Source organism: uncultured Flavobacterium sp., from assembly GCF_951805225.1.
In the GTDB taxonomy this organism is placed as follows: Bacteria; Bacteroidota; Bacteroidia; order Flavobacteriales; family Flavobacteriaceae; genus Flavobacterium.
On record NZ_OX638201.1, the window covers coordinates 5,594,127 to 5,651,797 of the forward strand.

The 57,671-nt window shown below is 32.8% G+C and carries 53 protein-coding genes, 2 tRNA genes and 1 pseudogene (2 of these 56 cut by a window edge); 25 read left to right on the forward strand and 31 right to left on the reverse strand.

The window, feature by feature from the left end; all coding sequences use genetic code 11:
* The 7 genes from WN975_RS23290 to serB all read left to right on the forward strand — a co-directional run.
* Positions 1 to 386: the 3' portion of a glyoxalase/bleomycin resistance/extradiol dioxygenase family protein gene (locus WN975_RS23290; protein WP_337968559.1), read on the forward strand. 25 nt of this gene lie to the left of the window's left edge; 386 of the gene's 411 nt are visible here — the last part of the coding sequence; its start codon lies beyond the left edge, outside the window; its stop codon occupies positions 384 to 386.
* A 2-nt stretch (positions 387 to 388) separates the two neighbouring features.
* Positions 389 to 811 carry an SRPBCC domain-containing protein gene (locus WN975_RS23295; protein ID WP_337968560.1) on the forward strand — a complete coding sequence of 141 codons (423 nt, stop codon included), beginning with the start codon at positions 389 to 391 and terminating at the stop codon, positions 809 to 811.
* 43 nt (positions 812 to 854) lie between these two features.
* Entirely contained in the window at positions 855 to 1,259 is a 405-nt protein-coding gene (locus WN975_RS23300) for an SRPBCC family protein (RefSeq protein ID WP_337968561.1), read from the forward strand.
* A 151-nt stretch (positions 1,260 to 1,410) separates the two neighbouring features.
* Positions 1,411 to 1,818 carry an extradiol dioxygenase gene (locus WN975_RS23305; RefSeq protein WP_337968562.1) on the forward strand — a complete coding sequence of 136 codons (408 nt, stop codon included), beginning with the start codon at positions 1,411 to 1,413 and terminating at the stop codon, positions 1,816 to 1,818.
* Position 1,819: 1 nt separating this feature from the next.
* Complete coding sequence (locus WN975_RS23310) at positions 1,820 to 2,257, forward strand: SRPBCC domain-containing protein (RefSeq protein ID WP_337968563.1); 438 nt, start codon at positions 1,820 to 1,822, stop codon at positions 2,255 to 2,257.
* 80 nt (positions 2,258 to 2,337) lie between these two features.
* Complete coding sequence (locus tag WN975_RS23315; protein WP_337968564.1) at positions 2,338 to 2,781, forward strand: VOC family protein; 444 nt, start codon at positions 2,338 to 2,340, stop codon at positions 2,779 to 2,781.
* A 264-nt stretch (positions 2,782 to 3,045) separates the two neighbouring features.
* The gene (gene serB / locus WN975_RS23320) at positions 3,046 to 4,272 is read left to right on the forward strand and encodes a phosphoserine phosphatase SerB (protein WP_337968565.1); all 1,227 of its coding nucleotides are present in this window, start codon (positions 3,046 to 3,048) and stop codon (positions 4,270 to 4,272) included.
* 267 nt (positions 4,273 to 4,539) lie between these two features.
* Here serB and WN975_RS23325 read toward each other — a convergent pair whose 3' ends face one another.
* Genes WN975_RS23325 through WN975_RS23340 form a run of 4 tightly spaced genes read right to left on the reverse strand, consistent with a single transcriptional unit; the run spans position 4,540 to position 7,512 of the window.
* Positions 4,540 to 4,785, reverse strand: a complete 246-nt coding sequence (locus WN975_RS23325; RefSeq protein ID WP_337968566.1) for a redox-active disulfide protein 2 — start codon at positions 4,783 to 4,785, stop codon at positions 4,540 to 4,542.
* A 44-nt stretch (positions 4,786 to 4,829) separates the two neighbouring features.
* Complete coding sequence (locus WN975_RS23330) at positions 4,830 to 5,426, reverse strand: Zn-dependent protease (protein WP_337968567.1); 597 nt, start codon at positions 5,424 to 5,426, stop codon at positions 4,830 to 4,832.
* A 21-nt stretch (positions 5,427 to 5,447) separates the two neighbouring features.
* Positions 5,448 to 5,957 carry a DUF695 domain-containing protein gene (locus tag WN975_RS23335; RefSeq protein ID WP_337968568.1) on the reverse strand — a complete coding sequence of 170 codons (510 nt, stop codon included), beginning with the start codon at positions 5,955 to 5,957 and terminating at the stop codon, positions 5,448 to 5,450.
* Between the two features lie 31 nt (positions 5,958 to 5,988).
* Entirely contained in the window at positions 5,989 to 7,512 is a 1,524-nt protein-coding gene (locus tag WN975_RS23340; RefSeq protein ID WP_337968569.1) for a GH3 auxin-responsive promoter family protein, read from the reverse strand.
* A 236-nt stretch (positions 7,513 to 7,748) separates the two neighbouring features.
* On the opposite strand from WN975_RS23340, the gene WN975_RS23345 reads away from it, so the two are divergent.
* The gene (locus tag WN975_RS23345; protein WP_099712789.1) at positions 7,749 to 8,543 is read left to right on the forward strand and encodes a DUF2797 domain-containing protein; all 795 of its coding nucleotides are present in this window, start codon (positions 7,749 to 7,751) and stop codon (positions 8,541 to 8,543) included.
* Between the two features lie 258 nt (positions 8,544 to 8,801).
* Positions 8,802 to 9,881 carry a glycosyltransferase family 9 protein gene (locus tag WN975_RS23350; RefSeq protein WP_337968570.1) on the forward strand — a complete coding sequence of 360 codons (1,080 nt, stop codon included), beginning with the start codon at positions 8,802 to 8,804 and terminating at the stop codon, positions 9,879 to 9,881.
* 69 nt (positions 9,882 to 9,950) lie between these two features.
* Here the strand turns inward: WN975_RS23350 and WN975_RS23355 are convergent, their stop codons facing one another.
* The 3 genes from WN975_RS23355 to sppA all read right to left on the reverse strand — a co-directional run bounded on the left by WN975_RS23355 (position 9,951) and on the right by sppA (position 15,433).
* Positions 9,951 to 12,545 (reverse strand): AsmA-like C-terminal region-containing protein, encoded by a 2,595-nt coding sequence (locus WN975_RS23355; RefSeq protein WP_337968571.1) that lies wholly within the window; start codon positions 12,543 to 12,545, stop codon positions 9,951 to 9,953.
* 173 nt (positions 12,546 to 12,718) lie between these two features.
* Positions 12,719 to 13,666: an alpha/beta hydrolase gene (locus WN975_RS23360; protein ID WP_337968572.1), complete on the reverse strand. Its 948-nt coding sequence runs from the start codon at positions 13,664 to 13,666 to the stop codon at positions 12,719 to 12,721.
* Positions 13,667 to 13,675: 9 nt separating this feature from the next.
* Positions 13,676 to 15,433 carry a signal peptide peptidase SppA gene (gene sppA / locus WN975_RS23365; protein ID WP_337968573.1) on the reverse strand — a complete coding sequence of 586 codons (1,758 nt, stop codon included), beginning with the start codon at positions 15,431 to 15,433 and terminating at the stop codon, positions 13,676 to 13,678.
* 281 nt (positions 15,434 to 15,714) lie between these two features.
* Here sppA and folK point away from each other — a divergent pair, with 281 nt between their 5' ends.
* A complete protein-coding gene (gene folK, locus WN975_RS23370) occupies positions 15,715 to 16,848 on the forward strand; it encodes a 2-amino-4-hydroxy-6-hydroxymethyldihydropteridine diphosphokinase (protein WP_337968574.1) in 1,134 nt (377 codons plus the stop codon).
* A gap of 117 nt (positions 16,849 to 16,965) precedes the next feature.
* Here the strand turns inward: folK and WN975_RS23375 are convergent, their stop codons facing one another.
* From WN975_RS23375 to WN975_RS23385, 3 genes are all read right to left on the reverse strand, one after another.
* Complete coding sequence (locus WN975_RS23375) at positions 16,966 to 19,872, reverse strand: T9SS type B sorting domain-containing protein (protein ID WP_337968575.1); 2,907 nt, start codon at positions 19,870 to 19,872, stop codon at positions 16,966 to 16,968.
* Positions 19,873 to 19,980: 108 nt separating this feature from the next.
* On the reverse strand, positions 19,981 to 20,523 hold the full coding sequence (locus WN975_RS23380) for an RNA methyltransferase (protein ID WP_337968576.1): 543 nt from the start codon (positions 20,521 to 20,523) through the stop codon (positions 19,981 to 19,983).
* 79 nt (positions 20,524 to 20,602) lie between these two features.
* Positions 20,603 to 21,037: a DUF1573 domain-containing protein gene (locus WN975_RS23385; RefSeq protein ID WP_337968577.1), complete on the reverse strand. Its 435-nt coding sequence runs from the start codon at positions 21,035 to 21,037 to the stop codon at positions 20,603 to 20,605.
* 158 nt (positions 21,038 to 21,195) lie between these two features.
* Between WN975_RS23385 and mutS the strand changes: the two genes are divergently transcribed.
* From mutS to WN975_RS23405, 4 genes are all read left to right on the forward strand, one after another.
* Positions 21,196 to 23,802, forward strand: coding sequence for a DNA mismatch repair protein MutS (gene mutS, locus WN975_RS23390; protein WP_337968578.1), 2,607 nt, complete (start codon positions 21,196 to 21,198; stop codon positions 23,800 to 23,802).
* Positions 23,803 to 23,963: 161 nt separating this feature from the next.
* Positions 23,964 to 24,036 (forward strand) — tRNA-Gly (locus WN975_RS23395).
* 14 nt (positions 24,037 to 24,050) lie between these two features.
* Positions 24,051 to 24,136: transfer RNA gene (locus WN975_RS23400), tRNA-Leu, on the forward strand.
* A 153-nt stretch (positions 24,137 to 24,289) separates the two neighbouring features.
* Complete coding sequence (locus tag WN975_RS23405) at positions 24,290 to 24,664, forward strand: DUF1508 domain-containing protein (RefSeq protein WP_099710824.1); 375 nt, start codon at positions 24,290 to 24,292, stop codon at positions 24,662 to 24,664.
* A 190-nt stretch (positions 24,665 to 24,854) separates the two neighbouring features.
* On the opposite strand, the gene WN975_RS23410 is transcribed toward WN975_RS23405, so the two are convergent.
* Both WN975_RS23410 and WN975_RS23415 read right to left on the reverse strand, forming a co-directional pair.
* Complete coding sequence (locus tag WN975_RS23410) at positions 24,855 to 25,079, reverse strand: hypothetical protein (protein ID WP_337968579.1); 225 nt, start codon at positions 25,077 to 25,079, stop codon at positions 24,855 to 24,857.
* Positions 25,080 to 25,429: 350 nt separating this feature from the next.
* The gene (locus WN975_RS23415; RefSeq protein WP_337968580.1) at positions 25,430 to 26,659 is read right to left on the reverse strand and encodes a glycosyltransferase N-terminal domain-containing protein; all 1,230 of its coding nucleotides are present in this window, start codon (positions 26,657 to 26,659) and stop codon (positions 25,430 to 25,432) included.
* A gap of 136 nt (positions 26,660 to 26,795) precedes the next feature.
* On the opposite strand from WN975_RS23415, the gene WN975_RS23420 reads away from it, so the two are divergent.
* The 3 genes from WN975_RS23420 to WN975_RS23430 all read left to right on the forward strand — a co-directional run bounded on the left by WN975_RS23420 (position 26,796) and on the right by WN975_RS23430 (position 29,375).
* Positions 26,796 to 27,929, forward strand: coding sequence for a DegT/DnrJ/EryC1/StrS family aminotransferase (locus WN975_RS23420; RefSeq protein WP_099710826.1), 1,134 nt, complete (start codon positions 26,796 to 26,798; stop codon positions 27,927 to 27,929).
* 45 nt (positions 27,930 to 27,974) lie between these two features.
* The gene (gene galE / locus WN975_RS23425; protein ID WP_099710827.1) at positions 27,975 to 28,988 is read left to right on the forward strand and encodes a UDP-glucose 4-epimerase GalE; all 1,014 of its coding nucleotides are present in this window, start codon (positions 27,975 to 27,977) and stop codon (positions 28,986 to 28,988) included.
* Between the two features lie 159 nt (positions 28,989 to 29,147).
* Entirely contained in the window at positions 29,148 to 29,375 is a 228-nt protein-coding gene (locus tag WN975_RS23430) for a hypothetical protein (RefSeq protein ID WP_337968581.1), read from the forward strand.
* A gap of 93 nt (positions 29,376 to 29,468) precedes the next feature.
* Here WN975_RS23430 and fabD read toward each other — a convergent pair whose 3' ends face one another.
* Both fabD and WN975_RS23440 read right to left on the reverse strand, forming a co-directional pair.
* Positions 29,469 to 30,344: an ACP S-malonyltransferase gene (gene fabD, locus WN975_RS23435; RefSeq protein ID WP_056190824.1), complete on the reverse strand. Its 876-nt coding sequence runs from the start codon at positions 30,342 to 30,344 to the stop codon at positions 29,469 to 29,471.
* A gap of 71 nt (positions 30,345 to 30,415) precedes the next feature.
* Positions 30,416 to 30,778, reverse strand: coding sequence for a DUF983 domain-containing protein (locus tag WN975_RS23440; RefSeq protein ID WP_041517577.1), 363 nt, complete (start codon positions 30,776 to 30,778; stop codon positions 30,416 to 30,418).
* A gap of 184 nt (positions 30,779 to 30,962) precedes the next feature.
* On the opposite strand from WN975_RS23440, the gene WN975_RS23445 reads away from it, so the two are divergent.
* Entirely contained in the window at positions 30,963 to 31,826 is an 864-nt protein-coding gene (locus WN975_RS23445; RefSeq protein ID WP_337968582.1) for a helix-turn-helix domain-containing protein, read from the forward strand.
* A gap of 165 nt (positions 31,827 to 31,991) precedes the next feature.
* On the opposite strand, the gene WN975_RS23450 is transcribed toward WN975_RS23445, so the two are convergent.
* The 4 genes from WN975_RS23450 to WN975_RS23465 form a co-directional block, all read right to left on the reverse strand.
* Positions 31,992 to 32,525 carry a YceI family protein gene (locus tag WN975_RS23450; RefSeq protein WP_099710831.1) on the reverse strand — a complete coding sequence of 178 codons (534 nt, stop codon included), beginning with the start codon at positions 32,523 to 32,525 and terminating at the stop codon, positions 31,992 to 31,994.
* Positions 32,526 to 32,676: 151 nt separating this feature from the next.
* Complete coding sequence (locus WN975_RS23455) at positions 32,677 to 32,913, reverse strand: (4Fe-4S)-binding protein (RefSeq protein ID WP_337968583.1); 237 nt, start codon at positions 32,911 to 32,913, stop codon at positions 32,677 to 32,679.
* Positions 32,914 to 33,087: 174 nt separating this feature from the next.
* Positions 33,088 to 33,804, reverse strand: a complete 717-nt coding sequence (locus WN975_RS23460) for a pirin family protein (protein WP_337968584.1) — start codon at positions 33,802 to 33,804, stop codon at positions 33,088 to 33,090.
* Positions 33,805 to 34,334: 530 nt separating this feature from the next.
* Positions 34,335 to 35,816, reverse strand: coding sequence for a helix-turn-helix domain-containing protein (locus WN975_RS23465; RefSeq protein ID WP_337968585.1), 1,482 nt, complete (start codon positions 35,814 to 35,816; stop codon positions 34,335 to 34,337).
* Between the two features lie 197 nt (positions 35,817 to 36,013).
* Between WN975_RS23465 and aceB the strand changes: the two genes are divergently transcribed.
* Together aceB and aceA are read left to right on the forward strand one after the other, a co-directional pair.
* The gene (gene aceB, locus WN975_RS23470) at positions 36,014 to 37,615 is read left to right on the forward strand and encodes a malate synthase A (RefSeq protein ID WP_337968586.1); all 1,602 of its coding nucleotides are present in this window, start codon (positions 36,014 to 36,016) and stop codon (positions 37,613 to 37,615) included.
* Between the two features lie 112 nt (positions 37,616 to 37,727).
* Positions 37,728 to 39,008: an isocitrate lyase gene (aceA, locus tag WN975_RS23475; protein ID WP_099710836.1), complete on the forward strand. Its 1,281-nt coding sequence runs from the start codon at positions 37,728 to 37,730 to the stop codon at positions 39,006 to 39,008.
* Positions 39,009 to 39,125: 117 nt separating this feature from the next.
* On the opposite strand, the gene WN975_RS23480 is transcribed toward aceA, so the two are convergent.
* From WN975_RS23480 to WN975_RS23520, 9 genes and pseudogenes are all read right to left on the reverse strand, one after another.
* The gene (locus WN975_RS23480; protein WP_337968587.1) at positions 39,126 to 39,701 is read right to left on the reverse strand and encodes a Crp/Fnr family transcriptional regulator; all 576 of its coding nucleotides are present in this window, start codon (positions 39,699 to 39,701) and stop codon (positions 39,126 to 39,128) included.
* Positions 39,701 to 40,018, reverse strand: coding sequence for a DUF6370 family protein (locus WN975_RS23485; protein ID WP_337968588.1), 318 nt, complete (start codon positions 40,016 to 40,018; stop codon positions 39,701 to 39,703). Before WN975_RS23485 ends, WN975_RS23480 begins: the two co-directional genes overlap by 1 nt.
* A gap of 2 nt (positions 40,019 to 40,020) precedes the next feature.
* Positions 40,021 to 41,184, reverse strand: a pseudogene (gene purT, locus WN975_RS23490) (formate-dependent phosphoribosylglycinamide formyltransferase); the annotation flags it as partial.
* 221 nt (positions 41,185 to 41,405) lie between these two features.
* Positions 41,406 to 43,277 (reverse strand): U32 family peptidase, encoded by a 1,872-nt coding sequence (locus tag WN975_RS23495; protein ID WP_337968589.1) that lies wholly within the window; start codon positions 43,275 to 43,277, stop codon positions 41,406 to 41,408.
* 129 nt (positions 43,278 to 43,406) lie between these two features.
* Positions 43,407 to 43,808: a hypothetical protein gene (locus WN975_RS23500; RefSeq protein WP_337968590.1), complete on the reverse strand. Its 402-nt coding sequence runs from the start codon at positions 43,806 to 43,808 to the stop codon at positions 43,407 to 43,409.
* Positions 43,809 to 43,828: 20 nt separating this feature from the next.
* Entirely contained in the window at positions 43,829 to 44,422 is a 594-nt protein-coding gene (locus WN975_RS23505) for a hypothetical protein (protein WP_337968591.1), read from the reverse strand.
* Between the two features lie 139 nt (positions 44,423 to 44,561).
* Positions 44,562 to 45,020, reverse strand: a complete 459-nt coding sequence (locus WN975_RS23510; protein ID WP_337968592.1) for a PA2169 family four-helix-bundle protein — start codon at positions 45,018 to 45,020, stop codon at positions 44,562 to 44,564.
* A gap of 373 nt (positions 45,021 to 45,393) precedes the next feature.
* Complete coding sequence (locus tag WN975_RS23515) at positions 45,394 to 46,584, reverse strand: pyridoxal phosphate-dependent aminotransferase (RefSeq protein WP_099710844.1); 1,191 nt, start codon at positions 46,582 to 46,584, stop codon at positions 45,394 to 45,396.
* A gap of 71 nt (positions 46,585 to 46,655) precedes the next feature.
* Entirely contained in the window at positions 46,656 to 47,750 is a 1,095-nt protein-coding gene (locus WN975_RS23520) for an acyl-CoA desaturase (RefSeq protein ID WP_099710845.1), read from the reverse strand.
* Positions 47,751 to 47,857: 107 nt separating this feature from the next.
* Here WN975_RS23520 and rsmG point away from each other — a divergent pair, with 107 nt between their 5' ends.
* Positions 47,858 to 48,487, forward strand: coding sequence for a 16S rRNA (guanine(527)-N(7))-methyltransferase RsmG (rsmG, locus tag WN975_RS23525; protein WP_337968593.1), 630 nt, complete (start codon positions 47,858 to 47,860; stop codon positions 48,485 to 48,487).
* Positions 48,488 to 48,575: 88 nt separating this feature from the next.
* Here the strand turns inward: rsmG and WN975_RS23530 are convergent, their stop codons facing one another.
* A complete protein-coding gene (locus WN975_RS23530; protein ID WP_337968594.1) occupies positions 48,576 to 49,307 on the reverse strand; it encodes a hypothetical protein in 732 nt (243 codons plus the stop codon).
* A gap of 445 nt (positions 49,308 to 49,752) precedes the next feature.
* Here WN975_RS23530 and WN975_RS23535 point away from each other — a divergent pair, with 445 nt between their 5' ends.
* From WN975_RS23535 to WN975_RS23545, 3 genes are all read left to right on the forward strand, one after another.
* On the forward strand, positions 49,753 to 50,808 hold the full coding sequence (locus WN975_RS23535; RefSeq protein WP_337968595.1) for a histidine kinase: 1,056 nt from the start codon (positions 49,753 to 49,755) through the stop codon (positions 50,806 to 50,808).
* Positions 50,805 to 51,521 carry a LytTR family DNA-binding domain-containing protein gene (locus WN975_RS23540; RefSeq protein ID WP_337968596.1) on the forward strand — a complete coding sequence of 239 codons (717 nt, stop codon included), beginning with the start codon at positions 50,805 to 50,807 and terminating at the stop codon, positions 51,519 to 51,521. The genes WN975_RS23535 and WN975_RS23540 overlap by 4 nt, the downstream gene beginning before the upstream one ends.
* A gap of 136 nt (positions 51,522 to 51,657) precedes the next feature.
* On the forward strand, positions 51,658 to 53,397 hold the full coding sequence (locus WN975_RS23545; RefSeq protein WP_337968597.1) for a CocE/NonD family hydrolase: 1,740 nt from the start codon (positions 51,658 to 51,660) through the stop codon (positions 53,395 to 53,397).
* Between the two features lie 41 nt (positions 53,398 to 53,438).
* On the opposite strand, the gene WN975_RS23550 is transcribed toward WN975_RS23545, so the two are convergent.
* Together WN975_RS23550 and WN975_RS23555 are read right to left on the reverse strand one after the other, a co-directional pair.
* Positions 53,439 to 54,143 (reverse strand): response regulator transcription factor, encoded by a 705-nt coding sequence (locus WN975_RS23550; protein ID WP_337968598.1) that lies wholly within the window; start codon positions 54,141 to 54,143, stop codon positions 53,439 to 53,441.
* Between the two features lie 30 nt (positions 54,144 to 54,173).
* Entirely contained in the window at positions 54,174 to 55,226 is a 1,053-nt protein-coding gene (locus WN975_RS23555) for a sensor histidine kinase (RefSeq protein ID WP_337968599.1), read from the reverse strand.
* 298 nt (positions 55,227 to 55,524) lie between these two features.
* On the opposite strand from WN975_RS23555, the gene WN975_RS23560 reads away from it, so the two are divergent.
* A complete protein-coding gene (locus WN975_RS23560) occupies positions 55,525 to 56,607 on the forward strand; it encodes a hypothetical protein (RefSeq protein WP_337968600.1) in 1,083 nt (360 codons plus the stop codon).
* Between the two features lie 154 nt (positions 56,608 to 56,761).
* On the opposite strand, the gene pruA is transcribed toward WN975_RS23560, so the two are convergent.
* Positions 56,762 to 57,671 carry the 3' portion of an L-glutamate gamma-semialdehyde dehydrogenase gene (pruA, locus tag WN975_RS23565; RefSeq protein WP_099710855.1) on the reverse strand. It continues 716 nt past the right edge of the window, so only the last 910 of its 1,626 coding nucleotides appear in the window; the start codon falls outside the window, past its right edge; the stop codon is at positions 56,762 to 56,764.

Sequence of the window (57,671 nt, forward strand, 5' to 3'; positions counted from 1 at the left end):
TTCCTGTAAAAGATTTAAATCGGTCAATATCATTTTTTACCCACTTAGGTTTTTCATTCAATCCACAATTTACAAATGACAAAGGAACTTGTTTGATCATAGGTAAAAATATCAATGCAATGTTGTTAGTTGAAGAGTTCTACAAAACATTTACACACAAGGAAATTTGCAATTCAGAAACGACTAATGAGGTAATTATTTCAGTACAAACTGAAAGCCGCGAAAAAGTAAATGAAATCATTGAGAATGCTTTAAAAAATGGAGCGACTGAATATGCCGAAGCCCAAGATTATGGCTGGATGTATTATCGCTCTTTTTTTGATTTAGATGGACATCACTGGGAATTCTCAGTTATAAATGAGGATCAAATTCCGGATAAAATGTAACTATGGAAAATCATAAAATGATAAAAGTTCAAAATTTAATTAATGCTCCAATCGAGAAAGTTTGGGAATTATGGACATTGCCAGAACATATTAAGAATTGGAATATTCCTTTTGCAAATTGGCATACACCTTTTGCAGAAAATGATTTGAAAGTTAATGGTAAATTTAAATTCACAATGGCTTCAAAAGATGGAAAAGAAGGTTTTGATTTTGAAGGAATTTATACTAAAGTCGAAAAATTTTCATTGATAGAATATCAGCTTTTGGATAACAGAATAGCAAATGTTCGTTTTGAAAATTTAGGTTCAGAAACAAAACTCACCGAAACATTTGAACCTGAAGCTACTATTTCTGAAGAAATGCAAGAACAATTTTGCCAGTCAGTTGTTCTGAAATTTAAAGAATACGTTGAAAATTTCGAATAATAAATCAATTAAATAAGAAGTAAACAATAAACAAAAAAATATAATGATAACAGTAAAAAACACAATTAACGCTTCAATCGACAAAGTTTGGCATTTATGGACATTACCGGAACATATTACAAAATGGAGTTTTGCTTCACCGGACTGGCACACGCCTTATGCCGAAAATGATTTACGAGAAGGCGGAACGTTCAAATCTACAATGGCAGCAAAAGATGGCAGCATGAGTTTTGATTTTGGAGGTGAATATACATTGGTAGAAAAACACAAAGCAATTGAATATGTTTTAGGAGACGGAAGAAAAGTAGAGATTAGTTTCAATGAAACCCCAGACGGAATAGAAATAATTGAAAATTTTGATCCTGAAACTCAAAATCCGGAAGAAATGCAACGCGGAGGATGGCAGGCAATTTTAGATAATTTTAAAAGTTACGTAGAAGCTAATTAGTTTTTTTGAGGTTCAAAGAGGCAAAGTTATAAAGGGACAGAGGAAAAAAACTTTGCGACTCTGCGACTTTGCGCGAGCATAAACTTCGCAAGCATCAATTAAATTATCTTACATCACTTATATGGTTTAAAAAACATTAAAACGTAAAACAATGACAAAACAAATTTGGCTGAATTTGCCTGTAAAAGAGGTGGCAAAATCTAAAGCCTTTTTCTCGAAAATAGGATTCTCTTTTAATGAAGAACACGATACGCCAAGTTCGACTTGCATGATCGTTGGTGAAGGAAAATTTGTAGTAATGCTTTTTGAAGAATCATTATTTGCCAGTTTTTCTCAAAATAAACTTACGGATACAAAATTAAGTTCAGAAGTTCTGATTTCAATTGATGCCGAAAGCGCAGTAGAAGTTGACGAATTGGCAAAGAAAGTTGCAGAAGCTGGCGGAACCGTTTTTGCTCCTCCGGCTGAAAGTCAGGGTTGGATGTACGGTTTTGGTTTTGCAGATTTAGACGGTCATCGTTGGAATATACTTTTTATGGATTTTAGTAAATTATCATAATATGGAAACGTTAGAATTTAAAATCAGAATCAAAGCACCGGCAGAAAAAGTCTGGTCAGTTTTGTGGGACGACGAAACCTATAAAAAGTGGACAGGAGTTTTTTGTGAAGGTTCTTATACTATAACCGATTGGAATCAAGGTGATAAAGTACATTTTATGTCTCCTAACGGCGAAGGAATGTATAGTGTTATCGAAACGAAAATTCCAAACGAATATATGGCATTTAAACATTTAGGTGAAATAAAAGACTTTAAAGAAGTACCAATTGACGAAGAAACAAAAAAGTGGAGCGGTGCAATGGAAACGTATCGATTAACTCTGGACGACGAATTTATAGATTTAGTCGCCCAAATTGATACGGTCGAAAAATATATCGATTATTATAAAGAAGTTTTTCCAAAAGGATTAGAAGTTGTAAAAGAGCTTTCAGAGAATTAGAAGATAGAAAATAGAGTAAAGAGGCAAGAGAATAGAGGAAAGAAAATAGATTAACTATAACAAACAAAAAACAAAATATCATGGCAACATCAGTAAACCCTTATTTAATTTTTAACGGAAATTGCGAAGAAGCATTTCTATTTTACAAATCAGTTTTTGGAGGAGAATTTCCGTATATCGGAAAATTTAAAGACATGCCTGCAGACGAAAACGGAAGTTGTCCTGAAGTATCGGATAAAGATGCTAACAGAATTATGCACGTTTCACTGCCAATAGGTAACACCATTTTAATGGGAAGCGATAGTAACGAACAATCAGGCGATGTAGTTTTTGGCGGAAACTTTTCAGTATCTATCAATGTCGAAAGTGAAGCAGAAGCAGACAGAATTTTCAACGGACTTTCGGCAGGAGGAACTATTTATATGCCACTTGGAAAAACCTTTTGGGGCGCTTATTTCGGAATGTTCAAAGATAAATTTGGCGTAAGCTGGATGGTAAACTTTGACGAAAATCAACCAAGCTAAGAGATTTTATTTCCGGTTCAATATTTAAATTCTGCCGAAGATCAGAAGATTTTAAAGATTACTCATTTTAACCCTTAAAATTTTTGACAAATTCTAATAAAAACTAGAAAAGTTAGGTTATTTTAATACTTCGGCATAATTGTTAAATTAATTCAAAAAGCACATTCATATGTGCTTTTTCTTTACAAAAAAAACAAACAATATCCTTTTTTATAAACAATAGATTACCGATTTTTGTCGCTTCTTAAAATCAACAAAGATAAAATGGCAGAAGAGAAAGAAATTATTCTATTAAAAGTTTCAGGACATGATAAACCAGGAGTAACGGCTGGTTTGACAGCTGTATTGGCTGCTTATGATGCTAATATTTTAGATATTGGTCAGGCCGATATTCATGACACACTATCTTTGGGTATTTTATTCGAAGTCGAAGCAGGTTCAAGTTCAGGACCAGTTTTAAAAGACTTGCTGTTTAAAGCTTATGAATTAGAAGTAAAAGTAAAATTTATTCCAATCTCAATTGAAGATTACGAAAATTGGGTAAAAACTCAATCTAAGCAACGTTATATTATTAATATTTTAGGAGAGAAACTTGCCGCTTCGCAATTAGCCGCAGTCGCAAAGTTACTATCCGATCAAAATTTAAATATTGTTTCTATAATAAGATTAACAGGCAGAACATCTGTAGTCGAAAAAGAAGAATATCCACGTTCTTGCATTCAATTGTCACTAACTGGAGATATTGTTGATAAAATTGCCATGACAGCAAGTTTCATGGAGATTTCCAGAACTTTAAATGTCGATATTTCATTTCAGGAAGACAATATTTACAGAAGAAACAGACGTTTAGTTTGCTTCGATATGGATTCAACTTTAATTCAAACTGAGGTAATTGATGAGTTGGCAGAACTAAATGGAGTAGGAGAACAGGTTCGTGCTATTACAGAATCTGCGATGAATGGCGAAATAGATTTTAACGAAAGTTTCAAACAGCGTATGGCATTGTTAGAAGGTTTAAGCGAAGATGTTTTGCAAAATGTTGCCGTAAATTTACCAATAACAAAAGGAGCACATCGTTTGATGAAAGCCTTAAAATATTACGGATATAAAACTGCAATTTTATCTGGAGGATTCACCTATTTTGGAGATTATCTGCAAAAAGAATTGGGTATCGATTATGTTCATGCCAATCAATTAGAAATTATAGACGGTAAATTAACTGGTAAATATTTGGGTGAAATTGTAGACGGTCAAAAGAAAGCCGAATACTTAAAAGCAATTGCCGAAAAAGAAGGAATTCACATCAATCAAACTATTGCAGTTGGAGATGGAGCAAATGATTTACCAATGCTAAATCTAGCCGGATTAGGAATCGCTTTTCACGCAAAACCAAAAGTAAAAGAAAACGCTTCAACCTCAATTTCAAGTTTAGGTCTCGACGGAGTTTTATACTTATTAGGATATCACGATAGATATATTGATATGATGTAGTAAAGGGCTTCGACTTCGCTCAGCCTGACAAAAATAAGTGTCATCCTAAGCGAAGTCGAAGGCTTATGATTTAAAAAGGGTTTTGAAAGCTCTTGCTGAAATAAATAAAAACCTTAGTTTTTCAAAAAAAGCTAAGGTTTTTTTATGGGCATGACCCGCCGAAAAAAGCAGGTCGGGCTATCCGTTTCAATCTTTTGTGTCCGCCGCGGCGGACACAAAAGGATTTCCACTTCTATCCCTCATGCGCGTTAGTGAAATTACAGTTTCTTAATTTTCTCTGGATTTCAATTCTTTTTTAATTTCTGATAAAGTCTTGAAGTTTAAAAAAAGTATAGGCAACAACGCAAAAGGAATAACCAGAGAAGCAGTAAATCCTTTTTTATAAAAAAGAAATATATTGACTACAAATAAGAGAGATAAGATTCCCGCAAATGTATAAGTAGCCATTTTTGAAGTTTTCTGACTTTTAAGTAACTCTTCAGTAGTCATTTCGCTAAATTTTGTGGTTTTCATTATAGTTTGGTTTTGGGTTAATTATATATTTTTAGGGTGAAATATCAGGTTATAGGATTATTTAATTTCCAGCCTTTTCCAATTAAAAAATTTTTACATTTTAAGCAAAAATCAGTTTCTTCATTCAGATGATTTTTTCCTTCGGCATCTCGCATTAAACAAGTTTTTACAGGACAATGAGGTAATCCTTCGGTATGACCTAATTCATGCAGAACGACTTTATAGAATTGTTGGCTTTTATTTTGTTTACTCAATCTAAAATCAGAAACTACGCAGGATTTTCCGGGATGATAACCCAATCCCATAACGCCCCAATCTTTGATTTTTCCTTTGGTTACACTAATATCACGATTCGATAATCCAACAATTACAGAATCTTTGCCAATGTTATTTTTTATTGTTTTGATAATACTGTCCGCTCGATATCTGTTTCGGGGTTGATAATAAGCATTTTCAGGAAAGGGAATATTTTGTCTTAAAACAACATTTGGGTTAATTGTTCTGATTTTATTGAAGACACTTTTTGACTGTTCAATATTGAAATTTCCTAAAGGCTGAATAACAATTATTTTTTGATGTTGCTCTTTTGTATTGGTACAAGAAATAAAAGCAAATATTAATATCAAAATATAATGTCTCATTGTTAATGTTTTCCCTTGTTATTAGTTTTTGTACAACTGGATTGGATAATTTTTTAAAAAACTCCAATCAGAATTATTTTGGCAATCTAGTTTTATTTTTTTGTCTGGATGTTTATTTTTTAACTCATTAAAAAGTTTAGAAATGGCTTTTGAATCTTCCCCATAAAACCAATAATTTCTTTCTCCTCCATAAGTTTCAACTAAAAAAATAATGCCGCAATTTTCTTCATTTTGAAATATGTTTATTACTTCGAGATCAAAATCCATAATAGATTTATTATATTCAGATGTTGGTAATCCTTTATCTTTAATACTCTCGAATTCATGAGTTATATTAATTAATTCAGGATATTTTGATTTGTACTCCCAAATGTTTTTATAATTTGGAATCCTTAAATATAATGGAAGTCCTTCATATTCAGTTCGACTTGTTAGCCATTCCATTTTTTCAATTGTTTTATTTTGACAAAATGAAGTTGTTGTTATAGCAACAAAGAGTAAAATAAATATCTTTCTGATTTTACTTTTCATTTTAATTTGTGAAAATTTGTAAAATTCGTCTTTAACTCTTAACCGTACACATCTCCTTCAACTGCTCCAAATAATCTCTCTGATTCGAAAGTCTCGGAATCTTATGTTGTCCGCCAAGTTTATCACGTTCCTTTAGCCAATCGTAAAATAAGTTTTCACGTGCGACATTAATCACAAGAGGATTTAAAGTCATATTGTTATGGCGTTTGGCTTCGTAATCAGAATTTAAAGTTTGTAAAGTTTCATCCAGAACTTTTTGGAAAAGACCAACATCAGCAGGGTTTTTCTTGAATTCGATCATCCATTCGTGCGCACCTTTTTCTTTGTCCTGCATAAAAATTGGAGCAACGGTATAATCTATAACTTCGGTTTGAGTAAGTTGGCAAGCTTTGGCAATCGCCTGATCGGTATTTTCGACCATTAATTCTTCACCAAAAACATTAATATGATGTTTTGTTCTTCCTGTAACACGAATTCTATATGGATTTAAAGAGGTAAAACGAACCGTATCTCCAATTAAATAACGCCATAAACCAGAATTAGTAGTAATAACAATAGCATAGTTTTTATCTAATTCAACATCTGCCAAACGAACTACTTTTTGATTTGGAGTTCCAAAAGTATCCATAGAAATAAATTCGTAGAAAATTCCGTAATCCAACATCAGCAATAAATCGCTCGAATTATTCAAATCCTGAATGGCAAAAAAGCCTTCAGAAGCATTGTATATCTCGTAATATTTGAAATCTTTGCTTGGCAAAATTTTCTTGTATTGTTCTTTATATGGAGAAAAACTTACGCCCCCATGAAAGTAAACTTCCAGATTTGGCCAAAGCTCTAATAAACTTTGTTTTCCTGTATTTTCTAAAACCTTATTCATCAAAACCAACATCCAGGACGGAACTCCTGCAAAACTGGTAACGTTTTCGTTTTTGGTTTCATTTATAATGGCTGCAATCTTAGATTCCCATTCGCTCATTAAAGAGGTTTTGCTGCTTGGTGTACTACTAAATTCGGCCCAAATAGGCATATTTTCAATCAAAATAGCCGATAAATCTCCAAAGAAAGTATTGTTGTTTTCGTAAATCTGAGAACTTCCGCCTAAGCGAAGACTTTTTCCAAGAAACAATTCAGAATCCTCATTATTATTCAAATACAAACAAAGCAAATCTTTACTTCCTTTATAATGACAATCTTCCAGAGCTTCGTTACTTACAGGGATAAATTTACTTTTTGCATTTGTAGTTCCGCTAGATTTGGCAAACCATTTAATAGGAGTTTCCCAAAAAACATTTTGTTCACCTTGACGTGTACGCTCAATTAAAGGCTGCAATTCTTCGTAAGTTGCAATTGGAACTCTTTCTACAAAAGTTGCATAAGAGTTTATAGATGCAAAATCATATTTTTTTCCGATAATCGTATTCTCTGACGACATCAATAAATTATGCAACAGTTCTTCCTGAACTTCATTCGGATATTTTAGAAAAAGTTCAATTTGATGTATCCTTTGTTTCAGGACCCAAGAGGCAAACGAGTTGATTATTGATAAGGGCATGGAGAAAATTTAGATTATAGATTGTTCATTTTAGATTTTAAATCTCAGATAGTACAAAAATCAAGAAATTTAAAATTTGAATATCGACGTACAAATACTAACTTTGTCGTTGTATCAAAAATAGTGTTTTTTTGTAAAAAAAAGCATTCTATTTTCACTAAAGATGAATTTTAAGAATTAAAATTCAGAACCCTGACAAGCAATCTTCAATATAAAATCACCAATCTAAAATTAAAATGACATATCAAGGAGTACTTACAAAAATGCAAACTGAAATGGGAGATCCAATTCAATATTATTTGGTTTTCGAAGATAGTTTTCTAAATATGAATCAATTATTGAATAAAGAGATTGAGATTAATTTTGTGGGTTATGAGTGTTTGAATTGTCATAAAAAGAAGAAAATATACAGACAAGGTTTTTGTTATGATTGTTTTTACTCGAGTCCTGCAGTTGGAGATTGGATTATGAGACCGGAATTAAGTACGGCTCATTTAGGAATCGCTGATCGTGATTTAGATTACGAGCAAAAAGTGCAATTGCAGCCACATATTGTTTATTTGGCACTTGCAAGTGAAGTAAAAGTGGGTGTAACGCGCAAAACGCAGGTTCCAACCCGATGGATTGATCAGGGCGCAACACAGGCAATCGCAATTGTTGAGGTTCCTAATCGATATTTGGCCGGAATTACTGAGGTTGCCTTAAAAGATCATTATACGGATAAAACCAATTGGAGAAAAATGCTTCAAAGTACAGGCGAAAGTTTTGACTTGATTGCTGAAAAAGTAAAAGTAGAAAGCTTAATTCCGTCTGAAGTTCAGGAATACTTTTATTCTCAAAAAAATGATCTTTATGAATTGCATTATCCGGTTCTAAATTATCCTGCAAAAGTGGCTAGTTTGAACTTGGATAAGACACCTTCTTTTCAGGGAAAATTAACAGGAATCAAAGGTCAATATTTAATTTTTGAAAACGGAACTGTATTTAATATTCGTGGTTCTGAAGGTTATGTTGTCGAAATAAACGTCTAGTGTGAGTTGCCAAACGTCGATTGTTAATGGCTAACTGTCTAATAATTTAGTAATTGGGGAATAATTTCCGTATTTTTAGATCTCTTTCAAGTAGTTGAAGATGTGAATGTTGAAACATTTTCGTTACAATTTTGTAATAATTGCTTATTGAAAGAATTTAATTTTAGAAAAAAAAAGAGGCTAGCTTTGAGTTAGTTAAATCTGTTCAATTTTTCTAAAATCGGATATAGATTTTATAACCCCTAAATTATTTTATAGATGAGTGTTTTAAGCAAAATTAATCATTATAGGCGTGGCGTAATGCGCAATCTGACTAAGAACATTGGAAAACCAAAAAGTGAACAGGATATTGTTTTGGTTGATAAATCTGAGATTAAACGGGTTTTAATCTGTAGACCAAATGCAAGATTAGGCAATCTTTTATTGATTACACCTCTCGTTCAGGAAGTCACGGAAATATTTCCAAATTGTAAAGTTGATCTGTTTGTTAAGGGAACTTTAGCTCCAATAATTTTTGAGAATTACGAAAGCATTAATAAAGTAATCGATTTGCCCAAAAAGCCCTTCAAAAATTTACTGAAATACCTGAATGTATGGATTTCAATAAAAAAACAAAAATATGATGTTGCGATCAATGTCGATCAAAACTCTTCTTCAGGACGTTTAGCAGTCCAGTTTTCTAACGCTAAATATAAATTTTACGGAGATTTACATGAAGAATCTCAACTTGTAAAAAATGATTACGATCACATTGCAAAATACCCGGTTTATAACTTTCGATATTACTTAACCAAACTTGGTCTTGCAAAAAGTAATAAAATAATAGCTCCAATAGATCTTAAATTATCGTCTTCGGAAATTGCACAAGGAAAGAAAACGCTAAATGATTTAGTTCATAATTCTAAAAGAACAATCTGCATATTTACTTATGCAACCGGTGCAAAATGCCTGGCAGAAGATTGGTGGGAGAATTTCTATAAACAACTTACAGAGGAATATAAAGAGTACAATATCATTGAAATTTTGCCAGTAGAAAATGTTTCTCAAATTGACTTTAAAGCGCCTACTTTTTATAGTAAAGACATTCGCGAAATAGGATCTGTAATCGCAAATGCTGATTTATTTATTGGTGCAGATAGTGGTATTATGCATTTGGCAAGCGCTGTTCAAACTCCAACAATTGGATTGTTTTCTGTGTCAAACATGAAAAAATACGAACCTTATGATAATTGCAGTATTGGAGTAGATATCAATTTATATGCGAAGAAAGATTATATAAAAACGATAAACTCAATTTTGAATAACGGAAAATTAAAGATTTATTCAGATGCAATTTAATAAATCACTTTAAATAAAAAAGAGGCATTCACCATAAGTGAATGCCTCTTTTTTTATGCTCATTTTTATTTAGTTTTTCTTCTTGAACAAACCGTTTATCAAGTCACTTGCTTTTTTAGTAACTTCTTGAGTTTTCTGTTCTTTTTCAGTTGCAGCAGCTTTTGTTGTATCTTTTGCCTTTGTGTTCTTGTTGATTAAATCATTAAGTGCAGAAGTTCCTTTTTGCGTCAACTTTTCTTTTTGTTGATTTGCAACCTGAGATGCTAAACTTGTAACAGCAGATTTCATATCCGTTGATATTTTTGGATTAGAAAAATTCCCTGTAATCATCGCATTTATCGGAATGTTTTGCAATTTCGCAGCATCAGCAGGAGACATTTTCGAGATAAAAGCATTTGCTTCGCTTCCTAAATATTTAGCAGGAACATCCAATTTTAAGTTATAATTCATAGATTGGTCAAAACCGTGAGTTCCGCCAACAGTGATTTTAATATCCTGATATTTGATGTCAAATGGTTTTACGTTTACTTTTCCGTTTTCAAAAGTTAAAGCAGCTTTAATATCATTTAAATTTATCTTATTCATATCGATAAATTTAATGTTTGATGTCAAAGCATTTAATACCGTTGAATTTTTAGAATTTATGGTTGTTGAAAGTAATTGTCCTAACAAATCTCCCGAAATAGAACTTAAATCCGGAGTTAATTCTTTAGCATCTAAATTTCCGTTTAATTTAATAGTAGAATTTAATTTACCATTGATAATTCCGGCAATTGGAGCAATCTTTTTCATCATGTCCAATTGGGTAAAAGTCTGTGCAATATCAACTTGATTGAAACCTAAATTCATATCAAAAGTTGGTACTTTTGCTTTTGTAGAAACCGTTCCTGTTAAACCAATTGTTCCCCCAAAAATTGAAGTTTTAAAGTTCTCTAAAGTTGCTTTTTCATCTTTTACGATTAATTTACCTGAAACATCTTTTAGTTTTAAATTATCATATAAAACCGTTGTTGCTTTGGCACTAATAGTACAATTTAAAAAAGCTGGAATCTTCATCGCTTCTGTTGGTTTTGCTGCTGTTTTTTCAGTTGCAGGTTCACCAGCGGTCATAAAATCATCAACTGCTAATTGGTTTGAGCTCATGTTGAAGTTTCCTTTTAGTTCTTGTTTTTTAAACATAAAACCATAGAAGTTTTCCAAAACACCATTTATGCTCAAATCACTTTTTCCGGTTGTAGCATCAAATTTTTTCAGATTAATAGTGCTTGGATTAAATTCAACCAAAGCCGTACTAATGTTCATAGATTTATTGTTGTCATCTGTATATTTAAAGCCTGACAAACTCATTGTTCCGGCATTTTTAATATTTTGATATTGGCTTTTTTCTACAGACGCCATATCAAAATTAGTAGTAACATCAGCTTTTAAAATACCAGCCAACGGTTTTTCCATTTTGATTGGATATGCTTTCGAAAGGTTTGCTAAATTGATTGTTCCTTTTAATGCAGCATCTACAATAGGATTTACCGTAATGTTTTTGATATTCGCTTTAGCGCTAAAAACGTCCTGATCAATTCTAAAAGAAAGCTTATCTAAATTAACGTAGGTGTCATTTAGAATTCCTGTTTCATTGATGATTTTTGTGTCGATTACAATATTCTGAACAGATTTTGGTAAGTTAGGATATTGAAAAGAAGCATTGTTTGAAGCAATCGCAATATTGAATTTAGGAACTGTAGTATCTGTTAATTCACCTTTTGCAAAACCAGCTACAGTAAAATCTCCAGTTGTTTTTACACCATCTAAACCAGAAGCATATGCCGAAGGAATTAAACCTAAGAAATTGGTGAAAGAGGAAGTTGGTGTTTTAAATTTTAAATCATAAATCTGACCTGCATCAACCATCTGAATAAAACCGTCAAATTCTAACGGCAATTGGTTAATCAAGGCCTTGTTTTCTTTAAAAGTATATTTGCTTTTTTCTAAATCAATTCCTAAAACGGCGTCTAGAGTCAGTTTTACGTTTTTCATATAATTGACTTTATCCATATCTAGAGATACTTTGGCAGTAGATTTTGTAGTCAAATCTAGTTTAGAATTGGTAAAATCTCCTGTTCCTTCGTGATTTAAACTATCAATTACCATTTTGATTTTAGATCCCTGATCGATATATCTAAAGGTAAAGTTTTCGATTTTATAACCTTGAATTTTCAATGAAAGCGGTTTGCTTGCATCGTCTTTCTTTGTTTCTTCTTTATCTTTTAATGCAATATCGAAGTTACCAACACCATCTTTATTAAAGATTATATTAATTAAACCATTCGTAGAACTAATTCCCTGAATGTTTAAAGGTTCGTCTTTTCCTTTGAAAAGTTCTTTAATACTCATTTTTAGATTCAATTCGCCAAGCGAAACCAAAGTATCACCTTCAAAAGGCGCTTTGTTGATGATAACCAATTTCTCGATTCCAACAGTTGCATTTGGGAAGTTTTTAAACAAGCTTAAATCAGCATCGGCAAAACTTACTTTTGCATCAACACTTTCGTTAATAGCCTCGGCAATTTTGGCTTTTATCTGATCTTTAAAAAAATAAGGAATGGCAAATAATGCAGCAACAATGACGACAAGTACAATGGCTGCGATTTTTAGAATTTTCTTTAACATATTTATAGATTTGAGGATTTAATATGAATATTTAACTGATGCAAAAATAGCTTTTTTGATTTAGTTCTGCGATAAAGTTTTCTTAAAAACTGTAAGAATTTTACTTTATTTGTTAAAATAAAAAAATCCGTTTGACTATATATTCAAACGGATTTTGGTTTTTATTATTTTAATTATTTCAGAATAAAAGAAATAATCTTATTAGTCATAACTTCTGAAATTGGTAAAGTTGCGTTATTATAACTTTCTAAATTTGCTTGTTTGTCACCTTCGATAATTTTCATGATATGATTCATTTTATCTACAATCAGTAATTCGGCATTTTTATTTGACTTGGATAAGTTCTCAGCATCTTGCACTGTGACTTGCAAATCGTTGTTTCCTTGCAGAATTAAAATTGGAACGTTTAGCTTTTTGATTTCTGCTTGTGGATTGTATTTAAACCACGAAATCAAATACGGCTGAATGCTTGACCTGAAAAGCGAATTAAGCATTGGATCAACTTTATTAACCTTATTTCCACTTTTTAAACTGTCAATAATCGGAAAGGTCATTTCCTCAATTTGCTTATTTGATTTACTTGCTATTTGCGCTTTTATAATTTTATCTGCTGAATCTCCGGCTCCGGCAATAGAAATAAATTTATTTGCTTTTGCTCCCGCAATCATTCCTATTAATGAACCTTCGCTATGTCCAATGATTACTAATTGCGAAAAACGTTTGTCTTGTTTCAGGAAATTAATCCAACTTTTGGCGTCTTCTGTATAATTTTCAAATACCAAACTAGATTCAGATATTGCAGAAGCTTTGCTTTCGCCAATTCCTCTTTTGTCATATCTTAATGATGCAATTCCGTTTTTTGCCAAAGCTTCAGCCAGCATTTTTAACGAATTGTTTTTCATCATCGGATTATTTCCGTCTCTGTCTGTTGGTCCTGAACCTGCAATTATTAAGGCAACAGGATATTTCTTTGTTAAATCAGGAACGGTCAAAGTACCAAAAAGCTGATCGTTATTAATTTTTAAAATTACATTAGACTCTTTATAGGTATCTTGTTTTTTATCCTGAGCATTAACAAAGCTCAAAAAGAAAATAGTAAGCAGAAGAACTATATTTTTCATCGCTTTAAATTATTTGATGTTTAGCCCAAAAGGAAGGATTGCCTGAACACCTTTTTGATTTTGAAACCTTTTTACCTGTTCGATAAGTTGGTAGTTTTCTTCTCCGATTTCTTCTTTTATAAATGCTTCTTTCGATTGTGCAAAAGGAAGATTTGAAAGTAAATCATTAAATGTTTTTTCGTATTCAGGATAGTTTTGAGTGCTGTATGTTTTTACTTTGGCAATTTTTGCAGCCTCGGCAATAGCATCATTCAAACCTCCAATTTTGTCCACCAAACCAATTTTCAAAGCTTCAGTTCCTGACCAAACTCTTCCTTGTGCGATCGAGTCTACTTGCGCAAAAGTCATTTTTCGGCCTTGAGCCACATGAGTTACAAAAGTATTGTAGATGTGTTCAACTCCTTCTAATGTAAAGGCTTTAAACTTTTCGTCAATTGGCACAAACGGACTATAATTAGCTGAGTTTTCATGTGTTTTTACTTGCTCAGTATTAATTCCTAATTTATTTGCCAAAGGGCTAAAGTTAGGCAGAACACCAAATACTCCGATAGAACCTGTAATAGTATTGTTTTCGGCAAAAATTTTGTTGGCATTACAAGCAATATAATATCCTCCCGAAGCAGCATAATTACCCATTGAAACTACAACTGGTTTTATTTTTTTAGTGATTTCGATTTCTCTCCAAATCAAATCAGAAGTCAAAGCGCTTCCACCCGGACTATCAATTCTAAGTACGATAGCTTTTACATCTTCATTTTTTCTGGCTTCTTGCAACGAACGACGCATTGAACCTTCACCAATTACGGTAACATCTCCTTCACCGCTTTGGATTTCGCCTTGAGCGTAAATAATCGCAATTTGATCTGTTGCTGTATTAGTCAAAGCTGTTGTGATGTTGTTTTGAGTATAATCTGCGATAGAAATTTTGTTGTAATCATCATCTCCGGTTACTTTCAATGCTTTTTTAATGTTATCGTGATATACATCTTCATAAGCAACAATATCTACTAAATGTTGTGCTTTTGCCATTTCCGGAGTTCTGGCAAGTAAACCATTTGCGATTTCGTTTAATTTTTCTACAGGAATTTTTCTGCTTTTCGAAATATCGTTCGTAACCGTTGTCCAGATTGAGTTTAATAATGCTGTAACTTGTTCTCTGTTAGCATCACTCATTTTGTTTTCTAAGAAAGGTTCAACGGCACTTTTGTATTTTCCGTGACGAATCACTTCCATATGAATACCTGATTTATCCTGAAAATCCTTAAAGAACATTACTTCAGACGAAAGTCCTTTGAAGTCTAAATCTCCGGCAGGATTCAAATAAATAGTGTTGGCAACCGAGTTTAAATAATATTCTTTTTGAGAATAAGTATTAGCGTAAGCCCAAACAAATTTTCCTGATTTTTTGAAACTTTCAAGTGCATTTCTCAAATCTTTATATTGCGCCAATCCTAAAGAAGACTGATCATTTAAAATAGAAATTCCTTTAATGTTATCATCTGTTTTTGCTGCTTCGATAGCGCTGATAACATCCGTTAAACCAATTCCTTTTTTATCTGAAAAAACGGTTACCCAAGGATCTTTGTATTTTCCGGCGTAATCATTTTGAATTTGTTTTAAATCTAATTCTATAACAGAATCACTTTTGACAGACACAGAATCGTCTCCGCCGAAAATAGTTCCAATTAGAATTACTCCAAAAAAGAAGAGCATAATAAATACAAAAATACCAATAACTGTGGCAATTACATTTCCTAAAAACTTCATAAGTATATTTTTTTTAATAAGTAGTAAAAAAGGTTGGTTTGTTACAAATATAATCTAAATAGAATTTAATCCTTATACGTCATTTGTCAAATATTTGTATTATTTCAACTTTTGAATGCTGTAAATAAAGATACTTTATTTTGTAAGATTATGATTGTTTTTTATATTAATTTAGATAAAAGAAGCGATTAACAAAGAGTTTTCATTTCTTGAAAACTTCTAATTCTTGAGTCAAATAATGTACTTAATTCTAAAATAGTTTTAGTTAATTTGCATTAATTATGAAATCACAGCATCAAATCACACTATCTATAGGCAGTAATCAGGGAGACAGATTAGCAAACATCACAAGTTGTATCGCTTTAATACATCAGGAAGTGGGCACTGTAATCAGGGTTTCAAGACTATACGAAACTCCGGCCTGGGGATTTGAAAGTGATGCTTTTTATAATTGTGCTTTAGTTTTGCATAGTAATTCATCTGCACAAAAAATTCTCAATCAGGTTTTAAAAATCGAAAAACAATTAGGAAGAATCCGATCGAATCAGGAAGGTTATCAATCCCGAATAATTGACATTGATCTGATTACTTATGATGATGAGATTATTGAGTCTGAAAAACTTCAGATTCCGCATCCGCAAATGCAAAACAGAAATTTTGTTTTATTACCAATGCAGGATTTAAAACTGGATTGGAGACATCCTGTTTCTCAAAAATCTATTACGGAATTAGTTGCAATTTCACCAGACGATAGTGTTTGTACAATTGTTCAGAATTTAGAAAACCCGTTAAGAGAAATTCCGTTAGAAAGTTTTAATTATATTGCTTTTGAAGGAAATATTGGTGCAGGAAAAACGACTTTGGCGCACAAAATTTCAGAAGATTTTAATGCTAAAACTGTTTTGGAACGTTTTGCAGACAATCCGTTTTTGCCAAAGTTCTATAAAGATCAAAACCGATATGCTTTTCCTTTAGAAATGTCTTTTCTGGCAGATCGTTATCAGCAATTATCAGATGATTTGGCTCAATTTGATTTGTTTAAAGATTTCATCGTAGCCGATTATCATATTTTTAAATCCTTGATTTTTGCCAAGATTACACTTGCAGAAGATGAATATCGTTTGTACCGAAATTTATTCGATATTATTTATAAAGAAATGCCAAAACCTGATTTATACGTTTATTTATATCAGAATTCTGGGCGTTTGCTTGAAAACATCAAGAAAAGAGGTCGCAATTACGAACAAAATATTTCAGCAAATTATCTCGATAAAATCAACAACGGTTATTTAGATTATATTAAATCTCAAACGGATTTGAATGTCTTAATTATCGATGTTTCAGAACGCGATTTTGTGAAAAAACACGAAGATTATCTTTTTATTCTAGACGAAATTAAGAAGAAAATTGGTTAATGTGTCAATTAGAAAATTTGGCAATTAGATAATTAGACAATTGTTTATAAAATAATTTTTTAATTAAGTCATTTCTGAATTATCTCATTATCTAATTGGCACATTATCTCATTAAATTTATCTTTTAAGCGAAAAATGACCTCTTAAAACAGGATGATCATTATCGATTTTCATTGCATACCAATAATCAGAAGCCGGTAGAGGATTTTTATCCAAAGTTCCGTCCCAACTCATTTTAGAACCAATTAACTGTGCGACAAGTTTTCCGTATCGATCGAAAATTGTTATTTGCGCTTGCGGATAGTTTTCGATTCCCTCAACTTCCCATGTGTCATTAAAAGTATCATTGTTTGGAGTAAAAAATGCTGGAAAACTTATTACAATAAATTGAAAAGTATCGCTTCCACAGCCATTTTTTTCCTTAACAAAAGCCGTTTTTAATCCGGCACGAACATCATAGAAAACATTAGAGTCTTGAGTTAATCCATCTACCGAATATTCATAATAATCAGCATCTTTAGTAAGATGAATAGTAGCTTTTGTTCCGTCTACATCAACTCCTGAGATTTCAGGGATTAAATGCTCGTTGACGATAATTGTTTTTTTACTTGGACAGTTTTCCGGATCTGGACTTATAACATCAACCGTGTATGTTCCGGGAGTTGTAACTGTAATTATTTGAGCGGTTTCGCCAGTGCTCCATTTATAAGACATTCCGGCAATTCCAGCGTCGAGATTGACTTGTTGGTTTTGACATAATATTTTAGTTTCATCAGTAACTACAGGCGGAGTATAGATTTTAACGTCTATTGGAATACGCGTGTTATTGATGCAACCATTATTTGATGCTTCAGCATAATAAGTAGTATTTGTTGAAATTACAGGAGTTGTAAAGTTTTCTCCTGTAAATAAACTTGTACCGCCAATTGATGTTGTGTACCAATTGATAAAACCAATATTTGAACTTGCCTGAATAGTTACAGATCCAGGGCCACAATTAGAATAGAAAGGTTGTCCGGCAATTGGATTTGCTGGTGTTGCGTTAACTGTTGCTGTAACGGATTTTCGGTTTGATTCGCAACCCGCATCTACATAGTAAGTTGTAGTTGAAGTTATTGGAGGAGTTGTAAAAGAATTTCCTGTTTTTAATGCAGTTCCGCCCGTTGCGGTTGCGTACCAACTAATTGTTGCTCCGGTTGTTGCAGTAGCAGTAAAGGTAAAAGTTCCTAAATCGCAAGCCGCAGGTGGATTTGCGTCAGGTGTTGCAACTGGAATTGTTATTTTTGTACTGGCAGCAATTTCTAAAGGCGCTTCGCCAGGTGAACCTCCATATTCTACAATATAACCTTTAGGTTGATAATCGCCACTTGGATCTCCACTATTTGATAAGTCATTCCATGAACCACGTATCCCAATTCCGGGTTGTGTAATGTGAGCATAATCTTCGTCGCCTTGTTGGTTTGGTTCTCCAGTATTCCAAAAAGCAAAATTTGGAGTAGAACCATTTGCAGCACCGTTCCAGAAAATAGTTCCTGCTTCAGGTCCGGTTACCCATTTCCAAACACCTTCTGTTTCGGCATCGCTTCCGCCAATCCACCCGGTTCCTGATGCTTGTTCGCCACTTAGCTTAGCTTCATCAGCAGATAATAAAGTAGCAAGATATCCTTTAAGACCGTAATAAGTACTGTTTTCGGCAGCAAACTTTGCAGATGACCAGCTAATACCAACGCTTGGAACATACAGATAAAAATGTTTTGTAGAAGGCAGATAATTGGCTTTGCCTATTGTTATCGAGAAAGTTCTTGTACCAGAAGCTGTAGGTGAAGAATTCGAAAATATAACATCTTTAATAGCGGCTTCTAACTCAGAATATAAAACATCTCCGCCAGTTGGACTTGATAAAACTAATTTTCCTTCAAGAGGATACCAAGCCTGTACAATTGTTGGATGCGCGGCTGGATTCGGAATTTCTATTTTATCCTGACCATTAACATAACCTGAAGAAATCTGAATATAAACAGCTTGTGTTCCAGATTCTGCCGGATCATGAGTAATTGTAATAGAAGGTGCAATTTTTATAGAAGTTAACGGACAATAGAATTGATCGTCTGTTGCTCTAATTATAGGCGGCGCAATTGAAGTTGCATTGCAATTGTTTGAATAAAGAGCTGCTGCATCTTTAAATGTAGACCAGTTGGCATCAGAGTATGCTTTATTATCAACTTCTACACATTTCAGATTGGGATTCGATTGCAGGTCTAGAACCAACATATAAGTATTAATTCCGTTTTTTAAATTAAGAGAAGTCAGTTTGTTATTATCGCACTGAAATTTACTTAAGCTGGGATTTTTAGAAATATCTAAACTTGTCAATAAATTGTTTCCACAGGAAAACATGTTTAGTTTTAAATTTTTAGAAACGTCTAAACTTGTTATTTTGTTATTGTAGCAGACAAAGGAATCCAACTCAGGATTAAAAGAGGTATCTATTTGATTTAAATTGTTGTAAGTACAGTAAAAAGAATTTAAGACAGGATTCTTTGTGATATCTATATTTGTTAATGTATTGTAGCCACAACCTAAAGATTTTAATAAGGGATTATGGGTAACGTCTAAAACGCTTAAATTGTTCATATAACAAGATAAGACTTCCAGGGAAATGTTGTTTGAAACATTTAAACTGGTTAATTTATTTTCGCTGCAGTCTAAATAGTTTAGTTTTGTGTTTTTAGAAAAGTCTAATACAGTTAAATTATTGTTATTGCAAATCAAAGTTTCTAATTCTGAGAAGTCTTCAATCCCTGATAAATTAGAAATATTTTTGTAACGAATTTCTAAACTTTTAATATTTTTTATACTTGTAGTCAGAACTTTACCGTCAATAGCGCCATTGTCAATTCCTAACTTAATTAAGGCATCTTCAAAATTTAAATCAGGAATTGAGGTATATTGTGCATGCCCAAAAAAGCCTGACAGCAATAAAAAAAATAGCAGAGATGTTTTTAAGAAATTAACATTTTTCATTTTATAAAAGTATCAATTTTATAATAATAAAAAAACATATTTACATTTCTAACATTTAAAAGTGTAATTCAATATAAAATAACAAAATAATTCTGATGAAGTTGCTTTCTAGATTTTAGCAGGCCAGTTTAACTTCTGAAATAAATCCCAAACTACGATTCCGGCGCTCACAGCAATATTCAAAGAATGTTTGGTTCCTAATTGCGGAATTTCGATACAACCATCACAATTCGCAACAGCTTCCTGAGCAACACCATAAACTTCGTTTCCAAAAACCAGTGCATATTTCTGATCCTTTTCTACTTTGAAATCCTGAAGAAAAACAGAACTTTCGACCTGTTCAATAGCAAGCGTTAAAACATTGTCTTTTTTTAGATTTTCAATCACTTCCAAAACATTTTCATGATGTTCCCAAGCTACAGTTTCAGTAGCGCCAAGAGCAGTTTTATGAATTTCTTTGTTTGGAGGTGTAGCAGTAATACCGCAAAGAATTATCTTTTCGATCAAAAAAGCATCTGCCGTTCTAAATACAGAACCTATATTGTGTAAACTACGAATATCATCTAATACTAAAATTAGAGGAGTTTTGTCAGATTTTTTAAAATCTTCGATAGATTTTCTATCTAGTTCACTATTTTCCAGTTTTCTCATTTGTGTTGGATTCAGGTCATAAAAAAAGCTTCCAAAGATAAGGAAGCTTTTTCGATTATTTTATTTTTGTTTTCTCAGATTAGCTTTTTACTGGATCTGGTAAAACTGTACCTTTAATAGTAAGTACTTTTGTTGGTTGTCCTTCAGCGTTAGAAGTAACCGTTACAGTTTTTGTAAATGCACCAACTCTGTCAGTAGCATATTTTACACCAATAATACCTTTAGCACCTGGAGCGATTGGCTCTTTTGGAGTTGTTGGTACAGTACAACCACAAGATCCTTGTGTGTTTGTAATGATTAATGGCTTAGTTCCGTTGTTTACAAAAACGAATTCACGTTTTCCATCAGCGTTGTGAGCGATAGTTCCGTAATCAATAGTTTCTGTTTCGAAAGTCATTCCTGCACCTTCGATTTTAGCAACTTTAGCAGCTTTAGCCGCTTTTTTAGTGCTTTGAGCATTAGAAGCTGTAATTCCAACTACAGCTAACATAGCGATTAAGATTATTTTTTTCATCTTTTAGAGTCTTTGTTTTAATTATGAACAAATCTATATAAAATTCTTATATCTAAACTTAAAAATTCCTTAAAATATTTTAATTTTTGAACGGCTTCGATATTCCTTTAAAATATTATAAATTCGCTGTCTTAATTTTTCATTTAAAATACAATAATTTGGCAGCGAAAGACAAAGTGGTGAAAGAAACACCCTTAATGAAACAGTACAACGAAATCAAGAGAAAATATCCTGATGCATGTCTGCTTTTCAGAGTAGGAGATTTTTATGAAACCTTTGGTGAAGATGCTGTTAGGGCGTCAAAAATCCTTGGTATCACACTAACTAAAAGAGGCGCGGGATCTGAAACCGAAACAGCGTTGGCGGGTTTTCCACATCATTCCATTAATACGTATTTGCCAAAATTGGTCAAAGCTGGACTTCGTGTAGCGATCTGTGATCAGCTTGAAGATCCAAAAATGACCAAAACTATCGTGAAACGTGGCGTTACTGAATTGGTAACACCCGGAGTTTCTTTAAATGATGAAGTTTTACAATCAAAAACAAACAACTTTTTAGCATCAGTTTATTTTGCTAATAAAAGCATCGGAGTTTCTTTTCTGGATGTTTCTACCGGAGAGTTTTTAACTGCTCAGGGAAATGCAGAATATATAGATAAATTGTTGCAGAATTTTAATCCAAGTGAAATTCTGGTTCCAAAGAATAATAAGATGGATTTTAAAGCTTCTTTTGGAGAAGATTTCCATACTTTTTATTTAGAAGATTGGATTTATAAAGAAGATTATGCTTTAGAAACTTTGACAAAACATTTTCAAACCGTTTCCTTAAAAGGTTTTGGAGTTGAAGAGTTAAAAGAAGGAATTATTGCTTCAGGAGCAATTCTTTATTATTTGTCAGAAACACAGCATAATCGTGTACAACATATTACGGCGATTCAGCGTATTGCAGAAGATGCTTATGTTTGGATGGATCGTTTTACCATTAGAAACTTAGAATTATATCACAGTTATAATCCAAATGCCGTAACGCTTTTGGATGTAATTGACAGAACGCTTTCGCCGATGGGAGGACGTTTGTTGAAACGTTGGTTGGCTTTACCTTTAAAAGACAGTGCTAAAATCAAAAATCGTCACGATGTCGTTACCTATTTAAAATCAGATTCTGAAGTTTTACAAAACATTCAATATCAGATAAAGCAAATTTCGGATTTAGAGCGTTTGATTTCTAAAATTGCAGCAGGAAAAGTTTCGCCTCGTGAAATTGTTTATCTAAAAGAATCTTTGGATGCTATTATTCCAATAAAAACTTTAGCGTTGGCAAGTCCGCAGGAAGCTGTGAAAATTATTGGAGATAGTTTACATGCCTGTGATCTTTTAAGAGAGAAAATTAAAACAACTTTAAATCAGGACGCGCCTGTAGCGATTGCAAAAGGAAATGCAATTGCAAAAGGAATTAGTGAAGAACTAGACGATTTACGCGCTATTTCTACTTCAGGAAAAGAATTTTTAGAAGGAATTGAAAAAAGAGAATCGGAGAGAACTGGAATTTCTTCTTTGAAAATATCCTTTAATAATGTTTTTGGATATTATATCGAAGTTAGAAATACACACAAAGATAAAGTTCCGGCAGAATGGATTCGTAAACAAACCTTGGTAAATGCTGAGCGTTATATTACCGAAGAATTAAAAGAGTACGAAACAAAAATTTTGGGAGCCGAAGAAAAGATTCATAAAATTGAAACCGAACTTTTCGAGCAATTAATTGCCTGGATTGCTACCTATATTAAACCGGTTCAAATGAATGCCAATTTGGTGGCGCAATTAGATTGTTTGTGTTCATTTACGCAATTGGCAATCGAGAATCAATATGTGTGTCCGGAAATCGATGAAACTTTTGAACTTGATATCAAAAACGGACGTCACCCTGTAATCGAAAAACAATTGCCGGTTGGAACTCCATATATTGCCAATGATGTTTTCTTAGATAGAGAAACGCAGCAAATTATTATGATTACCGGTCCCAATATGTCTGGTAAGTCGGCTATTTTGAGACAAACAGCATTAATTGTATTGTTGGCTCAAATGGGAAGTTTTGTTCCGGCTGACAGTGTGAGAATGGGAATTGTAGATAAGATTTTTACCAGAGTAGGAGCATCGGATAATATTTCGATGGGAGAATCTACTTTTATGGTCGAAATGAATGAAACGGCTTCTATCTTGAATAATATCTCTGATCGAAGTTTAGTTCTTTTAGATGAAATTGGTCGAGGAACAAGTACGTATGACGGAATTTCGATTGCTTGGGCTATTGCCGAGTTTCTACACGAACATCCGGGAAGACCTAAAACATTATTTGCAACGCATTATCATGAATTAAATGAAATGACGGAATCTTTAACTAGAATTCAGAATTATAATGTTGCGGTAAAAGAATTAAAAGACACAGTTCTTTTTGTTCGTAAGCTGATAAAAGGAGGAAGCGCGCATAGTTTTGGAATTCACGTTGCAAAAATGGCGGGAATGCCTCAAATCGTAATTTTGAAAGCGCAAAAGCTATTAAAGAAATTAGAAAAGAATCATTCAAGCGAATCTTTAAACGGAGTAAAATCTGCTGCGGATGAAATGCAAATGAGTTTCTTTAATTTAGATGATCCTTTGTTAGAAGAAATAAAAGAAGAGATTCTGAGTCTTGATATAAATGCGATAACTCCGGTTGAAGCATTGATGAAGCTGAATGAAATCAAGCGAATGTTAGTTAAGAAATAAAATTAAAAAAGTTTTCAAGTTTAAAGTTTAGGTTATCAGAAAGTTATAAAATAAGTGAATTTTTTTTTGGAAAAACGCTTGTGTAATTGAATAAATGTCCTAAATTTGCACTCGCAATACACAACAAGTCAAGTATTGCGGTTCTTACAAGAATTTGAAATGCGAAAATAGCTCAGTTGGTAGAGCGCGACCTTGCCAAGGTCGAGGTCGCGGGTTCGAGCCCCGTTTTTCGCTCAAAACCATATAATGCTCGGATGGTGAAATTGGTAGACACGCTGGACTTAAAATCCAGTGAACAGCAATGTTCGTGCGGGTTCAAGTCCCGCTCTGAGTACTAAAGCCTCTTCTTTTGAAGAGGCTTTTTTTATTGTGTAAACTCACACGGCTTCAAATAAATTTACAAAGTAAATTTGTCTTAAAAGATTTTAAGGTTTGAAATCAGCAATCAATAATTAATAATCAACAATCAATAATTTAAAATATATCTATGGGTGCTTTTGTAATTAGTAAAAGGTTTAATGATGAATATAAATTCGTGTTTACTTCTAGAAAAGGCAAAGTGATATTTACGAGTTTAAGTTATGAGCTGAAATTTGAAGGAGAAGAAGATATTGAGAAATTTAAGGCGAATATTGATCAGGCGAAATTTTTAAAATTTAAAGGCTCTGGTGGAAAGTATTTCTTTAAATTGATGTTGGGTGAGGTTCACTTTGCAACAAGTCGAAAATACACAACAGAATTGCTTTTGCAGAAAGGAATTAAAGAAATAGTCAACTATGCTTCGAAAGCGGAAATTTTAGACTTCTCGTCAAGCGAATCTATTTTTGAAGATGAGGTTGTTTTTGAGGAAGAAGAAGATTAGAGAAAGAATCAAATAAAAAAAATCCCAAATTTCAATAGGACTTTAAAGTCTTGTGAAATTTGGGATTTTTTTTGTTGCTAAAATTTAAAATTTATCCTGAATCTTGAAGATTGGAATTTTGAGTTAAATTTTTGCATAAAAAAAACCATCACGATGGATGGTTTTAAAATTTTTAGAATTTAAGTTCTAATTATTTTTTTACTTCTTTAGCAGCTTCTTCTACTTTAGCAGCAGCAGAGTCAACTTTAGTAGCAGCAGAATCAACAGTTGCAGCAGCAGAATCAACTACAGTAGCAGCAGAATCAACAGCAACAGCAGTAGAATCTACAGACTCAGTAGCTGCAGCGTCAGCTTTTTTACAAGATACAACAGTTAAAACAGCAACAACAGCTAAACTTAAAAATACTTTTTTCATCTTACTTTATTATAAAAGGTTAATTATTAATTCGTGGCAAAGATATAAATTTTTTAATATGTAAAATATTTTTTTATTTTTTTTTTAAAATATTTTCATTGCTCACGATTATCTTATTTATCAAAGAATATGCCAAAACTACAAAATTGCTTGGTATTATCGTATTTTTTGTATAAATTATTTTTCATTGATTATTCTATAAGCGAATTGGCTTTTTTTATTCTCTTGCTTGCGGTTTATTTTGTTTTTTGGTGATTATTGCGTAATCTGTGAATGTTAAAATAAGCTGTTTTTAGAGCTTTTTAGTTTGATTGTGGTGGTGAAATTCGGATTTGAGTTTTTGAAACCTCTCACGAAACGATTTTCATGATCGTATTTGTTGCTCCTTTATGGTCTTGGATGTACGACTTGCAAATTTGACTTTTCTCTTTTAGAAAGCTTTCATTATTAAGTAAAAGATCAAGATTTTGTTTTAATTCGTCTGCGTTAGAAATTACCAAACAACCTCCAAGATTAACTAATTGAACAGCTTCGGCAAAATTGGAATAATTTGGACCAATTACAATTGGAATTCCAAATGTAGCAGGTTCCAGGATATTGTGGATTCCGGGATTTCCAAAACCGCCGCCTACATAAGCAATGGTTCCGTAGCTGTAGATTTTGGTCAAAAGTCCAATCGTGTCAATAATAAATACTTTGAAGTTTGATAAATCCTGATTTTCTTTTTCAGAATATAAAATCGTTGACTTTGTAATTTGCGATTTAAGATTGGCTATTTGATCAGCTTTGATATTGTGTGGCGCAATAATAAATTTTACCATTGAAGGCGCATCATTAATATATTCGATTAATAAAGCTTCATCTTTTGGCCACGAGCTTCCTATTATTATAGTTGGAGTATTGTTTTTGAAGTTTTCAATAAAATCTAATGTATTGTCTCTTTCTAAGATTGCATTTACGCGATCAAAACGAGTATCGCCGGAAACGATAACATTCTGAAATCCGAGAGCTTCAATTTTTTCTTTAGAAGCTTCATTTTGAACAAAAAAGTAAGTGAATGCTTTTAATGCCTTTCTATAGAAACCGCCGTACCATTTAAAAAACATCTGATTGTCTCTGAAGATTCCGGAAATCAAATAAGTTGGAGTTTTGCTGTTTTCTAATTCTTTTAAATAATTCAGCCAAAATTCATATTTAATAAAAAATGCCAATTCGGGATGTACTAATTTTAAGAACCTTTTTGCGTTGCTTTTGGTATCTAAAGGAAGGTAAATAGTAACATCTGTAACAGTATTATTTTTACGGACTTCATAACCGGAAGGAGAGAAAAAAGTCACGATAATTTTATGAGAAGGATATTTTTCTTTGATTTTTTCGATGACCGGTAAACCTTGTTCGTACTCTCCAAGTGAAGCCGAATGAAACCAGATCGTTTTATCTGTAGGTTTTATCTTGTCTTCTAAAATTGTAAAAACATTTTTCCGACCTTCTGTGAAAAGCTTAATTTTCGGACTAAAAAGAGCTACAATTTTCAGAAAAAACCCCGCAATAGAAACAACTAAATTGTATAGAAAAAGCATCTGTTTATTTTTGTGGCTAAATTACATTTCTTTCGATTATTTTCATTGGTTTAAAGGCATTAAATAACTATTTTTGTTCCTCCTTTTAGGGATTCTGTTTAAAATACAGGTCTTTAATTTTAAAAATATATTGAAAATGAAAAAAATTCAAATGGTTGACTTAAAGAGTCAATACGAAAAAATAAAAACTACTGTTGATGCTTCAATTCAAGAGGTTTTAGATACAAATACTTATATAAACGGACCTTTAGTACATCAATTTCAAAAAAATCTTGAAGATTATTTAGGAGCAAAACATGTAATTCCGTGTGCAAATGGTACAGATGCTTTGCAGATTGCCATGATGGGATTAGATTTAAAACCGGGCGATGAGGTAATCACTGCTGATTTTACTTTTGCTGCAACTGTTGAGGTAATTGCTTTATTGCAATTAACGCCAGTTTTAGTAGATGTTGATATGACAAATATGAACATCGATATTGAAGCAATTAAAAAGGCAATTACGCCAAAAACGAAAGCAATTGTTCCTGTTCATTTATTTGGACGCGCAGCAAATATGGATGCGATTATGGAAATTGCAGCAGAACATAATTTATATGTAATCGAAGATAATGCACAAGCAATTGGGGCAGATTATATTTCAAAATCTGGTACAAAAAGCAAAGTAGGAGTAATTGGTCACGTTGCTGCAACTTCATTTTTCCCGTCTAAAAACTTAGGTTGTTATGGAGATGGAGGAGCAATTTTTACAAACGATGATAAATTGGCGCACATTATCCGCGGAATTGTAAATCACGGAATGTATGAGCGTTACCACCATGATGTTGTTGGTGTAAATTCTCGTTTAGATAGTATTCAGGCAGGAGTTTTAAATGCAAAACTACCTTTATTAGATGAGTATAATGCAGCGCGTCGTTTGGCAGCTACAAAATATAATGCAGCCTTTGCAGGAAATGCACATATTGTAACGCCGGAATTTGATGCAAACGAAAATGATCACGTTTTTCACCAATATGTATTGAGAATTATCGATGCAGACAGAAATGCTTTATTGCAACATTTGCAGGATAAGCAAATTCCGTGTGCGATTTATTACCCAATTCCGTTGCATTCTCAAAAAGCTTACGTTGATACTCGTTATAAAGAAGAGCAATTTCCGGTAACGAATCAATTAGTAAAAGAAGTCATTGCTTTGCCAATGCATACAGAATTGGACGATGAGCAAATCAAATTTATTACAGATTCTGTTTTAGAATTTTTAAATAAATAATTTATAAAGTTAAACCAAATAACAACAGCACAAAACAACCACAAAATGAAAGTATTAGTAACAGGAGGATTAGGATTTATAGGTTCTCACACCGTAGTCGAATTGCAAAATGAAGGCTTTGAAGTCGTGATAATTGATAATCTTTCGAACTCTTCAGAAGATGTTTTAAAAGGAATTACGGCAATCACAGGAAAAACGCCTTTATTCGAAAAATTAGATTTAAGAGAAAAAGCGTCCGTTCAGGATTTCTTTAAAAAACACAACGATGTTACCGGAGTAATTCATTTTGCAGCTTCAAAAGCAGTTGGAGAAAGTGTTGAGCAGCCTTTATTGTATTATGAAAACAATATTGCTTCGCTAGTTTATTTGTTACAGGAATTACAACAAAAACCTGAGGCAAGTTTCATTTTTAGTTCGTCTTGTACAGTTTACGGTCAAGCCGAAAAAATGCCAATTACTGAAGATGCTCCCGTTCAAGCAGCGATGTCTCCTTATGGAAATACAAAGCAAATAGGAGAAGAAATCATTACAGATACAGCAAAAGTAACTAACATTAGTGCGATTTTATTGCGTTATTTCAATCCGGTTGGAGCGCATTCAAGCACTGAAATTGGAGAATTACCATTAGGAGTTCCTCAAAATTTAGTTCCTTTTATTACTCAAACAGGAGTAGGATTGCGTCAGGAATTATCAGTTTTTGGAGATGATTATCCAACTCCGGACGGAACTGCAGTTCGTGATTATATTCACGTTGTAGATTTGGCAAAAGCACACGTTATTGCATTACAGCGTTTATTCAATAAAAAGAATTTACAAAAAGTAGAAACCTTCAATTTAGGAACGGGAAAAGGAAGTTCAGTTTTAGAAGTAATTCATAGTTTCGAAAAAGTAAGCGATAAAAAATTACCATACGCAATTAAGCCACGTCGTGAAGGTGATATCACCGAAGCGTATGCAAACACAGATAAAGCAAACAATGTTTTAGGTTGGAAAGCACAATTGAGTTTAGACGAAGCAATGGCAAGTGCCTGGAAATGGGAACAGAAAGTTCGTTCTTAATTTATTATTCAGTTTCAGTCACAGTTTTCGGTAGAGATGCACAGCAGTGCATCTAACGATAGAATATTAAAATCCCAAATAATCAGATTAGATTGTTTGGGATTTTTTATTTTGGGTTGTTTTTATTTTGTAAATTTATAAGATTAAACTTGGTTAATTATGAATATGGAAAAAGCTGATAAAATGAATACTTTTGATTTTGACGCAGAGTTTGCAAAGGGATTAACACTAGAAGAAGCGAAAGCTGAGTCGAAAAGAAAAATTAGGGAATGGTGGGTAGATGATTTTGATGCTGAATTTGCAAAAGGTTTAACTCCTGAAGAATTTAAGGATGAAATGTCTAAAAGAATAAAAGCTTATCCTTGGAAGAATAAATCCCAAAAATAAAGTAAAAATAAAAAGTCCTCACAAACAATCTGTTCATGAGGATTTTTATTTTATTTGGATTTTCAACTGAAAACCGCGACTGAATACTAAAAATTAAGCATTCGCAGTAACAGCTTCTTTATCGATTTTATTAATTAAACCGGCTAATACTTTTCCTGGACCAACTTCAGTAAACAAAGTAGCACCGTCAGCGATCATTTGTTGTACAGATTGAGTCCATTTTACAGGAGCAGTCAATTGAATAATTAAGTTCTTTTTGATTTCGTTTGCATCAGAAACCGCATTTGCAGTTACGTTTTGATAAACTGGGCAAATAGGAGTAGAGAATGTAGTTGCTTCAATCGCAGCAGCCAATTCTTCTCTTGCAGGTTCCATCATTGGTGAGTGAAAAGCTCCTCCAACAGGTAAAATTAAAGCACGTTTTGCTCCGGCAGCTTTCATAGCTTCACAAGCTTTTTCAACAGCAGTAGTTTCTCCTGAAATTACCAATTGTCCAGGGCAGTTGTAGTTTGCAGCAACTACAATTCCGTCGATAGAAGCGCAAACTTCTTCTACGATATTATCAGCTAAACCTAAAACTGCAGCCATTGTAGATGGAGTAATTTCGCAAGCTTTTTGCATAGCAAGAGCACGTTGAGAAACTAATTTAAGACCATCTTCAAAAGATAAAGTTCCGTTTGCAACCAATGCAGAGAATTCTCCTAAAGAATGTCCTGCAACCATTTCTGGTTTAAAATCTTCGCCTAAAGTTTTTGCTAAAATAACGGAGTGTAAAAATACAGCAGGTTGAGTTACTTTAGTTTCTTTTAGTTCTTCGGCAGTACCTTCGAACATGATATCTGTGATTCTAAAACCTAAAATTTCATTAGCTTTTTCGAATAATTCTTTGGCTAAAGCCGATGATTCATATAAGTCTTTGCCCATTCCTGTAAACTGTGCGCCCTGACCCGGAAATACGTATGCTTTCATTTGTCTAATTTAAGATTGAATTTTTTTGAATTGAAAATTAGTTTCAATTGAAAGGCAAAAATAACACTTTTTTACTTCGTATAATCCTTAAACATGTAAATCCATGCTAATCTTGAAAATCGGAGATTGAAAGAAGTCAGTAAAGTAATCACAACCGCAATAATAGGAATAATTCTTAAATCGAAATTTTTCTCAAAGAAAAACTGTGCAATACAATATGTTGCGATTCCCTGAGCGACTGTTAATCCGTAGTTTACGTACATTGCACCAAAGAAATAACCAGGTTCTTTTTGGAACTTGTAATTGCAATGACTACAGTATTCGTTCATTTTTGGTAAACCAAAATTTAGAAAAATATTCTTGTCTTTAAAAACTTTTCCTTTATGACAAATAGGACATTCGTTGCTTAAAATATGAGTTAATGCACTTGACATGATCTTGTTGTTTTTTATTTATACAAAGGTAATTCAGAGCGGTATTAAAGTCTTTTTTATATCTTCGCTACTTATAGCACAATAAAGACATTTTTATGACATCGCCTAACTTAAACGACTTCGTAAACGAAAAACGTGATTGGGCGATCGCATATATGACCAATAAAAAATAAATTCTACATATATGAAAAGATATCCCGTTTATAGTGTTCAGAATTTTAGCTGCAATGATATTCATCGTGATTTTTATATAAATACATTCAAAGAACATCTAAAAAGTCACAGTTTTGTCGAAGAACCGCATCGGCATGATTCGTATTTAATGGTTTTTTTTACAAAAGGTTCGGGACAACACGAAGTAGATTTTGATCAATTCGAAATAAAAAAAGGAAGTTTATTCGTTTTGCAGCCCGGACAAATGCATCATTGGAATTTATCTGAAGACATTGAAGGTTTTGTGATTATTTTTTCACAGGAATTGTATAATCTCTATTTCGGACAAAAAAACATCAATGAGTATAACTTTTACCATTCTATACATAACCGACCGGAAATGGTTTTTGAAGAAAAAGAAATTCCAAAAATCCTTCCGTATTTTAATTTGCTGATTCACGAAAACAATCAGGAGAATCGATATCAACTCGATAAAATGTTGAATTTGCTGGATTGCATTCATATCGAAATTGCCCGCAAATACAACGAAACCTATTCGCATCAAACGCATTCGTATAATATTAAAATTGATAAGTTCGAAATGCTTTTGGAGCAATATTTCAGACAAGAAAAATTGCCTTCTTTCTATGCTGAAAAACTGAATATCACATTGAAGCATTTAAACAGAATCTGCAATGAAATTCTTCAAAAAACAGCCACAGAAGTAATTACAGATCGTGTAATTCTGGAAATAAAAAGAATGTTGATTGATAAGCAATTAGCTGTAAACGAAGTTGCTTTCAAAGTAGGTTACGAAGATTATTCGTATTTCTCCAGATTCTTCAAAAAACAAACCGGAATGTCGCCAACAGAATTCCGAAATGCAATACGTTGAGTTTTATTAGCCACGAATTCACGAATTATTTTCCAAACTTTATGTATAAAAAATTCGTGAATTCGTGGCTATAAAAAACTTCGATTTCGCTTCAATAAAAAAAGCCTGCACTTCCTAAAAAGTGCAGGCTTTTCAACCAACCAAATTAAATTTATTTTTAGAGAATTAAGCTTGTTTTACAAATTGTAATTCAATGTTTAATTTTACTTCTTCTCCAACTAAAACACCACCAGTTTCAAGAGCAGAGTTCCAGTTTAAACCCCAATCTTTACGATTAATTTTACCTTCAATGCTTAAACCTACTTTAGTATTTCCCCATGGATCAGTCATGATTCCGCTAAAGTCTACAGGAAAAGTTACTGATTTTGAAATACCTTTGATAGCTAAATCTCCAGTTATTTCATAATCTCCAGCATCAATTTTTTTGAAAGTAGAAGCTTTGAAAGTTAATTTTGGATTGTTTTCAACATCAAAGAAATCTGCACTTCTCAAGTGACCGTCTCTGTCTGCATTTGCAGTGTCGATAGAAGCGATATCACCAGAAAATTGGATATCAGCATTTTCGAAGTTTTCTCCTTCTGTAGTAATTGTTGCGTCATAAGTTCCAAATTTACCTGAAACATTTGTAAACATCATGTGTTTAACTTTAAAACCAATTTCTGAATGTGTTGGGTCAATTGACCATTTTGTAGTTGCCATAATTTTTATTTTTAAATAATTAATTTCATTTTGATAGGACAAAGTTACGTTGGTAGTCAGCGTAACACACTTAACCTAGATTAAGAAATAAAAAAAGACCTAAAAGATTTTAAAAATCTGTTAGATCTCTTTTGAGATTGTAGAAATATATTTAGTCTTGATTTTTGTTGTTCATGTAATAAGTCAAAGCTCCTGAAGGGCATTTATTAACAGTCGAAATTATTTTTTCAGAAGTAGAAGCCTCGGCTACAATCCAGGGTTTTTCTTTTGGGCGAAAAACCTCAGGATTATTTTTTACACAATTAGCAGAATGTATACATTTTCCGGATTGCCAAACAATGGCTACTTCGTCATTTGTGTATTCTTTGGTTAGATTATTTGGATTCATGATTGAAAATTTTAAATGGTTAGTTTAGAGTGAATTAAAAACCTATTTTCATATATAAAAATACGTTTTCTTTTTGAGTTTTGATAAAAATTGAGGCAAAAAAGAAACGATATAAAGCTGAAGATTAGCTAATATATCGTTTCTGAAAAAAAAATAGTAATTGTAATCTTTGAATTAATAATTCATAGGAACATCCATTAAAAGAAACTCGGCATCTGTATTTGCTTTTATGTTTAAAGTGTCAGTTCCTGAAATTCCAACAGCATCACGAGTGTTTAATTCCTGACCGTTAATAGTTACGTTTCCTTTTAAAACGAAAGCGTAAACTCCGTTTCCTTCTTTTTTAATTTTATATTCAGTAGATACACCTGAGTCAAAATTACCCATGTTGAACCAAGCATCTTGGTGAATCCAAACTCCTTCATCGTCAGCATTTGGCGATAAAATCTGCGCTAATTTATTGTGTCTGTCAGCAACATCCAAAGTTATTTGTTGGTAACGAGGAGTCACATTTCTTTTGTTTGGAAACAACCAGATTTGTAATAATTTAGTCTGTTGATCTGCATTTGGATTAAACTCACTATGTTGAACTCCAGTTCCGGCACTCATAACCTGAATATCTCCATTTTTGATGATTTCGGTATTTCCCATGCTGTCTTTGTGCGCTAAATCACCTTCAAGCGGAATACTAATAATCTCCATATTATCGTGTGGATGAGTTCCAAAGCCCATTCCGCCTGCAATCGTGTCATCGTTCAAAACACGAAGAGCTCCAAACTGAATTCTATCTGGATTATACCAGCTCGCAAAACTAAAACTATGATATGCGTTAAGCCATCCGTGATTTGCGTTTCCTCTTGTTTCTGCTTTATGTAATACTATATTTTCCATGATCTATGTTTTGTTATTTTTATAGTACAAAGATACCACCAAGGTCAATGAAACGCACTTAACCTAGATTAAGAAAAGATTCTGAGGTTCTGAGTTGCTAAGATTCTAAGGTTTTTTAGGAGCAGAAGTTCTGGTTTTCAAAAGACCTGAACTCCCGCTATCCGTTTCAATCTTTTGTGTCCGCCGCGGCGGACACAAAAGGATTTCCACTTATATCGGGGCTATGCGAGAACTTTTATTTTTATAAGAAGTCTATACTCCCGCTTTTTATTAAAGTTCCGAAGGAACGAATTATATTGTAGGGATGGATTTTAATCCATTCGGCGCAATCCATTCTACATAATCCATTCTACATAATCCATTCTACATAATCCATTCTACATAATCCATTCTACACAATCCATTTTACGCAATCATAATCGACAAAGATTGACGATTATAGAATCGGAATTTCTAATGTGATCTCTCCTCTGTCGAGATGACAAGATTGTGTGTGAAAAAATCTAAAATCTAAAGTCAACAATCTAAAATCAGCTATATTGTGTAATAAACTGCTGTACAACAGCATCCGTATTTTCGTGGCGTTTTTTCTTTTCTAAAGCGATTGGCGGCGCTGCTCTTTCAAGACAATCTTTTACATCGCAAGTTTCGCAAGTAACGCCTACGATTCTTTTTTCGATGGGTTTTCCTTCGATGAATTTGAATTTCTTTTTCATGGTTGGATTAATCAAAATTCCAACCGAAATGCTGCGTATGTTGTCTTTTATAAATGGATCTTTTGTGGCCGATGAAAACACCAAATATTCATTTCCGCTATGGACATAACTTGATATTTGTGCGTCAAAAAAATGAGGTTTGTTTTGCTTGATCGCTTCATCAATGGTTTTTACCGAAACCCATCTTCTGCAATAATGTTCATTCGTTTCGTTTGCGTGCGGTTCCTGCTGATTTGTAATGTGTAATTCTTTCTTAATCTGATAAAAATCAGAACCAATTTTATGAGACATTCTCAAAAAGAATAAGTTTTTCAAATGAAAATCTTTCGGTAATAAATTGGTTAATCTTTGGTAGAAAGATTCCGGCGAAACCTCAAAACTTTCTATTAAAGCAACAAATTCTTCCGGATTTGGTTTTTCGTTATTCAGAAAATCATTGATTTTATTGACAACCAATTGTCTTGGTAATAACAATGCTCCGGCAAAATAAGAAGCATAGAAATTATGCAAAACCTGATCGAAATTTTCGAATTTAATCCAGCTGAAAGTCAGTAATCTATCAGATAATTTCAGATAATTATAAGCGATTTCTTTTGCTAAAATAAAGGCCCTTTGCGGATTATCGATTTCAGTTGAAAGTAATAATGTTTTGCTTTTTGGAACATAAATAGAACGCAAATCTTCTAAAGCTTCCTGATCTGTAAAAGCAATTTCTTTTATAGTGTATTCGTATTCTTCTTTAAGAATGGCTTCTAATTCTTCGATGCTTATTTTAGAATCTAAATTAATCTGAAAAGATTTTGAAAATGCAATTACTTTCTCTTCTAGATCTTCAAAATAATTACTGTGCGCTTCCTGATAAGATCTTAAAGCGGCAAGAAAGAAACTTTCACGGCTTAAATTATAATGTTGGGCAATTTCGATAATAGTACTAATAAAAGCATTGACTTTGGCAGGAGCATTTGCAATAATATCAATTAAATCAGCTTCCTGAATCCCAAAAAGCTCTAACGGAATCTCTTTTAAAATTCCTGATTTTAGGATTTCGCCAATTGGAGCGAGATTATTATCAAGTTTTAAAGACACCATTTGGTCATAACTTGTTTCTAAATGTTCGCACAGAAGTAAAATTTTATCTGTTTTTGGATATTTTTTCCCCTTTTCAATTTCGTTTAAGTACGATTTTGAAAGATTTGTCAATTTGGCTAAGCCAAAAAGAGAAAGATTTTTTTGTGTTCTAACCTGTTTGAGTTTTAGCCCAAATATCAGCTTTATATAGTCTTTTTCGATATCCATGTATCAAATATAGACAATTGAAAAATAATCGCCAAAAAATTATTTTTAATATTTAGCGAACGTTCGCTTGTTTTGTAAAAAACTTTTTTCTAATATTGTGGTGTAGAAAATATTAACCATCAGATTGTTATAGAGACTATTGTCTTGAAATGATAGTAATTAAGAAAACAATTGAGGAATAATTAAAATCAGCAGCTATGAAAAACCAATTAGAGATTACCGAAACGGCAATGGAATTTTTAGCCGAAAAGAGCCTTTCTTATCCAAAGATCTGGACAGAAGAAGCGATTGTTTTTATAAGTGATTTGCATCGAAAATTCGAATCGCAACGAAAACTGTTATTGTTACAACGCGAACAAAAACAAACTGCTTTTGATCAGGGCGTCATGCCATCTTTTCCTTCAGAAACCAAAACCGTCAGAGAAAGTAATTGGACCGCTGGAGAAATTCCGAAAGATTTACAGGATAGGAGAGTGGAGATTACCGGACCTGTAGATCGAAAAATGATAATCAATGCATTGAATTCAGGAGCGAAAACTTTTATGGCTGATTTTGAAGACAGCACTTCGCCAACCTGGCAAAATTTGATGGACGGACAAATAAATTTAATTGATGCGGTAAACAAAACGATTACATATACCGATTTGGCGAAACACAAATCATATCATTTAAATGAGAAAATCGCAACATTAATTGTACGTCCAAGAGGTTTGCATTTGCCAGAAAAGCATCTTTTAATTGAAGGAAAAGAAGTTTCAGGTTCTTTGGTAGATTTTGGATTGTATGTTTTTCACAATCACAAAAGACTTTTAGAAAACAATTCAGGACCATATTTCTATATTCCAAAATTAGAACATTATCTGGAAGCACGTTGGTGGAATACTGTAATTGATTTTACAGAAGATTATTTAAAACTAGAACGCGGAACAATAAAAGTGACGGTTTTAATCGAAACCATAACAGCAAGTTTTCAGTTAGACGAAATTATCTATGAATTGAAAGAACATATCGTTGGTTTGAATTGTGGACGTTGGGATTATATTTTCTCTTACATCAAAAAATTCCGCAAGAACCCAAAATTTATCGTTCCGGATCGCGATCAGGTAAATATGACTTCGCCTTTTATGAATGCTTATTCGAATTTGGTAATTCAAAGATGTCATAAAAGAGGAATTCACGCTATTGGCGGAATGGCAGCTCAAATTCCGATTAAGAATAATGAAGAAGCGAATGCTGTTGCTTTTGCAAAAGTAAAAACGGATAAAGAGCGTGAAGTTAGAAACGGACACGACGGAACTTGGGTTGCACATCCGGATTTGGTTTCAATTGCAAAAGAGATTTTTGATAAAGCAATGCCAACTCCAAACCAGATTCATATAAAAAGAGAACATCGAAAAATTACAGAAGAAGATTTGATTGAACCGCCAATTGGAATCATTACTGAAAACGGTGTTCGAAAAAATATCAATGTAGGAGTTTTGTATTTGGCTTCGTGGCTAAACGGACAAGGCGCAGCGGCTTTGCATAATTTAATGGAAGACGCTGCAACAGCAGAAATCTCGAGATCGCAATTGTGGCAATGGCTTCAGAATAAAGTGGTTTTGGATAATGGCAAAAAATTAGATTTGGCGTATTATCACGAATTGGCTTTAGATGAATTCAAGAAAATCAAAGACGAATTGGGCGAAGAAAATTACGAAAAAAGACAATTTCCATTAGCCGAAAAAGTTTTGGAACGACTAGTTGTAAATATTGATTTTGTCGATTTCCTGACTATTCCTTGCTATAAATATTTATAAAGAATTAAAAATTAAAAATACTCTTTACGCAGATAGCACAGATCTTTAATTTTTAATTCAAAATTTTTAATTGAATGAAATGCTTTTACTAACCAACTTAACTATATTATTTATGAAAACAACAGAAGACAGAATTCAGGAATTGATTAACGATTGGATTACGAACCCAAGATGGAAAGGTGTTGAACGTCCTTATACTGCGACAGAGGTTATTACGCTTCAGGGGTCGTATCAAATTGAGCATTCTATTGCTAAAATAGGAGCGCAAAAATTATGGAGAAAGTTAAAAAGTCAGGATTATGTTGCTGGTTTGGGCGCATTGACAGGAAATCAGGCGATTCAGGAAGTCGATGCTGGTTTAGAAGCGATTTATTTGAGCGGATGGCAAGTTGCCGCTGATGCAAATTTGGCAGGAGAAATGTATCCTGACCAATCGCTTTATCCTGTAAATAGTGTGCCAATGGTGGTTAAAAAAATTAATAATGCCCTTTTACGTGCTGATCAAATTCAGACTGTAAATGGAGTTGAAGATAAAAAAGATTACTTGGTTCCGATTGTAGCTGATGCCGAAGCTGGTTTTGGTGGAAATTTAAATGCTTTTGAATTGATGAAATCAATGATTGAAGCGGGGGCTTCAGGAGTTCATTTTGAAGATCAATTGAGTTCTGCTAAAAAATGCGGACACTTAGGCGGAAAAGTTTTGGTTCCAACGCAAGAAGCGATTAATAAATTGATTGCAGCTCGTTTAGCAGCAGATGTTATGGGAGTTTCTACTTTAATCGTTGCAAGAACTGACGCTGATGCAGCTAATTTATTGACAAGTGATGCTGATCCTAGAGATGCTAAATTTATTACAGGTGAAAAAACTAATGAAGGTTTTTTCTATGTAAATAGCGGAATCGATCAGGGAATTGCAAGAGGTTTGAGTTATGCCCCATATGCTGATTTAATTTGGATGGAAACCAGTAATCCGGATTTAGTTTATGCTAAAAAGTTTGCTGATGCCATGAAAAAAGAATTCCCTGATAAAATGTTGGCATACAATTGTTCGCCATCATTTAACTGGGCGGCAAAATTATCAGTTGCTGAAATGGAAACATTCAGAGAAGATTTGGCTGCGATGGGTTATAAATTCCAATTCATTACTTTGGCGGGATTCCATGCTTTGAACACAAGTATGTTCGAATTGTCTAAAGCCTACAAAGAACGTGGAATGGCAGGTTATTCTGAATTGCAGGAAAGAGAATTTGCTTTGCAGAAAAACGGTTTCAGAGCGGTAAAACATCAAGCTTTCGTAGGAACTTCTTATTTTGATGCCGTTCAGAATACGGTTATGATAGGAAAATCAACTATAACGGCGATGGAACATTCTACGGAGGTTGAACAATTTTAATTCAAAAAGAAAAGCCAGTTTATTAACTGGCTTTCTTGCTTTTTATAGCCACGAATTCACGAATTATTTTGTGACAATCTTTGAGAATAAAAATTCGTGAATTCGTGGCAAAAAAAACTATTTCTTCAAAAGTCGGGCTTTCATTTTACTGAAAAACTCAGGCGTAACACCTATGAATGAAGCGATTTGTTTTTGAGGTACTTTGTGAACCAGATTTCCATATTTGGTAGAGAATTTTTCAAATCGTTCTTCTGCCGGTAAACTTAAGTTGTCCATTAACCTTTGTTGATTGGCAACTAATGAGTTCTCAATTAATATTCTGAAAAAGCGTTCTAATTTTGGAATTTCGTGAAACAACTGTTCCTGGTTTTCTTTCGACAAAGAAATTACTTCAGCATCTTCTAAAACTTCTATAAAAAGCTGTCCTGGTTTTTGCGAAAAATAACTGTACATATCGCTCATCCACCAACCTTGACAAGCAAACGACAGGACATGTTCTACGATATTATCGTTGATGTTGAAACTTCTTAAAATTCCAGAATTCACAAAATAAGAATGTTTACAAACTTCGCCCGCACTTAACAAAATAGTTTTGGCTTTGTAATTATGTGTTTCGGTTTTAGATAAAAAAAGAGCTTGTTCTTCGGGAGTTAGCGAAACGTGTTTGGCAATATTTTCAAGAATTAATGCCATTATTTTTCTTTTATTAAAGTGAATGAAGTAGCTTTGAAACGACCGTTTTCTACTTTTCCGGTAACAGAAGCTTTGCGTATTTTATTGCAAAAACCATCTTCGGCATGAGCGTCGCCATGTTCGTCAATTGTAGTTCCGTCAACGAAATAAGCTTTTCCGTCAATGCGAACGGCTAAATCACAACTTTTGCCTTTCATTCCAAATTGACATTCTCCGCAAGCGGTTTCTACGATTTGAGGTTTTTCGGTTGTTTTTTTATCCTGAGCTTGTGTTGCTATTCCAATAAATAGGAATAGTATAAATAATGCTTTTTTCATTTTTAAAAGTTTACAGTTATTAATTTCGAAGTTGTTTTGGCACGTTCAATAATTTCTTCGATTGGAGTTGCCAGTGAATCGTGACTTAATACAACTCCCATTCGGCGATAAGGTCTTGAAGTTGGTTTTCCAAATATTCTGAAATCAGTTTTTGGTAAAGAAGCTACTTTTTCGATTCCGGTAAAAGTAGGATTTGTAGAATCTTCCGATGCTAAAATTACGGCGCTTGCTCCAGATTTTTCTAGTGTAATTTCGAAAATAGGAAGGCTTAAAATGGCACGCAAATGCAATTCGAATTCGTTGAAATTTTGCGTTCCCGCTAAAGTTACCATTCCGGTATCATGTGGACGAGGAGAAAGTTCAGAGAAATAAACGCCTTCATTTGTTAGGAAAAATTCAACACCAAAAAGTCCTGCTCCGCCAAGTGCTTCAGTAATTTTTTCGGCCATATCTTGCGCTTCGTATAAATCTTTGTCTGAAACTAAAGCAGGTTGCCAACTTTCCTGATAATCACCGCGTTCTTGTCTGTGACCAATTGGAGCGCAAAACAAGGTTGGATTATTATTTTGAGTAATCGTTAAAAGTGTAATTTCTGAATTGAAATTTACAAATGCTTCTACGATAACTTCGATAACATCACCACGAGAACCTGCAACAGCATATTGCCAGGCTTTCTCGATATCACTTTCGGTTTTTATAGTTGATTGCCCTTTTCCGGAAGACGACATTAAAGGTTTTACTACACAAGGAATTCCAACTTCGTGAACGGCTTTTTGTAATTCTTCTGCTGAAGTTGCGTATTGATATTTAGCAGTTTTTAAGCCTAATTCTTTTGATGCTAAATCACGAATAGCTTTACGATTCATGGTAAAGTTTGCCGCTTTCGCCGAAGGAACAACGGTGATTCCTTGTTTTTCGTAATCGTAAAAACGTTCGGTGCGAATGGCTTCTATTTCAGGAACTATAAAGTCTGGTTTGTGTTTGGCTACGATTCGGTCAAGAGCTTCGCCGTCGAGCATATTAATCACTTCAAAACCATGTGCAACTTGCATTGCCGGAGCATTTTCGTAACTATCAACTGCAATTATAGTTTGTCCGATTCGTTGTGCAGCGATGACAAATTCTTTGCCTAATTCGCCTGAACCAAGGAGTAGTATTTTCATTTTGGAGTTTTGTAAATAATGGAGTAGTAAAAGTAGCGAAAAATGTTTTTAACCGCAAAGTATTGTATGTCTATGCAATTTATATTAACCGCAAAGTTCGCAAAGATTTACGCAAAGAACGCGAAGTTTTTGTTTTTAAGTTAAAGAAAAAGGTTCGCAAAGATTTTAAAATTAATCTTTGCGAACCTTGCGTATTCCTTTGCGTTCTTTGCGGTTAAATCATATTAATGAAAATGATCTTCTTCAATTTCGAATTCAGCATCTTTTTCCCAAATTTCCATTTCGCAGGGTTTGCAGTTGAATTTTAGTTTGTATTCAAGTTCGCCTTGTTTTAAAACCAAAGGTTCTTTTACCTTAACGCCTACAATGTCTTTTTGGTGTATCGGGCATTTTTTTAATTCGTATTTGATGCAATATTTGGTTGTCATTACACGAGATTTTCCTGGATCCCATTGTAATTCGAATGCTTTTTCGATTTCGGTAACACCGTGACGTTCGTAGAATTTACGAGCTGTTTTGTTCGAAACGTTATACATGAAATCCAGTTTGGTTTCAGGATATGGATGCGATGTTTTTACCATTTGGTGTTCTTCGCGTTTGTAGTTTGCCAAACGAATTTCAGTCAACTGATCGTAAACTGTTCTTCGCATTTCGTTGATTTTTGAAATAGGAAGGAACCAGTTTTGAGAAAACATAACGTTGATTTCATCGGCTTTATAAGGTGTGAAACCTGTTTTTGTCAATTGCGTTTTAATATTTTCTTCGATTGATTCGCCAGTTTTAGTCTGCTCTTTTGCATGTTCTAAAGTAACGGTACTTACGTTTCCGTCTTCATCAGTTGCGATAAGTTCAAAGCCAGTTTCTGTTTCTGTAAGTAATAAAGTCGTGCTTAATTTACGAACGGCACTGTCTTCTCTTTCTACAATTTTGATGAAAGCGGCGTCGTTATTTCTGTAGATAAAAGTTCCGTCTTTTACTTCTTTTAAAACGTTTGGATAGATTTTACCATTTTCGGCTTTGTTTACGTAAATTCCGTCGGCTTCATTGTTTTCGTTGATGAAACAAAGTCCGTCACCATTGTTTAATAATTCGCCGTTTTCGATTTCGTAAGCGTTTCCAACAGTTCGGATTAATTTACCAATATATTGACCTTTTGATTTTGGAGTTTCCCAGGAACCAATAGAACTGTGTCTTTCGTTAACGAAATAATCCGTATAACCACGGTTGAAGGTTCTGTTTAAAGAAGAATCAAAAGTATAAGTACAAGTTCCTGAAGAAGCTTTGATATATTTTCCGCGTCCATCTCCTTCTAAATAGCTGTCTAGTTTTTGACGTAAATAAGACACGTTGTTTTTTACATAAACAACATCTTTCAATCGTCCTTCGATTTTAAAAGAAACAATTCCAGCTTCGATCAAATTAGGAATTTGCTCTGAAATATCTAAATCTTTTATCGAAAGTAAGTGACTATTTTTGATTAAGGTTTCTCCGTTTCCGTCGATTAAGTTATAAGGTAAACGGCAGTTTTGTGCGCAAGAACCGCGATTGGCGCTGCGTTCTCCGTTTGCCACACTCATATAACAGTTTCCGCTAAAGGATACACATAATGCACCGGTTACGAAAAATTCTAATTCAACATCGGCTTCGTCGTAAATCGTTTTAATTTGATGCAAGTTTAATTCACGAGCTAAAACGACACGTTTGATTCCGGCATCTTTAAGGAATTTAATTTTATCAGCATCACGGTTATTGGATTGTGTACTGGCGTGAAGTACGATAGGAGGTAAGTCCATTTCCATAATCGCCATATCCTGAATAATCAGGGCATCGACACCAATATCGTATAATTCCCAGATCATTGAACGACACGTTTCTAGTTCGTTGTCGTATAAAATGGTATTCATTACCACAAAAACCTGAGCATTAAATAAGTGCGCATATTGTACTAATGCAGCAACATCTTCGATAGAGTTGTTGGCATTTGAGCGTGCTCCAAATTGTGGTGCACCAATATAAACTGCATCGGCACCACTATTTATGGCTGCCATTCCTCCAATTAAATCTTTAGCCGGAGCTAATATTTCGATCTTCTTCATTTTTAAGACTTTAACCTTCTGTGGTATTCACGGAAAAAAGTTTGCAAAGTTCTTATAAATATTTCGAGTTTACTAATACTGAAGTGACTTTTTTTGAAATAGTTGGGTTATATGGAATGAATTAAAACTTTAATTTATATTATTTTCAAATTTATTTCCTAAGTATTCAAATTTGACTTGATTGTAGGAGATGTTTTTAATTTCATATATAAATCTTTTTGGAATCAATACTGCTGAAATATCCATTGGATCAATATTAATCCAGTAATAAAGAAATAAGGTATTCTTGATTATTTTTGCATTTCCATAATATTTAAGACCTCCAGTTTCATATTTTTCAACAATGATTTGAATGCCTTTTTTTGTCTTTTTAGTAATGATAAGCTCTGCTGTTTTATTTTCGTTTCTTTTTAAATAATTAGAATTAAAAGCCTCTTGATGAGTAAATTTAATATTTATGTTTTCTAATTCATTTTTTTTGCAGCCAGTAAATAAAAAAAGAACTATCAATACGCAGAAAATATATTTCATATTAATTAAGTTTTTTTAATTTAATCTAACGGAAAATTATATCCTACAGCAAATATCCCGGACGATTGTTTGGCTGCGGGATGAAAGTAGCCCGAAATACCAATTTCAAAATTATTTCTTCGACCAATAGCTAATCCAATACTGAAAGGAATATGTAATAACACGTCGCTTTTGTTGAAATTAAGGTTCGGTGTAAATGTTTCGAATTTACCTATCGAAGTACCAATACCTCCTTCAATAAAAGGTGCAACCCAAGGAATTGGTGCACACAGACGAACTTTTGCTCCAAGTAAAAAAGCATTGGTTGTTACTTTGTATTGAGGTTGATTTTGTAGCGTCTGATTTTTTTCAACAGATGTAAAGATGCCTCCCGCATATGGACGTACGCTAAACCATGATTTTAATCCAATGATATATTCTGCTTGAAAATATGGACCACCGCCCATAACATCAACTTCTTCTTGACTGCCGTAATTTTCAATGTAGTAAGAACTGCTTGCGGCAAAACCTATGGAGCCTTTGATAGAATTGCCTTCTGTTTGGGATTTTGCCTGATTGCTAAAGAATAAAGTAAAGATTAAAATTAAGAACGAATTGCGTAATGCTAGATTCATGAAACATTTTTTGGTTGTGAATTTATTTTTTTTGGTCGGGGCGAAAGTAGAGCTTTATTTTTAAATTCCTACAAAATAAAAAAACTACTTGGCTATTAAACCAAGTAGTTTTCGCTCCCAAAAAAAATAGTGTCAATTATTATGACAATCTTTTCGTTTTAATTTTATCCAATGTGCTTTGGATATTATTTAATTGTTTCGAAATAATAGCAATTTGAGTGCCTTCAAGTTCGTTTTTATCCAAAGCCATTTTGTATTTTTCAATGGCTGCTTCTTCTCCGGTGATACATGCATTTACAATCGCTTGGGTATCTCCGCCAGTAAATGATGATTTAATGTCGATCCAGGTACGATGTAAAGCGCCTAATGCGCCTCCGCCGGAAGTATCGGTTGATTTTCCTAGTTTGTTGATTTGGTCTTGCAATTCAACTATAAATAAAGCACGTTCCCGAGCGTAGTCTAAGAATTCAGCTTTAATTGACAAATCGTTTACATGCTCAGCGGCATTTGTATATCCTAGTTTTCCATCTTCTAAAATAGAAATTAATCCTTCTAGTGTATTAACTGTTTCTGTGGTAGTTTCTTCTGTATGTATCATGATAATATTTTTTTTAATTATGTGTTATACAAAGTTGGGGATTTACAGAAGCTTTTGTCTTACAGAATTATAGCGTTGATTTATATGATTGTAGAATGGGAATTTTGAAAGTATAAGATTTTTTTTGCCACGAATTTCACAAATTTTCACTAATTACTTTGTGTCTTAATTAATTTAAGAAAAAGTTCTTGTTTGCCGTTTGGGTTAGGGATAGAAGTGGAAATCCTTTTGCTTTTTTCTTTAAAAAGCAAAAGATTGAAACGGATAGCCCGGCCGGAGGCAACCCCCAAAATAAGTGCATAAAAAAACAGCTTAAAGTATAAAGTGATGAAACTTTGAACCTTAAGCCGTTTTAATAAAATTATTGATGTTGTTATGCAGTCAAAGCTTCTTTGATTCTGCGTAACGCTTCTTTTAAAATGTCATTGCTTGTTGCGTAAGAGAAACGGATGCAATTTGGATTTCCGAAAGCATCACCTGTTACAGTTGCTACGTTAGCTTCGGCCAAAAGGTACATTGAAACGTCGTTTGCATCTTTGATTTCAGTTCCTCTTAATGTTTTTCCGAAGAAAGAAGAAACGTCTGGGAATACGTAAAATGCTCCTTCCGGAACGTTGATTTTTACTCCTGGAATTTCTTTTAATAATCCAACAACTAAATCTCTACGACCGTGAAAAGCTTCAACCATGTGGTTTAATACACTTGGATCAGCGTCTACAGCAGTAATTGTAGCACGTTGCGCTACAGAGTTTGCTCCTGAAGTTACTTGTCCCTGAATTTTTGTACACGCTTTTGCGATAAATTCCGGTGCTCCAATATAACCAATTCTGTATCCTGTCATTGCGAATGCTTTTGCAACTCCGTTTACAGTGATTGTTCTTTCTAACATTCCCGGGATTGAACCGATGCTGCAGAATGTTCCTGAGAAATTGATGTGCTCATAAATTTCGTCAGCAACTACATATATATTTGGGTGTTTTTCTAAAACTTTTGCAAGAGCAGTTAATTCTTCTCTGCTATATACAGATCCTGATGGATTACAAGGAGAAGAGAACCACATCATTTTTGTTTTTGGCGTGATAGCAGCTTCTAATTGTTCTGGTGTTATTTTGAAATCAGTATCTACAGACGTTGGAACTTCAACTGGAACTCCACCTGAAAGTTTAACAATTTCGAAATAAGAAACCCAGTATGGCGCTGGCAAAATAACCTCGTCACCATCGTTTAACATTACTTGCGCAATGTTGTATAAAGATTGTTTTGCTCCTGTAGAAACTACAATTTGAGTTGGTTTGTAGTCTAAATTATTGTCTCTTTTGAATTTTCTGCAAATTGCTTCTCTCAATTCTAAATAACCTTCTACTGGAGAATATGTACTGTAATTTTCATCGACTGCTTTTTTAACAGCTTCTTTAATAAAATCTGGTGTATTAAAGTCAGGTTCGCCTAAACTTAAACTGATAATATCTTTTCCTTGTGCTTTTAATTCGCGTGCTAAAGCTGCCATTGCTAAAGTCTGTGATGTCGCTAAGTTGTTGATTCTGTCTGAAAGAATATGATTCATTATAAAAATTTTGAATGTCCTTAATTTCAACTTTAATTAAGGAAGGTTAATTATTAATAGATTTTTTGTTTTTATGCTAGTTCCGGCTTCATTCCAAGATCTTTCAAATGCTTGTAATGTGCAATAACGGCTCCTCTCATGGTTTTGAATTCGTGATAAGGTAAATTGCATTCGATTGCGGTTTGTTTTACAATTTCGGCAATTTTTCCGTAGTGAATATGACTGATATTCGGGAAAATATGGTGTTCGATTTGGTGGTTTAATCCTCCAGTAAACCAGTTGATTATTTTGTTTTTTGGAGCAAAATTGGCTGTTGTATACAATTGGTGAATTGCCCAAGTGTTTTCCATTTCTCCATCTTCATTAGGAATCGGATTTGAAGTTTCTTCAACTACGTGTGCCAATTGAAAAACAATACTTAAAATTAATCCTGCAGTATAATGCATTACGAAAAATCCAATAACAACTTTCCACCATGTTACGCCTAAAATCATTGGCAAAGCCATCCAGATTAAAACGTAGATTATTTTTGTAATTACAAGAACTGTCCATAATTTAGTTGGACTTTGAGGTGCTCCGTATGATAATTTTCTCTTTAGGTAGTTTTTCATTTGTTTAAAATCGGTTGTTAAAGCCCAATTAAAAGTCAAAAGTCCGTATAAGAAGAAAGAATAATAATGTTGAAATTTATGAAAACGGTGCCATTCAGCATTTTGTGTAAAACGAATAATTCTTCCCGCATCAAGATCTTCATCATGACCGTGAATGTTAGTGTAAGTATGGTGTAATACATTGTGTTGTACTTGCCAGTTGTGAACGTTTCCGGCTAATACATAAATACTTCCACCCATAATTTTGTTGATCCATGATTTAGAAGAGTAAGATCCGTGGTTTCCGTCGTGCATCACATTCATTCCAATTCCGGCCATTCCAACTCCCATCAGAATGTTTAGTAACAATTGTGCCCAAAATGGCATGTCAAGAGTTAGGATCAAAAAGTACGGCGTTAGAAAAACAGCAAAAAGAATAACAGCTTTTAGGTGCAGCTTCCAGTTTCCGGTTTTCTGAATGTTGTTCTCCTTGAAGTAATTGTTTACTCGTGAGTTAAGTGTTCTGAAGAACTTCAGATTGTCTTGCTTAGCAAATGTAGGCGCAGTGTTATTCATAATTATTTTAAATAGGTTTCAAAGGTAATTATTATAAATTTTCAATTTGCAAAATTGAGTTAAATATTTCAACTGTAAAGTAGTACTTTTGTTAAAAATTTAGAGCAATGGATGAGATATTGAAATATTTTCCTGATTTGACCGATATTCAAATCGAACAATTTCAAAAATTAGACTTTTTATACCACGATTGGAATGAAAAAATCAATGTGATTTCAAGGAAAGATATTGATGCATTATATACGAAACATATTTTGCATTCGCTTGGAATTGCAAAAATCATGAAATTTGAACCCGGAGCAACTGTTTTGGATGTTGGAACTGGTGGTGGATTTCCAGGTATTCCGTTAGCAATTCTTTTTCCTGAAACCCGTTTTTACTTAATTGATGTTATTGCAAAAAAAATTAAAGTAGTTCAGGGCGTTGTGGATGCATTAGAATTAAAAAATGTAAAATCTGAACAAAAACGTGCTGAATTGGTAAAAGGTGATTTTGATTTTATTGTAAGTCGCGCTGTAACCAATATGCCGGATTTCGTTTCATGGATAAAAGATAAAATCAAGAAACAACATAAACACACTTTGAAAAACGGAATTTTATATCTTAAAGGTGGCGATTTAGCAGAAGAATTAAAAGATTTTCCAAAAGCTACATTATATGATTTGTCTACTATTTTTGAAGATGAATTTTTCGAAACCAAAAAAGTAGTGCATTTGCCTTTGAAATTTACTGTTTAGTTTTTTCGAAAATTAAAAAAAAAATAACCCGATAATAATATCATTCAAGTATTACTATCGGGTTTTGCATATCAAAAGTGAATTATAATTAAGATGCTTTTCTTGTTAATTGCAAAAATGGATTTGCTTTATGATCTAAATTTTCGATGAATTTATGAAGTGCTTCAGTTGTTGTAGCTTGTGAATAGTTAAACTGAGAATCAAAGAAAAATTCGCGGCATATTGCAGGTTCATCTATTGAATTATATATTGCTTCATCAGATTCGTCTAAATCTGTGAAATTATAAGGGCAAGGATATAAACGTGTCAAATTGGAAATGATATCAATAAGCCATTTATCAAAAACGTTTTTCTTCGGAGTTATATGGCGTGCTAATAATACTAATCCAAGAAGTTCATTTTGTAAAAAATAAGAACCTTTTCTATATCTTACATCAACCATTCTCACATTCATTAAAGCAATCCACAATACACCATCTACAGAACCTACTGCAGGAACATCAAGATCAGTATCAAATAATAACGGATTTGTTTGCTCGCGATCATTTATAGAACACCAAAGTGCTTCAATACGTTTTTGAATATCATGTGTTGATTGTGTATAACCTGTAAAACGCCAATAAATCCATTCTAATAATGCTGAAGTTAATCCAACCGAACCTTTATGGTTAATATGTGTTAATGCGTTTTCTAATTCATCATTTTGATCAAGAGGATCTAAAAATTTATCTATTTTCTTTTTAGTCCACGTAAAATCAATTGAATGACCAATGCTTTTTGATTCTAAAATCACTTTAGGGACATTGTTCAAATTTCTCATAACCTGTATTTTTTATTATTAGATTTAATTATTTTTTTCAGGTACAAATTTATTATCATGCTGTTTTATATTCAGGAAGTAAAAGTTTTTATAATAACATAATAAGATTTTTCAAAGACATAACATATTGATAACTAGTTAAATAGGAAAAGTATTACAAAAATATAAGTTAGTATTTATTGAATTATTGTCAGTATGTTGTATTACAGTATTTTAAAACGATGATATTTGATTTTAGAGAAACAGATATAAGAAAATGACTTAAAGATTATTTGAAATTTGTGGCTTTCTGCTTAGTTACAAATGATTTTGAGAGTATATCAAATTAGATAAAACCTTAAAGAAATTTTATTCGTCACCTATTATTTTTCGCTTATGTACTTTTATTTGTTCAATCTATATTAGTGGAATATCTTTACTAAGCACTAACGGTTTTATTTAGAAAATGATTAAGAATATATCAACTTATTGGAAAATTCAATTCATTGCATGGATTACAACTTCTTTGTATTGGGGATTTTCGGCTTTTTTTGAAGGTAATTTTAGTTGGAAAATTGGTGTAGCCGATTTAATTCTCGATGTCGCAATTGGTATTACATTAACGCATATTTACAGAAACTTCGCTTTAAGAAAAGGATGGAATAAATTAAATCTAAAGAGATTAATACCTAAGATTGCGATTAGTATTCTGGTTCTTTCTTTATTATATATGTTTTTGATTGTGATTAAACTTTATCTGGTACGTTTATTTTTCTTAGAAAACAATTCAGTTTCATTTATAGTATTTTTTAAATCGATACAATTACAGGTTTTTATGACCGGTACAAGATTAATGTCGATTTGGGTATTAGCATATCATCTTTATCATTATTCAAGACTTGAAATCGAAACGGTAAAAGAAAATTCCCGTTTGTCACTTATAATAAAAGAAGCACAACTTAATAATTTAAGCGCGCAGCTTAATCCGCATTTCTTTTTTAACTCATTAAATAATATAAAATATCTGGTACTTGAAAATCCAAACTCAGCAAGACGAGCAATTGACCTTTTATCTGAGTTGTTGAGAAATTCCTTAAATAGTAATGTTGAGAGATTAATATCTTTAAATGATGAAATTAATCTCGTTAAGGATTATCTGGAATTGGAAAAAATTCGATTTGAAGAACGTTTGCAAATCAAAATTGAAATTAATATCGATTTATCAAAATATTCAATTCTGCCTTTAAGCATTCAGACGTTGGTTGAAAATGCAATAAAACACGGAATTGAAAAAAGAAAAAATGGCGGATTCATTACTGTAACAATTCAGGAAGAAGGCAATTTTATAAAAATCAATGTTGAAAATTCGGGTAAAATAGATCTGGAAAGCAATAAGTCAGGTATTGGTTTAAATAATCTCAAGGAAAGATTATTGTTACAATACAACGGAAATGCCACTTTTGAAATTAAAGAGAAGGACAACGAAACGGTTTTGGCAACAATTTTATTACCATCGAAATGAAAAAGATAAAAGTTGTAATAATTGATGATGAACGTTTGTCGAGAGAAGAACTAAAAAGAGCATTATCTGCTTACGATGATTTTGTTCTTATAGGCGAAGCTGAAAATGCTGATAACGCTAAAGATTTGATTGAAACCAAAAAACCGGATTTAATTTTCTTAGATATTCAAATGCCTGAAAAATCTGGTTTTGATTTGTTAGAATCTTTAGATAATGTGCCAGAAGTATTGTTTGTTACGGCTTATAATCAATATGCTGTACAAGCTTTTGAAGTAAATGCTTTAGATTATCTAATGAAACCCATAAGGGAAGAACGTTTCTCGAAAGCAATTGAAAAAGTAAGAAATGCTATAAAGCTAAAATCCTCTTTAGATAATGCTGTAGCAGATAGAAAAATTTTCATTAAAGATGGAGAAAAACGATTCTTTATTCCATTAGATGAAATTTATTTAATAGAATCTCTTGAAAATTATACCAGACTTTTTTTTCAGGGAAACAAAGCGCTTCAAAGGCGTTCTCTTCGGCAATGGGAAGAGATATTAGATGAAAATATTTTTTTCAGAATTAATAGAACTGAAATTATCAATATCAAATACATTCAGGAAGTAAACAGAACAATTGGCGGCAAACTCGAAGTAAAACTAAAAACCGGAGAATTACTGGAAGTCTCAAATCGTCAAGCAGTCAAATTCAAAAACAGTAACGGGATTTAATCCATAATTTTTATCGTTTTTTAAATGTTTTCAGCTAATTCTTTATGCTGTAAAGGGCATTGCTATTTCTGGATTTGACGAAATCCGGATTTTTACAGATCATTTTTTTTTAAATAAACTACTTTAAAACAATTCAATGAGAACAATTTTAAACTTTATATTTCTTATTTTGATAGTATCAAATACATATTCACAGCAAACAAATAAAACAAAATCCGAAGATTTAAAAAGCGCTTATGATATTCAGGATAGCGTAATGATTAAAACTCGCGATGGCGCATTTATTTCAGCAATAGTAGTTCGGAAAAAAGGAGTTTCTACACCAAAACCTGTAATACTTCAATATACGATTTATGTTACGGAAGCCAGAGATATTAAATCTTTGAAAGCAGCTGCAGACAAGGATTATATTGGTGTAATTGCTTATGCCAGAGGGAAACGATTTAGTCAGGAAGAGATATTTCCGTATGAGAATGACACCAATGATGCGTATGACGTAATTGACTGGATTAGTAAGCAAAAATGGTGTAACGGAAGTATTGGAATGTATGGCGGCAGTTACAACGGATTGACGCAATGGGCGGCTTGCAAAAAAATGCATCCTGCGCTAAAAACTATAGTTCCGTATGTTGCTAATAGAGCCGGAATGGGTTTGCCAATGGAAAACAACGTATTTATAAATCCTAATTACGAATGGTCTTTTTATGTTGGCAATAACAAATATCTGGATACAATTGCCGGAAATGACAGACAGCGTTTTAGAAAAATGCAATTTAAATGGTGGGAAACCGGAGTTGCCTACAAAAAAATCGACAGCATTGACGGAAGTCCAAACAGGCTTTTTCAAAGATGGCTAAAACATCCATCTTTTGATGAATATTGGCAGAAAATGTCGCCTTATAAAAAGGATTTTGCGCAGATAAATATTCCTGTTTTGGTGATTGACGGTTATTATAATGATTCTCAAAATTCGAGTTTGTATTATTTAAGAGAACTTCAAAAATACAATCCCAAAGCTAATTCTTATTTAATTATTGGTCCATACAGTCATTTTGGTGCGCAAAAAGGTGGTTCTGCCATATTGAACGGTTACAAAGTTGATGCAGACGCACTTATTAATACTAATAAAATAACGTATCAATGGTTTGATTATATTTTGAAAAACGGACCAAAACCTGAAATCTTGAAAGATAGAATTAATTATCAGGTAATGGGTGCGAACAAGTGGAGAAGTGCTCCGTCTATTGATAAAATGAATAATGGTTTTCTAAAATTTTATTTAACGGATAATAAATCAGGAAAATTCTATTCTTTGAACGCTACAAAGCCGGCTAAAAATAATTATCTCTCACAAGAAGTAGATTTTGCCGACAGACAAGTACAAAATAATGATTACTATCCTGATCCTATTATTAGAAAAGAAATCGATACAACAAACGGTTATGTTTTTGTAAGTGATCCGCTAAAAGAACCGCTTTTAGTAAATGGTTCTTTTTTGGGCGAAATAAAAGCAAGTATCAACAAAAAAGATATGGATATTGGAGTTACTTTATACGAAGTGACACCAGAAGGGGAATATTTTAATTTAGCCTATTTTATTGGAAGGGCGAGTTATGCTAAAGACATTACAAAGAGAAATTTACTAAAACCAAATAAAATTGAAACGATTCCTTTTTTGAATACACGTTTGGTAAGTAAACAATTAAGTAAAGGAAGTAGATTATTAATTACGTTGAATGTAAATAAGAATGCCTTCTCAGAACTCAATTATGGAACAGGAAAACCAGTCGCCGATGAAACTATTAAAGATGCCAAAGAACCTTTAAAAATAAAATGGTACAATGACAGCTTTGTAAAAATTCCAATTTGGAAATAAACGAAAATCCCAATCTTAATTACTCTAAGATTGGGATTCTTTTATTTCAGAATAGCTGTCTCTAAATGATGCAGCCAATTTTCTTTATAACTATTTCCTATTGGTATTTCTACAGTATTTATTTCGACTTCATTCTTAGAATAGGCTGTTAATTTTTTGATTTGAATGATATAAGAACGATGAATACGAACAAAATTAGAGTTTAGCAATTTTTCAAAAACGGAAATATTCTGCTTAATATGGTGCGATTTTCCGCTTTCAAGATGAATAGTGATATAATCTTTTAAACTTTCGATATACAAAATTTCGTCAAAGATAATTTTGATGTTCTTAGCGCCGCTAGTTACAAAAATATGATTTTCAGTTGTAGCATTTATTTCTTTTTTTGGATTTTGTAATTGCTTGAATTTTTCGATTGAAACAAAAAAACGATCAAAAGCTATTGGTTTTAAAAGATAGTCTATAACGTTAAGTTCATATCCTTCAAGTGCATATTCTCTGTAAGCAGTCGTAAAAATTACTTTGGGCGGATTCTTTAGTTTCTTTAAAAATTCATTGCCTTTTAATAGCGGCATTTCTATATCCAGAAAAATTAGATCAACTGTATTTGTTTCCAAAAAAGTGTAAGCTTTAAGTGCATTTTCGAAAGAATCGATTAATTCGAAATTTTCAAAATTCACTAAATGCGAAGCAATTAATTCTCTTGCCAAAGGTTCGTCGTCAACTATAATGCACTTGTATTTCATTCAAAAAAGAAAATATTAATAATTTATAGATTAAACAATCAGATAAAGCTTTACAGTATAATTATTCTGAGTTTCTTCAATTTCTAATTGATGTTTTTTAGGATATAATAAATCCAATTGTTTACGAACGTTTTCTAGTCCAATTTTAGATTTATCCGAGATCTTCCCAAAATCATTTTTAGGCTTTGTATTTTCAATGCTAAAAACGATTTGTTCTTTTTTGCTCTCCAGATGCAATCTTATTTTTGCTTTTTCGGTTTCATTTATGACACCATGTTTAAAGGCATTTTCTATAAAAGTTAATACAATTAAAGGCGAAATTTTGTGATTGTGCTCAATGTCTTTAGTAAATAAAATGTCTAATCTGTTTTCGCTATAGCGGAGTTTTTCCAATGCAATATAATTTTCTATCAAAGTGATTTCTTTTTCGATAGAAACATAATCTTCGTTACAACGGTACAATACAAAATCTAGAATTTCAGATAATTTAGCAATTACTTCAGGCGCTTTTTCATCTTTTTTTAAGGTTAAAGTATATAGATTATTTAATGTATTAAATAGAAAATGTGGATTCAGTTGATTTTTTAGAATCTTTAATTCCATTGATTTTTTTTCTTCTTCCAGTTTTAAAAGTCGCTGTTGTTTGCGGTTAAAACTTATAAAACCTAAAATAATAACCGGATAGGTAATAAAAGAAAACTCTCTTAGAATCAATTTAACTGAAGTTAATCTTTCAGGAACAGTCATTTTGTGTCCAAGCCAGTCATCAAAGAAACCTGGAAATTTTGGTTCGAGATAATAAAATTTTAAAATCATTAAAAAAGCAAAAACGAAATAGAGCCAACCCAAAGCAGAAACTATAAAAAGCAAATATTTCTTTTTATTTAGTGTTTGAGGAATAATCCAATAAATCAAACCATAGCCAACGGATGCTTGTCCTACAATTTTCCAGGAATAAATAAATAGAAAAGCATAAGAATCTTCGTTATCAGATTTGTTCGAATAATAAAAGAATAAAAAGAAAATCCAGTAGAAACAATGAAGTAAGACTCTTTTTATGTCAATTTTTTGGATGAAATTCATAGAATATTTAATTGAGAGCAAGATAGCAAAATATAAAATTAAGCATTGTTTGTTGTTATAAATAATGAGTTTTTGCTTTCAAAAACATCGTTTGAGCATACGAACACAGTAAAATTGAATTATTCATTATTTGTTTGCTAAAACAGCCTTTTTAATTGCGTCCATAATTCTCATAACTTCTTGCAATTATATTCGCTTAAAAAACAATTATGATCAAACTTATCCTTGTATTGGTGGTGCTTCTAAGCGAAATGTTAAAATAAAATTTCTTTTAAATAATAACTTAACCTAAAACAAAATGAAAAGAATAATTAAAAACGCAATTGGTATTCTGATTTTAATGAGTACTTCAAATTTATTCTCGCAAGAAAACAAACAAGAAATTAAATACAACGAAACTTCTAAAGTAATAAAACCTACTTTGTTTGCAGACTTAGGCGAAACCTGCCAAACTCCAGACGGAATGGCGCTGGATAAAAAAGGGAATTTATTTCTGTCGATTACAAACGCAATTTCATTTGAAAAGTACGGAAGCAAAATCTTAACCTTCGATGAGAATGATAAACCTGTAACTTGGTTTGATAAATTGCCATTGCATCCCGTTACAAAAAAAGTACACCCAATGGGAATGGAGTTTGGACCTGACGGGAATTTATATATAATGGATAATCAGTTTTTTACCGGAAATGAGAATTTCTCGAGATTACTAAGAATTAATGTAAAAGATGGAAAACCAATAAATGCTGAGGTTTTAGCCGAAGGATTTAATTTTGGAGAAGCGGTAAGATGGTCTAAAAACCGAATTTATATAACAGATGCTTTGTTTGAAAACAGAAGAGAAAGCGGAATTTATAGTTTTTCATTAGAAGAATTGAACAAGAAAAATATCGTTCTGAATTCATCAAATAAGAAAGATTACCTGATTGCAACTTTTACCTTAAAACCTGAAGTTAGTAAAAGAACAATCGGGATTGACGGAATTGCTTTTGATAAAAAAGGGAATTTATATGCAGGGAATTTTGGTGATGGAGTAATTACTAAAATAGAATTTTTTGCGGATGGAAAAGTGAAATCTAAAAAGGTTGTTTTTGATTCGGATAAATTAAAATGTTGTGATGGCTTTTTTTATGATGAAAAAAGAAACTCGATTTTTATAGCCAATTACGAAAATAATAGCGTTCATGAATTAAATTTAGATACAAATACTATTTCTTTAATTTGGGAAAATGATAATGCTGATGGTTCTGACGGACAATTAGATAATCCTTGTGAGACTATTATTTATAAAGGAAAACTGCTAGTCGTAAACTATGATACTTTCGAAGGAGAAAAAAATAAAGAAGCAGATAGTTTTCATACGATCTCAAGTTTTAAATTGTAGAATTAAAGAAGAAAAAATCCTCACAATGCGAGAGAGTTTAATGATTACATTTTAAACATAACAGTGTAAAAGCAAAAGCCGAATCTTAATGAAAAGATTCGGCTTTTTATATTGACAAAGTTTCTAATTTGAAACTTTAAACCTGAAACAAAAATTAACCTAAAAACGGGTATCTGTAATCTTCTGGAGTTACAAAAGTTTCTTTGATTGTTCTTGGAGAAGCCCAACGTAATAAGTTCAATGCAGAACCTGCTTTATCGTTAGTTCCTGAAGCTCTCGCTCCACCAAAAGGCTGCATTCCTACAACAGCTCCTGTTGGTTTATCGTTGATGTAGAAGTTACCTGCAGCATTTTGCAATTTCGTAGTTGCTACTTCAATAGCATAACGATCCTGGCTAAATACAGCTCCTGTCAAAGCATACTCAGAAGTAGTATCAACTAATTCTAAAGTTTCTTCCCATTTTGCATCTTCATAAACATAAATAGTAATAACTGGTCCGAATAATTCGGTTTCCATTGTAGTATATTTTGGGTTTGTAGTTACAATAACTGTTGGTTCAATAAAGTATCCAACTGATTTATCGTAATTTCCTCCAACGATGATTTCAGCATCAGCGTCTTTTTTAGCCTGGTCGATATAACTTGCTAATTTATCAAAAGAACCTTCGTGAATAACTGCAGTAATAAAGTTTCCGAAATCTTCCGGAGAACCCATTTTCATTGATTTTACATCAGCAATTAATTGTTCTTTTACAGCTGGCCATAAACTTTGTGGAATATAAGCTCTTGAAGCTGCAGAACATTTTTGCCCTTGAAATTCAAATGCACCACGAGTAATTCCTGTAGTCACTTGTTTTACGTTTGCGCTTGGGTGTGCAATGATAAAATCTTTACCACCAGTTTCTCCAACGATTCTTGGGTATGTTTTGTAATTGTGAATATTTGCACCAATTTTAGCCCAGATATCTTTAAATACGTGAGTTGATCCTGTAAAGTGAACTCCAGCGAAATCACGACTTGCCAAAACGGTATCAGTAATCATTAAAGCATCTCCAAAAACAACA

What these genes read in the sequence shown, in the direction of transcription:
- WN975_RS23350 (WP_337968570.1), top strand. Translation starts at nt 8,802, where the DNA reads ATGAGTGTTTTAAGCAAAATTAATCATTATAGGCGTGGCGTAATGCGC.
- sppA (WP_337968573.1), bottom strand. Translation starts at nt 15,433, where the DNA reads ATGAAGTTTTTAGGAAATGTAATTGCCACAGTTATTGGTATTTTTGTA.
- WN975_RS23505 (WP_337968591.1), bottom strand. Translation starts at nt 44,422, where the DNA reads ATGAATCTAGCATTACGCAATTCGTTCTTAATTTTAATCTTTACTTTA.
- WN975_RS23545 (WP_337968597.1), top strand. Translation starts at nt 51,658, where the DNA reads ATGAGAACAATTTTAAACTTTATATTTCTTATTTTGATAGTATCAAAT.
- WN975_RS23485 (WP_337968588.1), bottom strand. Translation starts at nt 40,018, where the DNA reads ATGAAAAAAGCATTATTTATACTATTCCTATTTATTGGAATAGCAACA.
- WN975_RS23385 (WP_337968577.1), bottom strand. Translation starts at nt 21,037, where the DNA reads ATGAAAAAAATAATCTTAATCGCTATGTTAGCTGTAGTTGGAATTACA.
- WN975_RS23515 (WP_099710844.1), bottom strand. Translation starts at nt 46,584, where the DNA reads ATGAATCATATTCTTTCAGACAGAATCAACAACTTAGCGACATCACAG.
- WN975_RS23510 (WP_337968592.1), bottom strand. Translation starts at nt 45,020, where the DNA reads ATGATACATACAGAAGAAACTACCACAGAAACAGTTAATACACTAGAA.
- aceA (WP_099710836.1), top strand. Translation starts at nt 37,728, where the DNA reads ATGAAAACAACAGAAGACAGAATTCAGGAATTGATTAACGATTGGATT.
- WN975_RS23535 (WP_337968595.1), top strand. Translation starts at nt 49,753, where the DNA reads ATGATTAAGAATATATCAACTTATTGGAAAATTCAATTCATTGCATGG.
- WN975_RS23345 (WP_099712789.1), top strand. Translation starts at nt 7,749, where the DNA reads ATGACATATCAAGGAGTACTTACAAAAATGCAAACTGAAATGGGAGAT.
- WN975_RS23560 (WP_337968600.1), top strand. Translation starts at nt 55,525, where the DNA reads ATGAAAAGAATAATTAAAAACGCAATTGGTATTCTGATTTTAATGAGT.
- WN975_RS23375 (WP_337968575.1), bottom strand. Translation starts at nt 19,872, where the DNA reads ATGAAAAATGTTAATTTCTTAAAAACATCTCTGCTATTTTTTTTATTG.
- serB (WP_337968565.1), top strand. Translation starts at nt 3,046, where the DNA reads ATGGCAGAAGAGAAAGAAATTATTCTATTAAAAGTTTCAGGACATGAT.
- WN975_RS23480 (WP_337968587.1), bottom strand. Translation starts at nt 39,701, where the DNA reads ATGGCATTAATTCTTGAAAATATTGCCAAACACGTTTCGCTAACTCCC.
- WN975_RS23445 (WP_337968582.1), top strand. Translation starts at nt 30,963, where the DNA reads ATGAAAAGATATCCCGTTTATAGTGTTCAGAATTTTAGCTGCAATGAT.
- WN975_RS23360 (WP_337968572.1), bottom strand. Translation starts at nt 13,666, where the DNA reads ATGAAAAATATAGTTCTTCTGCTTACTATTTTCTTTTTGAGCTTTGTT.
- WN975_RS23405 (WP_099710824.1), top strand. Translation starts at nt 24,290, where the DNA reads ATGGGTGCTTTTGTAATTAGTAAAAGGTTTAATGATGAATATAAATTC.
- WN975_RS23455 (WP_337968583.1), bottom strand. Translation starts at nt 32,913, where the DNA reads ATGAATCCAAATAATCTAACCAAAGAATACACAAATGACGAAGTAGCC.
- WN975_RS23540 (WP_337968596.1), top strand. Translation starts at nt 50,805, where the DNA reads ATGAAAAAGATAAAAGTTGTAATAATTGATGATGAACGTTTGTCGAGA.
- rsmG (WP_337968593.1), top strand. Translation starts at nt 47,858, where the DNA reads ATGGATGAGATATTGAAATATTTTCCTGATTTGACCGATATTCAAATC.
- WN975_RS23430 (WP_337968581.1), top strand. Translation starts at nt 29,148, where the DNA reads ATGAATATGGAAAAAGCTGATAAAATGAATACTTTTGATTTTGACGCA.
- galE (WP_099710827.1), top strand. Translation starts at nt 27,975, where the DNA reads ATGAAAGTATTAGTAACAGGAGGATTAGGATTTATAGGTTCTCACACC.
- WN975_RS23325 (WP_337968566.1), bottom strand. Translation starts at nt 4,785, where the DNA reads ATGAAAACCACAAAATTTAGCGAAATGACTACTGAAGAGTTACTTAAA.
- WN975_RS23450 (WP_099710831.1), bottom strand. Translation starts at nt 32,525, where the DNA reads ATGGCAACTACAAAATGGTCAATTGACCCAACACATTCAGAAATTGGT.
- WN975_RS23555 (WP_337968599.1), bottom strand. Translation starts at nt 55,226, where the DNA reads ATGAATTTCATCCAAAAAATTGACATAAAAAGAGTCTTACTTCATTGT.
- WN975_RS23460 (WP_337968584.1), bottom strand. Translation starts at nt 33,804, where the DNA reads ATGGAAAATATAGTATTACATAAAGCAGAAACAAGAGGAAACGCAAAT.
- WN975_RS23335 (WP_337968568.1), bottom strand. Translation starts at nt 5,957, where the DNA reads ATGAAAAGTAAAATCAGAAAGATATTTATTTTACTCTTTGTTGCTATA.
- WN975_RS23415 (WP_337968580.1), bottom strand. Translation starts at nt 26,659, where the DNA reads ATGCTTTTTCTATACAATTTAGTTGTTTCTATTGCGGGGTTTTTTCTG.
- WN975_RS23530 (WP_337968594.1), bottom strand. Translation starts at nt 49,307, where the DNA reads ATGAGAAATTTGAACAATGTCCCTAAAGTGATTTTAGAATCAAAAAGC.
- WN975_RS23440 (WP_041517577.1), bottom strand. Translation starts at nt 30,778, where the DNA reads ATGTCAAGTGCATTAACTCATATTTTAAGCAACGAATGTCCTATTTGT.
- aceB (WP_337968586.1), top strand. Translation starts at nt 36,014, where the DNA reads ATGAAAAACCAATTAGAGATTACCGAAACGGCAATGGAATTTTTAGCC.
- WN975_RS23300 (WP_337968561.1), top strand. Translation starts at nt 855, where the DNA reads ATGATAACAGTAAAAAACACAATTAACGCTTCAATCGACAAAGTTTGG.
- folK (WP_337968574.1), top strand. Translation starts at nt 15,715, where the DNA reads ATGAAATCACAGCATCAAATCACACTATCTATAGGCAGTAATCAGGGA.
- WN975_RS23550 (WP_337968598.1), bottom strand. Translation starts at nt 54,143, where the DNA reads ATGAAATACAAGTGCATTATAGTTGACGACGAACCTTTGGCAAGAGAA.
- WN975_RS23310 (WP_337968563.1), top strand. Translation starts at nt 1,820, where the DNA reads ATGGAAACGTTAGAATTTAAAATCAGAATCAAAGCACCGGCAGAAAAA.
- WN975_RS23295 (WP_337968560.1), top strand. Translation starts at nt 389, where the DNA reads ATGGAAAATCATAAAATGATAAAAGTTCAAAATTTAATTAATGCTCCA.
- WN975_RS23380 (WP_337968576.1), bottom strand. Translation starts at nt 20,523, where the DNA reads ATGAGAAAACTGGAAAATAGTGAACTAGATAGAAAATCTATCGAAGAT.
- WN975_RS23410 (WP_337968579.1), bottom strand. Translation starts at nt 25,079, where the DNA reads ATGAAAAAAGTATTTTTAAGTTTAGCTGTTGTTGCTGTTTTAACTGTT.
- WN975_RS23420 (WP_099710826.1), top strand. Translation starts at nt 26,796, where the DNA reads ATGAAAAAAATTCAAATGGTTGACTTAAAGAGTCAATACGAAAAAATA.
- WN975_RS23520 (WP_099710845.1), bottom strand. Translation starts at nt 47,750, where the DNA reads ATGAATAACACTGCGCCTACATTTGCTAAGCAAGACAATCTGAAGTTC.
- WN975_RS23500 (WP_337968590.1), bottom strand. Translation starts at nt 43,808, where the DNA reads ATGAAATATATTTTCTGCGTATTGATAGTTCTTTTTTTATTTACTGGC.
- fabD (WP_056190824.1), bottom strand. Translation starts at nt 30,344, where the DNA reads ATGAAAGCATACGTATTTCCGGGTCAGGGCGCACAGTTTACAGGAATG.
- WN975_RS23305 (WP_337968562.1), top strand. Translation starts at nt 1,411, where the DNA reads ATGACAAAACAAATTTGGCTGAATTTGCCTGTAAAAGAGGTGGCAAAA.
- WN975_RS23315 (WP_337968564.1), top strand. Translation starts at nt 2,338, where the DNA reads ATGGCAACATCAGTAAACCCTTATTTAATTTTTAACGGAAATTGCGAA.
- WN975_RS23355 (WP_337968571.1), bottom strand. Translation starts at nt 12,545, where the DNA reads ATGTTAAAGAAAATTCTAAAAATCGCAGCCATTGTACTTGTCGTCATT.
- WN975_RS23495 (WP_337968589.1), bottom strand. Translation starts at nt 43,277, where the DNA reads ATGAAGAAGATCGAAATATTAGCTCCGGCTAAAGATTTAATTGGAGGA.
- WN975_RS23330 (WP_337968567.1), bottom strand. Translation starts at nt 5,426, where the DNA reads ATGAGACATTATATTTTGATATTAATATTTGCTTTTATTTCTTGTACC.
- WN975_RS23465 (WP_337968585.1), bottom strand. Translation starts at nt 35,816, where the DNA reads ATGGATATCGAAAAAGACTATATAAAGCTGATATTTGGGCTAAAACTC.
- WN975_RS23340 (WP_337968569.1), bottom strand. Translation starts at nt 7,512, where the DNA reads ATGCCCTTATCAATAATCAACTCGTTTGCCTCTTGGGTCCTGAAACAA.